General features: G+C 38.5%; 59 protein-coding genes and 2 pseudogenes (1 of these 61 running past the window's edge). 26 read left to right on the top strand and 35 right to left on the bottom strand.

All coding sequences use genetic code 11. The annotated features are described in order from the left end of the window. From ACO03U_RS10410 to ACO03U_RS10395, 4 genes are all read right to left on the bottom strand, one after another. Positions 1 to 753 carry the 5' portion of a pyrimidine-nucleoside phosphorylase gene (locus tag ACO03U_RS10410; RefSeq protein ID WP_204687271.1) on the bottom strand. Its footprint begins 549 nt before the window's first position, so only the first 753 of its 1,302 coding nucleotides appear in the window; the start codon lies at positions 751 to 753; its stop codon lies beyond the left edge, outside the window. Between the two features lie 263 nt (positions 754 to 1,016). Beyond that, positions 1,017 to 2,198, bottom strand: coding sequence for a LacI family DNA-binding transcriptional regulator (locus ACO03U_RS10405; protein ID WP_204687285.1), 1,182 nt, complete (start codon positions 2,196 to 2,198; stop codon positions 1,017 to 1,019). A gap of 100 nt (positions 2,199 to 2,298) precedes the next feature. Further along, positions 2,299 to 2,904 (bottom strand): class I SAM-dependent methyltransferase, encoded by a 606-nt coding sequence (locus tag ACO03U_RS10400; protein ID WP_204687270.1) that lies wholly within the window; start codon positions 2,902 to 2,904, stop codon positions 2,299 to 2,301. 6 nt (positions 2,905 to 2,910) lie between these two features. Beyond that, positions 2,911 to 3,480, bottom strand: coding sequence for an SGNH/GDSL hydrolase family protein (locus tag ACO03U_RS10395; protein WP_204687269.1), 570 nt, complete (start codon positions 3,478 to 3,480; stop codon positions 2,911 to 2,913). 260 nt (positions 3,481 to 3,740) lie between these two features. On the opposite strand from ACO03U_RS10395, the gene coaA reads away from it, so the two are divergent. Next, positions 3,741 to 4,664 (top strand): type I pantothenate kinase, encoded by a 924-nt coding sequence (gene coaA, locus ACO03U_RS10390; RefSeq protein WP_161868991.1) that lies wholly within the window; start codon positions 3,741 to 3,743, stop codon positions 4,662 to 4,664. 149 nt (positions 4,665 to 4,813) lie between these two features. Next, positions 4,814 to 6,379: a glutamine-hydrolyzing GMP synthase gene (guaA, locus tag ACO03U_RS10385; protein ID WP_204687268.1), complete on the top strand. Its 1,566-nt coding sequence runs from the start codon at positions 4,814 to 4,816 to the stop codon at positions 6,377 to 6,379. Between the two features lie 180 nt (positions 6,380 to 6,559). Here guaA and ACO03U_RS10380 read toward each other — a convergent pair whose 3' ends face one another. Both ACO03U_RS10380 and ACO03U_RS10375 read right to left on the bottom strand, forming a co-directional pair. Beyond that, a complete protein-coding gene (locus ACO03U_RS10380) occupies positions 6,560 to 7,288 on the bottom strand; it encodes a LytR/AlgR family response regulator transcription factor (protein WP_161868999.1) in 729 nt (242 codons plus the stop codon). Then, positions 7,285 to 8,559 carry a GHKL domain-containing protein gene (locus ACO03U_RS10375; protein WP_161869000.1) on the bottom strand — a complete coding sequence of 425 codons (1,275 nt, stop codon included), beginning with the start codon at positions 8,557 to 8,559 and terminating at the stop codon, positions 7,285 to 7,287. The genes ACO03U_RS10380 and ACO03U_RS10375 overlap by 4 nt, the downstream gene beginning before the upstream one ends. Before the next feature lie 145 nt (positions 8,560 to 8,704). On the opposite strand from ACO03U_RS10375, the gene ACO03U_RS10370 reads away from it, so the two are divergent. The 11 genes from ACO03U_RS10370 to ACO03U_RS10320 all read left to right on the top strand — a co-directional run bounded on the left by ACO03U_RS10370 (position 8,705) and on the right by ACO03U_RS10320 (position 17,429). Continuing rightward, positions 8,705 to 8,926 (top strand): hypothetical protein, encoded by a 222-nt coding sequence (locus ACO03U_RS10370; RefSeq protein WP_161869001.1) that lies wholly within the window; start codon positions 8,705 to 8,707, stop codon positions 8,924 to 8,926. A gap of 1,062 nt (positions 8,927 to 9,988) precedes the next feature. After that, positions 9,989 to 10,300: a hypothetical protein gene (locus ACO03U_RS10365; protein WP_161869069.1), complete on the top strand. Its 312-nt coding sequence runs from the start codon at positions 9,989 to 9,991 to the stop codon at positions 10,298 to 10,300. An 18-nt stretch (positions 10,301 to 10,318) separates the two neighbouring features. Further along, positions 10,319 to 10,471, top strand: a complete 153-nt coding sequence (locus ACO03U_RS10360; protein ID WP_161869002.1) for a hypothetical protein — start codon at positions 10,319 to 10,321, stop codon at positions 10,469 to 10,471. Between the two features lie 231 nt (positions 10,472 to 10,702). Next, on the top strand, positions 10,703 to 11,005 hold the full coding sequence (locus ACO03U_RS10355; RefSeq protein ID WP_161869003.1) for a hypothetical protein: 303 nt from the start codon (positions 10,703 to 10,705) through the stop codon (positions 11,003 to 11,005). Between the two features lie 73 nt (positions 11,006 to 11,078). Beyond that, entirely contained in the window at positions 11,079 to 11,783 is a 705-nt protein-coding gene (locus ACO03U_RS10350) for an ABC transporter ATP-binding protein (protein ID WP_161869004.1), read from the top strand. Beyond that, positions 11,773 to 12,897 (top strand): hypothetical protein, encoded by a 1,125-nt coding sequence (locus ACO03U_RS10345; protein WP_161869005.1) that lies wholly within the window; start codon positions 11,773 to 11,775, stop codon positions 12,895 to 12,897. Before ACO03U_RS10350 ends, ACO03U_RS10345 begins: the two co-directional genes overlap by 11 nt. Then, positions 12,894 to 13,979: a hypothetical protein gene (locus tag ACO03U_RS10340; protein WP_161869006.1), complete on the top strand. Its 1,086-nt coding sequence runs from the start codon at positions 12,894 to 12,896 to the stop codon at positions 13,977 to 13,979. Before ACO03U_RS10345 ends, ACO03U_RS10340 begins: the two co-directional genes overlap by 4 nt. Before the next feature lie 500 nt (positions 13,980 to 14,479). After that, positions 14,480 to 14,992 carry a hypothetical protein gene (locus ACO03U_RS10335; protein ID WP_137598938.1) on the top strand — a complete coding sequence of 171 codons (513 nt, stop codon included), beginning with the start codon at positions 14,480 to 14,482 and terminating at the stop codon, positions 14,990 to 14,992. Next, positions 14,967 to 15,998: a replication initiation factor domain-containing protein gene (locus ACO03U_RS10330; RefSeq protein WP_161869007.1), complete on the top strand. Its 1,032-nt coding sequence runs from the start codon at positions 14,967 to 14,969 to the stop codon at positions 15,996 to 15,998. Before ACO03U_RS10335 ends, ACO03U_RS10330 begins: the two co-directional genes overlap by 26 nt. 14 nt (positions 15,999 to 16,012) lie before the next feature. Beyond that, positions 16,013 to 16,219, top strand: coding sequence for a DUF3173 domain-containing protein (locus tag ACO03U_RS10325; RefSeq protein WP_010745209.1), 207 nt, complete (start codon positions 16,013 to 16,015; stop codon positions 16,217 to 16,219). Beyond that, complete coding sequence (locus ACO03U_RS10320) at positions 16,212 to 17,429, top strand: tyrosine-type recombinase/integrase (RefSeq protein ID WP_161869008.1); 1,218 nt, start codon at positions 16,212 to 16,214, stop codon at positions 17,427 to 17,429. The genes ACO03U_RS10325 and ACO03U_RS10320 overlap by 8 nt, the downstream gene beginning before the upstream one ends. A 330-nt stretch (positions 17,430 to 17,759) precedes the next feature. On the opposite strand, the gene ACO03U_RS10315 is transcribed toward ACO03U_RS10320, so the two are convergent. The 7 genes from ACO03U_RS10315 to ACO03U_RS10285 all read right to left on the bottom strand — a co-directional run bounded on the left by ACO03U_RS10315 (position 17,760) and on the right by ACO03U_RS10285 (position 21,926). Next, on the bottom strand, positions 17,760 to 18,188 hold the full coding sequence (locus ACO03U_RS10315; RefSeq protein WP_204687267.1) for a hypothetical protein: 429 nt from the start codon (positions 18,186 to 18,188) through the stop codon (positions 17,760 to 17,762). Positions 18,189 to 18,207: 19 nt separating this feature from the next. Then, positions 18,208 to 18,420: a hypothetical protein gene (locus ACO03U_RS10310; protein WP_204687266.1), complete on the bottom strand. Its 213-nt coding sequence runs from the start codon at positions 18,418 to 18,420 to the stop codon at positions 18,208 to 18,210. 241 nt (positions 18,421 to 18,661) lie between these two features. Then, positions 18,662 to 19,213 (bottom strand): GNAT family N-acetyltransferase, encoded by a 552-nt coding sequence (locus ACO03U_RS10305; RefSeq protein ID WP_423104730.1) that lies wholly within the window; start codon positions 19,211 to 19,213, stop codon positions 18,662 to 18,664. Between the two features lie 136 nt (positions 19,214 to 19,349). Next, complete coding sequence (locus tag ACO03U_RS10300; RefSeq protein WP_161869010.1) at positions 19,350 to 19,565, bottom strand: helix-turn-helix domain-containing protein; 216 nt, start codon at positions 19,563 to 19,565, stop codon at positions 19,350 to 19,352. A 12-nt stretch (positions 19,566 to 19,577) separates the two neighbouring features. Continuing rightward, the gene (locus ACO03U_RS10295) at positions 19,578 to 20,138 is read right to left on the bottom strand and encodes a DUF2975 domain-containing protein (protein WP_204687265.1); all 561 of its coding nucleotides are present in this window, start codon (positions 20,136 to 20,138) and stop codon (positions 19,578 to 19,580) included. A 268-nt stretch (positions 20,139 to 20,406) separates the two neighbouring features. Then, a complete protein-coding gene (locus ACO03U_RS10290; RefSeq protein ID WP_204687264.1) occupies positions 20,407 to 21,243 on the bottom strand; it encodes a glycosyltransferase family 8 protein in 837 nt (278 codons plus the stop codon). 299 nt (positions 21,244 to 21,542) lie between these two features. Further along, positions 21,543 to 21,926 carry a hypothetical protein gene (locus ACO03U_RS10285; RefSeq protein ID WP_204687263.1) on the bottom strand — a complete coding sequence of 128 codons (384 nt, stop codon included), beginning with the start codon at positions 21,924 to 21,926 and terminating at the stop codon, positions 21,543 to 21,545. Positions 21,927 to 22,167: 241 nt separating this feature from the next. On the opposite strand from ACO03U_RS10285, the gene ACO03U_RS10280 reads away from it, so the two are divergent. Then, entirely contained in the window at positions 22,168 to 22,809 is a 642-nt protein-coding gene (locus tag ACO03U_RS10280) for a lactate utilization protein (protein ID WP_204687262.1), read from the top strand. A gap of 327 nt (positions 22,810 to 23,136) precedes the next feature. Here ACO03U_RS10280 and ACO03U_RS10275 read toward each other — a convergent pair whose 3' ends face one another. The 6 genes and pseudogenes from ACO03U_RS10275 to ACO03U_RS10250 form a co-directional block, all read right to left on the bottom strand. Then, a complete protein-coding gene (locus tag ACO03U_RS10275) occupies positions 23,137 to 24,003 on the bottom strand; it encodes a hypothetical protein (protein ID WP_423104728.1) in 867 nt (288 codons plus the stop codon). After that, a pseudogene (locus tag ACO03U_RS10270) lies at positions 23,981 to 25,500 on the bottom strand (DUF4127 family protein). The gene ACO03U_RS10275 and the pseudogene ACO03U_RS10270 overlap by 23 nt, the downstream one beginning before the upstream one ends. Before the next feature lie 11 nt (positions 25,501 to 25,511). Further along, positions 25,512 to 27,389: a beta-N-acetylhexosaminidase gene (locus tag ACO03U_RS10265; protein ID WP_204687259.1), complete on the bottom strand. Its 1,878-nt coding sequence runs from the start codon at positions 27,387 to 27,389 to the stop codon at positions 25,512 to 25,514. 6 nt (positions 27,390 to 27,395) lie between these two features. Continuing rightward, a complete protein-coding gene (locus ACO03U_RS10260) occupies positions 27,396 to 28,214 on the bottom strand; it encodes a carbohydrate ABC transporter permease (protein ID WP_204687258.1) in 819 nt (272 codons plus the stop codon). 1 nt (position 28,215) lies between these two features. Next, a complete protein-coding gene (locus ACO03U_RS10255; RefSeq protein ID WP_204687257.1) occupies positions 28,216 to 29,139 on the bottom strand; it encodes a carbohydrate ABC transporter permease in 924 nt (307 codons plus the stop codon). A gap of 13 nt (positions 29,140 to 29,152) precedes the next feature. Then, positions 29,153 to 30,268 carry an ABC transporter substrate-binding protein gene (locus tag ACO03U_RS10250; RefSeq protein ID WP_423104726.1) on the bottom strand — a complete coding sequence of 372 codons (1,116 nt, stop codon included), beginning with the start codon at positions 30,266 to 30,268 and terminating at the stop codon, positions 29,153 to 29,155. Positions 30,269 to 30,592: 324 nt separating this feature from the next. Here ACO03U_RS10250 and ACO03U_RS10245 point away from each other — a divergent pair, with 324 nt between their 5' ends. From ACO03U_RS10245 to ACO03U_RS10220, 6 genes are all read left to right on the top strand, one after another. Beyond that, positions 30,593 to 31,288, top strand: a complete 696-nt coding sequence (locus tag ACO03U_RS10245; RefSeq protein WP_204687256.1) for an N-acetylmannosamine-6-phosphate 2-epimerase — start codon at positions 30,593 to 30,595, stop codon at positions 31,286 to 31,288. Further along, positions 31,285 to 32,166 carry an ROK family protein gene (locus ACO03U_RS10240; RefSeq protein ID WP_204687255.1) on the top strand — a complete coding sequence of 294 codons (882 nt, stop codon included), beginning with the start codon at positions 31,285 to 31,287 and terminating at the stop codon, positions 32,164 to 32,166. The genes ACO03U_RS10245 and ACO03U_RS10240 overlap by 4 nt, the downstream gene beginning before the upstream one ends. Next, the gene (locus ACO03U_RS10235; protein ID WP_204687254.1) at positions 32,167 to 32,997 is read left to right on the top strand and encodes a MurR/RpiR family transcriptional regulator; all 831 of its coding nucleotides are present in this window, start codon (positions 32,167 to 32,169) and stop codon (positions 32,995 to 32,997) included. Positions 32,998 to 33,193: 196 nt separating this feature from the next. Then, positions 33,194 to 34,057, top strand: a complete 864-nt coding sequence (locus tag ACO03U_RS10230; protein ID WP_204687253.1) for an SPL family radical SAM protein — start codon at positions 33,194 to 33,196, stop codon at positions 34,055 to 34,057. A gap of 165 nt (positions 34,058 to 34,222) precedes the next feature. After that, the gene (locus tag ACO03U_RS10225) at positions 34,223 to 34,522 is read left to right on the top strand and encodes a hypothetical protein (RefSeq protein WP_204687252.1); all 300 of its coding nucleotides are present in this window, start codon (positions 34,223 to 34,225) and stop codon (positions 34,520 to 34,522) included. Continuing rightward, positions 34,519 to 34,797, top strand: coding sequence for a hypothetical protein (locus tag ACO03U_RS10220; protein WP_423104715.1), 279 nt, complete (start codon positions 34,519 to 34,521; stop codon positions 34,795 to 34,797). The genes ACO03U_RS10225 and ACO03U_RS10220 overlap by 4 nt, the downstream gene beginning before the upstream one ends. A gap of 58 nt (positions 34,798 to 34,855) precedes the next feature. Here ACO03U_RS10220 and ACO03U_RS10215 read toward each other — a convergent pair whose 3' ends face one another. Further along, a complete protein-coding gene (locus ACO03U_RS10215) occupies positions 34,856 to 35,248 on the bottom strand; it encodes an HIRAN domain-containing protein (RefSeq protein WP_423104714.1) in 393 nt (130 codons plus the stop codon). A 138-nt stretch (positions 35,249 to 35,386) separates the two neighbouring features. Here ACO03U_RS10215 and ACO03U_RS10210 point away from each other — a divergent pair, with 138 nt between their 5' ends. Then, positions 35,387 to 36,244, top strand: coding sequence for an HAD family hydrolase (locus ACO03U_RS10210; protein WP_161869021.1), 858 nt, complete (start codon positions 35,387 to 35,389; stop codon positions 36,242 to 36,244). Positions 36,245 to 36,352: 108 nt separating this feature from the next. Here the strand turns inward: ACO03U_RS10210 and yicI are convergent, their stop codons facing one another. The 4 genes from yicI to ACO03U_RS10190 are packed head-to-tail and all read right to left on the bottom strand — an operon-like array spanning position 36,353 to position 42,114. Beyond that, positions 36,353 to 38,671: an alpha-xylosidase gene (yicI, locus tag ACO03U_RS10205; RefSeq protein ID WP_204687251.1), complete on the bottom strand. Its 2,319-nt coding sequence runs from the start codon at positions 38,669 to 38,671 to the stop codon at positions 36,353 to 36,355. Positions 38,672 to 38,700: 29 nt separating this feature from the next. Next, positions 38,701 to 39,528 carry a sugar ABC transporter permease gene (locus ACO03U_RS10200; protein WP_204687250.1) on the bottom strand — a complete coding sequence of 276 codons (828 nt, stop codon included), beginning with the start codon at positions 39,526 to 39,528 and terminating at the stop codon, positions 38,701 to 38,703. Then, on the bottom strand, positions 39,529 to 40,866 hold the full coding sequence (locus ACO03U_RS10195; RefSeq protein WP_204687249.1) for a carbohydrate ABC transporter permease: 1,338 nt from the start codon (positions 40,864 to 40,866) through the stop codon (positions 39,529 to 39,531). An 18-nt stretch (positions 40,867 to 40,884) separates the two neighbouring features. Next, positions 40,885 to 42,114, bottom strand: a complete 1,230-nt coding sequence (locus ACO03U_RS10190; RefSeq protein WP_204687248.1) for an extracellular solute-binding protein — start codon at positions 42,112 to 42,114, stop codon at positions 40,885 to 40,887. Positions 42,115 to 42,295: 181 nt separating this feature from the next. Between ACO03U_RS10190 and ACO03U_RS10185 the strand changes: the two genes are divergently transcribed. Both ACO03U_RS10185 and ACO03U_RS10180 read left to right on the top strand, forming a co-directional pair. Continuing rightward, positions 42,296 to 43,189, top strand: coding sequence for a helix-turn-helix transcriptional regulator (locus tag ACO03U_RS10185; RefSeq protein ID WP_204687247.1), 894 nt, complete (start codon positions 42,296 to 42,298; stop codon positions 43,187 to 43,189). 83 nt (positions 43,190 to 43,272) lie between these two features. Then, positions 43,273 to 45,270: a glycoside hydrolase family 31 protein gene (locus ACO03U_RS10180; protein ID WP_204687246.1), complete on the top strand. Its 1,998-nt coding sequence runs from the start codon at positions 43,273 to 43,275 to the stop codon at positions 45,268 to 45,270. Between the two features lie 735 nt (positions 45,271 to 46,005). On the opposite strand, the gene ACO03U_RS10175 is transcribed toward ACO03U_RS10180, so the two are convergent. From ACO03U_RS10175 to ACO03U_RS10135, 9 genes are all read right to left on the bottom strand, one after another. Further along, entirely contained in the window at positions 46,006 to 46,323 is a 318-nt protein-coding gene (locus ACO03U_RS10175) for a hypothetical protein (protein WP_204687245.1), read from the bottom strand. A 16-nt stretch (positions 46,324 to 46,339) separates the two neighbouring features. After that, entirely contained in the window at positions 46,340 to 46,930 is a 591-nt protein-coding gene (locus tag ACO03U_RS10170) for a TMEM175 family protein (RefSeq protein WP_161869023.1), read from the bottom strand. A 39-nt stretch (positions 46,931 to 46,969) separates the two neighbouring features. Beyond that, complete coding sequence (locus tag ACO03U_RS10165; RefSeq protein ID WP_204687244.1) at positions 46,970 to 47,482, bottom strand: GNAT family N-acetyltransferase; 513 nt, start codon at positions 47,480 to 47,482, stop codon at positions 46,970 to 46,972. Further along, the gene (locus tag ACO03U_RS10160; protein ID WP_161869025.1) at positions 47,469 to 47,708 is read right to left on the bottom strand and encodes a hypothetical protein; all 240 of its coding nucleotides are present in this window, start codon (positions 47,706 to 47,708) and stop codon (positions 47,469 to 47,471) included. Before ACO03U_RS10160 ends, ACO03U_RS10165 begins: the two co-directional genes overlap by 14 nt. A 232-nt stretch (positions 47,709 to 47,940) precedes the next feature. Then, complete coding sequence (locus ACO03U_RS10155) at positions 47,941 to 48,639, bottom strand: PepSY domain-containing protein (RefSeq protein WP_204687243.1); 699 nt, start codon at positions 48,637 to 48,639, stop codon at positions 47,941 to 47,943. Between the two features lie 31 nt (positions 48,640 to 48,670). Continuing rightward, the gene (locus ACO03U_RS10150) at positions 48,671 to 49,870 is read right to left on the bottom strand and encodes an MFS transporter (RefSeq protein ID WP_204687242.1); all 1,200 of its coding nucleotides are present in this window, start codon (positions 49,868 to 49,870) and stop codon (positions 48,671 to 48,673) included. A 45-nt stretch (positions 49,871 to 49,915) separates the two neighbouring features. After that, entirely contained in the window at positions 49,916 to 50,695 is a 780-nt protein-coding gene (locus tag ACO03U_RS10145; RefSeq protein ID WP_204687241.1) for a sulfite exporter TauE/SafE family protein, read from the bottom strand. 132 nt (positions 50,696 to 50,827) lie between these two features. Continuing rightward, the gene (locus ACO03U_RS10140; RefSeq protein WP_204687240.1) at positions 50,828 to 51,118 is read right to left on the bottom strand and encodes a hypothetical protein; all 291 of its coding nucleotides are present in this window, start codon (positions 51,116 to 51,118) and stop codon (positions 50,828 to 50,830) included. A 25-nt stretch (positions 51,119 to 51,143) separates the two neighbouring features. Beyond that, the gene (locus ACO03U_RS10135) at positions 51,144 to 51,659 is read right to left on the bottom strand and encodes a MarR family winged helix-turn-helix transcriptional regulator (RefSeq protein WP_161869030.1); all 516 of its coding nucleotides are present in this window, start codon (positions 51,657 to 51,659) and stop codon (positions 51,144 to 51,146) included. 198 nt (positions 51,660 to 51,857) lie between these two features. Between ACO03U_RS10135 and ACO03U_RS10130 the strand changes: the two genes are divergently transcribed. Together ACO03U_RS10130 and ACO03U_RS10125 are read left to right on the top strand one after the other, a co-directional pair. Beyond that, the gene (locus ACO03U_RS10130; protein WP_204687239.1) at positions 51,858 to 53,720 is read left to right on the top strand and encodes an ABC transporter ATP-binding protein; all 1,863 of its coding nucleotides are present in this window, start codon (positions 51,858 to 51,860) and stop codon (positions 53,718 to 53,720) included. A 239-nt stretch (positions 53,721 to 53,959) separates the two neighbouring features. Further along, a pseudogene (locus ACO03U_RS10125) lies at positions 53,960 to 54,043 on the top strand (IS6 family transposase); the annotation flags it as partial. A 143-nt stretch (positions 54,044 to 54,186) separates the two neighbouring features. On the opposite strand, the gene ACO03U_RS10120 reads toward ACO03U_RS10125, so the two are convergent. Continuing rightward, complete coding sequence (locus tag ACO03U_RS10120) at positions 54,187 to 54,738, bottom strand: tyrosine-type recombinase/integrase (RefSeq protein ID WP_003680030.1); 552 nt, start codon at positions 54,736 to 54,738, stop codon at positions 54,187 to 54,189. A gap of 292 nt (positions 54,739 to 55,030) precedes the next feature. Beyond that, entirely contained in the window at positions 55,031 to 56,950 is a 1,920-nt protein-coding gene (locus tag ACO03U_RS10115) for a heavy metal translocating P-type ATPase (protein WP_003680028.1), read from the bottom strand. 253 nt (positions 56,951 to 57,203) lie between these two features. Here ACO03U_RS10115 and ACO03U_RS10110 point away from each other — a divergent pair, with 253 nt between their 5' ends. Further along, positions 57,204 to 57,524, top strand: a complete 321-nt coding sequence (locus tag ACO03U_RS10110; protein WP_086270979.1) for an ArsR/SmtB family transcription factor — start codon at positions 57,204 to 57,206, stop codon at positions 57,522 to 57,524. The last annotated feature ends 147 nt before the right edge of the window (positions 57,525 to 57,671 follow it).

Genomic DNA, 57,671 nt, shown 5'->3' with positions numbered 1-57,671 from the left:
GAGACTATTTCCAATAGCTTCTCCCAGTGGCTGAGACATATCGGAGACGACGGCCATCACTTGGCGATTGGCAAGTTTTCCGATACGTACCATCGTATGAGCCAGGCGTTTAGCATCGCCGATATTTTTCATAAACGCCCCGTCGCCGGTAGTCACATCCAGTACGATGGCATCGGCGCCGGCTGCGATTTTTTTACTCATGATGGAGCTAGCAATCAAAGGAATCGAGCTAACTGTCGCCGTCACATCCCGCAGTGCATAGAGTTTTTTGTCCGCCGGTGCCAAATCCCCTGACTGCCCGATGACTGCGACTTTGCTTTCATTGACGATTCGGATAAAGTCCTCATCGGCAATCTCAATCTGAAAACCAGGAATCGCTTCAAGCTTGTCCAAGGTCCCACCGGTAAAGCCTAAGCCGCGACCGCTCATCTTAGCTACCGGTACTCCCAGCGCGGCTACTAACGGCGCCAATACCAGAGTAGTGGTATCCCCCACACCGCCAGTAGAATGTTTGTCGACTTTGATCCCTTCGATAGACGAGAGATCAATGACTTCCCCAGAATGGGCCATCGCCAAAGTCAGATCGGTAATCTCTTCATCCGTCATATCTTGGAAATACACCGCCATCAAAAAGGCACTCATTTGGTAATCGGGAATTTCCCCCGCCGTATAGTTGTCGATAATAAACGTAATTTCTTCTCGTGACAGTACCTGACCATCACGTTTTTTCTCGATTAAATCCACCATGCGCATGGTTGTTCATCCTCCTAATCAGTGGCCAGCCACTTCCAACTTCATTTGTCTTCCTCATGATTTACCTGACTGCAACAATTTTATTGGTTAGCGACAAACCGTGGTCCTTTCACCGATTTGGTCTATTCCGCTAGCAGAACTCGGTGTTATTATACTGGAAAAACGCAGTGAGTAAACCATTTTAGTAAAACAGTTTACCTAATAGATAATTATCTTCGAAGCGCTTACAAGAGTAATATACAGGCTAAAATACCTGTTGTCAATCACTTCACGCTCTCACGAAGAATTAATTTGGTTTCAAAAACTTTGTTGGCTACCTTCCGTTCTGGGAATTCGATGGCATCGATTAAAAATTTGGCCGCGTGAAAACCAATTTCAAAACTTGGTTGCTCTACCGTGGTCAATGGCGGGGTGATGTATTGAGCCAGATTGAGATTATCAAAGCCAATCACCGAAATATCCTCCGGCACCTGTAAGCCCCGCTCATATATCGCCTGATAACAACCGATAGCCATGGCATCATTGCCACAAAAAATAGCGGTTAAGTCCTTTTGTTGTAACAATTCCCGGGCAGCCAAATAACCACCCTCCACCGTCAAACTTCCCTCAATAACATAGCGGCCTTTATAAGAAAGCCCACCATCTTTTAACGCATCCCGATAGCCGTTAAACCGCTCTTGCAGCTGATAATAGCCCGTACTTTCTTTCAACATGCCGATTTCCCGGTGTCCTTTGGCGATAAGATAGCTCACCGCTTGATAAGCCCCTTCGTATTCTTTGACAATCAGCCGACCAGTTTCTCGTTGATTGATCCCCCGGTCGATCAAAATCAAAGGCATCCCTCGATAAAAATCGCTCCCTGGTGCGTAAGCTTCCGGCAGCTGATTCGGCGTCGCAAATAAAACACCATCCACAGAACGGTGCCGCAGCTCTTCTAAATAGGCGATTTCCTTCTCCTGACTCTGCTGGGTATTGCACATCACTACCATGTAGCCTAGCGCATTGACGTACTGCTCCGCCCCTTCAACGATTTTGGAGAAAAAGTAATCGGTAATATCCGGGATGATCATGCCAATCGTTTTGGACCGACGATTGATCAAATTTGAAGCAAAAAAATCTGGCTTATAATTGTATTTATTGACAATCTCCCATACTCTTTGGCGCGTCTCGGCACTGAAGCGAGTTCCTTTATTATTCAAAATCTGAGAGACCGTGGTCACTGACACCCCAGCCATTTCAGCGATTTGTTTGATAGTCAACTTCATCTTGGCTAACTCCTTTAGCAAACGCTTTATACTTGTAATCAGCTTCAGTGTAGCAAACTTTAGCAGAAAAATCCTTTTTTCGCTGATTTTAAAACGGAAATAGTTTGATTGATGACCGTTGGCATAAAAAATAGGTAGGGCTGGTTTCCGGTGGGGTGGTCTTGGTCCAGCTACCGTCATGCCAAATCCTGCGAAGCCCAATTTCACCATTTTCCAAACCCGCACAAAAAGACAAACAACTTCCGCCAATTCCAAAAGTTGTTTGTCTTTAAAGCACAGATTACTCTTTCACACTCTTCAGGATATAGTACCCTTTGTCTTTCGTGACGATTTCACAGTTGCCGAAAACTTCTATCATCTTCTTCTTAGCGCTAGGAGCACCTTGTTTTTTCTGGATGACGATGGTTAACGTGCCCCCAGGCAAAAGCAACTCATGAGCGCCACTCAAAATCTCATGGACGACTTCTTTCCCCGCACGAATCGGCGGATTGGACAAAATGGCTGCATAAGGCGCATGGTGCAACGTTTCATAGATATTGGAAACATGAATATCCACGTTGGTCACTTGGTTGCGGCCGGCATTGCGACTAGCCAGATCTACCGCCCGATGATTGACATCAATCATTTCCACTGGTCGACCGTAAGCCGCTGCCAAGGCCAACCCTACAGGACCATAGCCACAGCCCACGTCCAAAATGCCCCCTGTTGCTGGTAATTCTTCGGCATCGAAGGCAGCGATCATCACCCGGGAGCCGTAGTCCACGGTATCGCGGGAAAAAACCCCACTATCCGTGACAAAATGAAAGCGACGGCCCAATAAGGTAAAGTCCCATTCCTCGTAATCGTGAGGTAAATCAGGGTTTTCAGTATAGTAATGGTTGGTCATGTACACTCATCCATTCAGTTTATTTTTCAAATCACGGGCAATTAAGCCACCATACAAATGATACCCAAATTTAGAAGGATGTAAACCATCTTCTGAGATAAATTCCATTGGTTCAGGATAGACCATTTCATGATGATACATATCGATAAATTTGGCCCCAGCTGCAATGGCCGTCTTCTTAGCCAGATCATTGTATTCTTGAATAACTGCTGGATCAGCATTTGGTTTCTTCTCCTGATCGACGATACCTAAACCCATCACGATCACTTTAGCCGGATCGAATTTTCCAATCATTTCCGCGATGTTCGCAGCAAAAGCTTCCAATCCTTTTTGGTTGAGGGCGTCATTGATTCCCGCATTGATGATGACAAAATCTGGCTCTTCCGCCACCGCATCGCCAATTCGTGCCATGACTTCGGTACTGCCTTCTTTTTGACGGCCTAGATTTACCACTTGATAGCCAGGATAGCCCATCCCCGCCAATTCACTGGTGACGAAATCATCCAAAATAGTGCTTGGCGCCCCTTCATACAAGCCGGCAGCGATTGAGTCTCCGATGATTACAATTTTTTTCATTTGATAGATCTCCTTTCACAGATAGGCTTTCGAGCAGGTTTGGCCCTGGATCGACAGCAAAAATGTATTCCTAAAATAGCTTGGGGCAACGAATTGCTCCATCTTGTTTATCTTAGCACACCCCGCCAAGCCGACGCATTTATTTACCCTCGCGACACTATTTGACGGGGTTTTGTGGTAAACTGTTGACGTATGAAAATTCCCTACTGGCACCAGAGGCCCCTCTGGTTTGTGCCAATAAATCATCCCAGGAGCGACTCATGGCTGAAAACATCAATTATTATCAAATTCCTCGAACAGAGTGGCAAAATTTTTACAATAATGGCAAAACGCCCCTCACCCAAGAGGAACTGGATAGCATCAAGAGCCTCAATGACCGCATCTCCATGCAAGACGTGGAAGATGTCTATATTCCTTTGTGCCACCTGATCCATCTCTATATGAAAGAAGCAGAATCCCTGACCCTCAGTAAGGGCTTGTTTTTGCATCGTTATGTAAAAACACCACCTTTCATCATCGGTATCGCCGGTTCGGTGGCGGTGGGTAAATCCACCACAGCTCGGCTAGTACAAACTTTGCTGTCCCGCCTCTTCTCACGACGAAAGGTCCAGTTGATTACTACCGATGGCTTTTTGTATCCGAACCAAGTCTTAAAAGATCGCGGCATCATGGATCGCAAAGGGTTTCCGGAAAGCTATGATATGGAGCATTTGATCCAGTTTTTGAACGAGGTCAAATCCGGCAAAGACAATATTCCCGTGCCTGTCTACTCCCACACCGTCTATGATGTGATTGAAGGGGAATACGAGTATATCGATTGCCCGGATATCCTGATTGTCGAAGGGATCAACACCTTGCAACTCCCCCAAAACCAACAAATCTATGTCAGTGACTTTTTCGACTTTTCGATCTTTGTCGATGCTAACCCTGATTTGATTGAACAATGGTATCTGGAGCGCTTCGAGTCTTTACTGACGACTGCCTTTTTAGATCCGACAAACTACTATTATCAGTTTGCCATTGGTGACCGCCAAGAAGCATTGGCGATGGCTCGAGAAGTTTGGGAAAACGTAAATTTGAAAAATCTTACGGAGTATATCTTGCCTACACGAGGGCGAGCAGATATAATTCTCCATAAAACCAAGCACCACCTCATCGACGAAATCTATCTGCGAAAATACTAAGCAAGTTTCGTCGAGCTTACGTATCATTTGGGCTGTCTGCTTACTCAGCTGATACCCACCAACAAACGCTGTATCGAGAGGACTGTCCTTGGGAAACCTGCGGCAGCAGCTCTTTACGATAAAAAAATCTAAGAATTGAGGGATAATCTGTGACAAACGTTGACAATATGCCAGAGGTTGAAAAAATCATCGTCCTGGATTACGGCAGCCAGTACAACCAACTGATCACCCGCCGCATCCGGGAATTCGGGGTCTTTTCCGAATTGTTGAGCCACCGCATTACCGCTGACGAAGTGAAAGCCATGGCACCAAAAGGGATCATTCTTTCCGGTGGACCAAACAGTGTCTACGATGAAGGCGCCTTTGGAATCGACGAAGAAATCTTTGAACTGGGTATCCCGATTTTGGGGATCTGTTACGGGATGCAACTCATGACTGACCGCTCCGGTGGGAAAGTCGAAGCTGCCCACAACCGAGAATACGGCAAGGCCGAATTGGAAGTCTTAACCGATGATGCCGTGTTATTTGCTGGCACACCGAAAAAACAAATCGTCTGGATGAGCCACGGGGACTTGGTGACCCAAGCGCCGACTGGTTTTGAGGTAGTCGGTACTAGTGCGGATTGCCCAATCGCTGCCATCCAAAACCTTGATAAAAAACAATTTGGGATTCAATTCCACGCCGAAGTTCGCAATTCTGAATATGGCAATGAACTCTTGAAACACTTCGCTTTAGACGTCTGCCATTGCAAAGGCGACTGGAGCATGGACAACTTCATCGACCTCCAAGTAGCAAAAATCAGAGAACAAGTCGGTGACAAAAAAGTCTTGCTAGGCCTTTCTGGCGGTGTCGACTCTTCAGTGGTCGGGGTCTTGTTACAAAAAGCAATCGGCGACCAACTGACCTCGATTTTTGTCGACCATGGCCTCTTACGAAAAGGCGAAGGGGACCAAGTCATGGAAACCCTCGGCGGAAAGTTTGGTTTGAATATCATCCGGGTTGATGCAAAAGAACGTTTCTTAAGCAAACTAGCGGGTGTGTCTGACCCTGAACAAAAACGTAAAATTATCGGAAACGAATTCGTCTACCTATTCGACGACGAAGCCACCAAACTTGCCGGCAAAGAAGGGATTTCTTTCCTTGCGCAAGGAACTTTGTACACCGATGTTATCGAATCTGGTACCGAAACCGCACAAACGATCAAGAGTCACCACAATGTCGGCGGCCTGCCTGAAGATATGCAATTTGAACTCATTGAACCATTGAACACGTTATTCAAAGATGAAGTCCGAGCATTAGGAACCCAACTAGGTATGCCAGATGACATCGTTTGGCGTCAGCCTTTCCCAGGACCAGGCTTAGGTATCCGTGTCCTCGGAGAAATCACCGAAGACAAGCTGGAAATCGTCCGGGAATCCGACGCCATCTTACGAGAGGAAATCGCCGCAGCCGGCCTTGACCGCGACATCTGGCAATACTTCACCGTCTTACCAGGTATCCGTTCAGTTGGTGTCATGGGCGATGGCCGTACCTACGATTACACCGTGGGCATCCGTGCAGTCACTTCTATCGACGGCATGACTGCTGACTTTGCCCGTATCCCTTGGAACGTTTTGCAAAAAATCAGCGTCCGCATCGTAAACGAAGTCGCCCACGTCAACCGCATCGTGTACGATATTACCAGTAAGCCACCTGCAACTGTTGAATGGGAATAAAGTAGTAACCTCACTTGGTTGCGAAATGTTGATTTAACAGCTTTTCAGTTCACTTAGAATGGATAAAAAGGACCTATTTTAACTAGGTTCCCCGCCAAAATCCCGCCAGAGAAATCTGACGGGATTTTTGATTTAGGCTTTATTTGACGTTTTTTTCTTTCACACTCAATAGAAAAAATCTCACGTTCTAAGATATTCCAAAACTTTTCTTCGATATCGGTATGCAATGTCGCATTGTTCCCCGCTCAACATAGTCAATATTCTATTTTTCTCGTCTATTTTCATAATATTAATGGGATTTACTAGAATTCCCTGGTGTATTTGAAGTAGTTCAGGATAATCTTTCAAAATATCTTTCAATGTCCCCCTGAATTCTTCTATTCCCTGACGAGTATGAAGTTCAATTATATTCTTTTTTCCGCTAGTACAAAGAATCATCACATCTTGAAATGGATATCGATAGAACATTCCCTTACTCTCAATTACTAAGTAGTGTTGATTAGCATAATCTATCTTAGATACTTGATTGATGCATCTGGAAAAAGCTTCCATGAGATTATCCTCTTGATCTTTTAAGATATAATCCAAGGCCTTTAATTGTAATCGAAAGGTAATAGGCATCTGTTCTCCATCTGTTGTTAAAAAAACTAGTTCTCCTTGAGAATCAAACCGTCTAATCTCTTTTGCAAGCTCAATTCCATCCATATCAGATGATAAATGAATATCTAATATGTATAAATATTTTTCTTCAAGTGAGTAGTTTTGACTACACTTCTCCAACAAAGAATAGGGATTTGAAAATGAGTAGACTTCTCCCTCCCACTTGTCCTCCTGGAAAATTTTCATAATTAGTTCTACATAATACTCTCTTTGATGATGATTATCTTCACACACAAACACTTTGATCATTTTGTCTCAGACCCTTCAATAATAATAACTTGAATAAATCGTTCTGATGAAATTTGTGTTCTCAATAGAAATGGAAATTCCGATAAACAATTTTCTAAACTAGCTAATCCTAACCCCCGATTCGAGCCTTTAGTTGAATATCCAACACTTTGAAGTTCATAAAGTGGTGGTAAATTTTTCCGACAGGAATTTTCAACAGTCAACTGAATATCAGTATCATTTTGCTTAACCCCTATATTTAACTCTCCTCCACCTAAAAAAGCTAGTTCTTCAAGTGCATTGTCCAGAATAATCCCCAAACCTCGAATCAGATTGGATAAGTAGGATTCCGAAAATACTATATTATCGTCAATTTCTATTACCAAATGCACAGATTTTGAATCTATTGTTCCTAGTTTCGCATACAGTAAGCTTTTTAGTGGAACACTCGTTAATCTTTCTAACGCAGAGAGGTTATATGCAAGTGTCGAGAGTTGTCTGCTTGGTTTTTCTATATATTCTTCAAAGTATTTTGAAATTTCGTCAATTTCACCTTTTTGAATTACCAACTCCATTCCAAGACAAAGATTTTGAAAATCATGCTTAAAATTTCGGATTTGTTGGGCGTTTTTTGCTAGTTCTTGATAGTAAATTTTACTGTTTTCCATCTCTACTTTTTCTTGCGCTACTTTTGTTCGATCTAAAATTGTTCGCTGTGCAAAAAATAAAACTACCAACAGAAACAGGAAGACCGCACATAACGCTGCAATTATTGTGATTCTCAGAAGGTTTCCCGATTCAGCTGCGTTAATTCCCGGTAAATCATTAAGCCAAATACTATATAAAAAACCAATTAATGCTAACATAGCGATTATAATCTTCACTATTTCTGTATCCACATACTTTTCATAAAACCATACCTCTAGCTTAGATAGAGAAAACTGGAAGAATACATAAAACCCAGCTTGAAATATAACTATCATCCACCATTCCATTTTCATTGAAAGAATAGAAATTATGGGAGATACAATAATCTGCAATGCCAAATTATTTAAGAAGAATGTTGCAGAGTAAATAAATGCCGTGATGAGATCACGTTCTGAAGATAATAGGAAAACAAAGATAAGTAAAAATGTAGCAATTGTTCCAACCACTGGAAAAGTGTAATTTTGAAAAATAAAAATACCAATAAAAACAGCTAACAAAAAAAATGGATGCTTCTTCTTTCTACTATTCAGTAGAAATGGAAGAACCGGAATTGTGGAGCAAAACGATAAGAACAAATAGTTCATGCCTTCACCTACTTTTTTACTATAACAAAATTATACTACGATTCGTGGAGACGAATATCCTCCAAAACCAGACGAACAGCCCCGTCCAGTATTTAATATATTGCTGGTTTGATACACTTTGAATAAAGAGAAAGGAGGAAAAAAATTGAAAACTGTGTTATTTACCTTAGCTTGCTCCTTAATGATAGGACCAGGTGTACTTGTGAACAATGGTGAGGAGGTGATACAAACAAATCAAGCTATTGAAGGAACTGCATTATACTCTTACAGATTCCCTTCAATCCCTCCCAAAAAATTTGCTGGTAAGACACTACTCTACTATGAGTACATTAGCTCCGGAAAATACTATATTGGTTGGTACAGCTAATTCTGTCACTCTCATTTTATAATTCCACATATGATAAATTCTTTTGAAGAGAAAATTATCCTGACGAAAATAACTATGGCATTTTCGCTCTAACCAGTCTTCTCTATGAGATGAGACAAGACAAATTGTATTCTTTGCTGTTGGATGCTCAAATACTTCGGGCTTAATTGTCGATTCTAGCAAAATAGCTAATTCACAAGATAAACATCGAGTTGATAGGGATGATTTGATTAACAATGCGTTAGTCCCAATTACTAGTCAGATGCAATGTACAAGCAGGATTCAGATCTATTATCAACACCAAAGAATAAATTTTCCCCGTACAAATTTTTTTGTTATTTTACCTTCTCTACTCTCATACTATCTTTAAACATAGTATACAATCAGACTACTTTAAAGAAAAATTTTATTCTTGAAAAACTAAAACATCCGAAAATAATTTTTCTAGTAGTTTATTTTCTCAATGCAAAGTCTAAGTGAATGCGAATAGATCTGGGAAAGTAAGTTTATTAGACAGAAACTAGCGCCAAATTTATCTGGAGGTGAGAACTCCAAAGGTACTAAATTTATTCTAATTAGCAATAAGACGCTTTACCTTAGTTGTTACTAACAAATTTTACTCGATTAACTGTAATATGCAATAACAGAAATGTATTCAAGTATAGTTGTTAAAAAAATAATAAGGTGGTTAAACTATGAAAATCTTTAAATTGCTGTTATGCCGGCTGTTGGTTTAGGGGCTGTATTGTGCTTTGGTAATCCGGTTAGCGCTGAAGAGATATCTACTCACTCAACGGCACAAATTACTATGGAAAAAGTATCTCCTTATGTATTTCAAACTACGTATACTTCATCACCCACCGATCTTTCCAAAGGCATTTTGAAAATAAAACGATTATCGAATATGATTTCACTGATGCCAAATTTTTAGATAAAAACCAAAACGAAGTTGATAAGAAAACTGTATTAGAAACAATGATTCCTGTGTCAAAATCAAGTCGTGGAGCTAGTACATCTGGTGGTTCATGGCAGAGTGGGTCAGGTTACGCAATATGTAATGGAATGAAAGTGTCTGCCACTGAAGGAGCAATTGGAATTCAGGCTTCTTATAAAGTAGATTTTCAGCATACTCAGCAGGGTTACGATAAACTCAATAGGGTTTATAGCGCTCTTGTGAATGGAATTGGTTCATGGACTTGGTTAAGTAATGGGGTCTTTAGAGGAACTGAAACAGCTACTTATTCAGCATATGGTGGTATAAAAGGCCAATGGTATGTGGCCCCTGGACTTGGGCTTATTCCGGGAACTTCAACTAAATATTGCTACTTTAGAGTAGGAAACGATAGATATTGGCTGGATTATAATTTTAAATAATAGGTCGGAGGTTGGATTATGGCGAAAGTAGCGATATATTCAGGAATTTTAGCTAATTTAATTATTTTGGGAAGTTTAGTTGCTTTAGTAGTTACTAATATAAAACTACTAATCAGTGTTAATGATTTAAAGAAAGAACTTAAAAAAAGACCTTCTAAAAACGACGAATAGCTTATCCCATACGGTATTACAATCAAAGGATTAGATGCACATAATCTTTTGATTGTAATACTAATTTGAAAAATATTAATTTTAGAAAGTTTCTGTAGCCAACCGAACGATACATTTTTTTTCAAGTCTAGGAGACACACTCATAACTTTATCTAAATAAGTATTTTTACTATTTATTAAAAGCTCAAAGGTAAGCATCAAACAAAATTATAATAAAAAAGGAGATTTAAAATGAAAAAATTTATTGCTTCTTCATTAGTAGCTTTAAGCTTGCTTTCCGTGGGTAGTGCTAGCTATGCTGCAACTTCAACTGATGTGGTACCACCTACCCCACGAATTAAAGTGGCGATTGTTGAAGATTACTACACGGTAACTCAGTATAGTGATGGCTCCTACAGTTCGAAACGTGATAAGACAACTCGGGAATTACGATATAATACTAGCTTTGTTCGGACGGGATACAACAACATTAGTCGTACTCCTAATGGATCGTCTATCATCTGGAGACGCCAAAATACTTACAACGTTTGGTAAGATGAAAAAATGGCTTCGATATATTTTCGAAGTCATTTTTGGTTTTATCACTTGAAATACGGGAGGAAAGTAAATGCTAACTGTCCATAATCTTACAGTGAACTATAAGAAACAAAGTATTCTAACTCAGTTGGATTTTTCGATTGAAGGGAGTGAAGTAGTGGGATTAGTCGCTCCCAATGGCACTGGTAAAACAACATTACTAAAAAGTCTCGTCGGCCTGCTTCCACGACTAGATGGAACACTGACGATTGATGAAACAATTGAATTAGCGAATCAACGAGAGAAGTATTTAAAACAAATCTTTTTTCTGGAAAGTGCCCAAAATCTTTATCCTGATTTAACAGTAAAGCAACATCTAGAAATGACCAAAGAACTTTGGCACTCTACTATTCTACTTTCAGAGACATTAGCCCTTTTTCAAATTGCATCCTTTCAAGATATGAAAGTCCGGAACCTTTCTCTTGGAATGAAGCAACAACTATTACTTTCTTTATACTGTATTAGTGATGCTCATTTATTGTTCTTTGACGAGCCCTTGAATGGACTTGATCCTACAAACACACAACTCTTTAATTCTTTTATTAAGAAGCTTGCCAAACAGAATAAAGCCATCATTATGTCTTCTCACAATCTGGAAAGTGTGGCTGCACTTTGTACACGGGTTGTCTTTTTACATGATGGAAAGCTCGTGGAACTATCTGATACATCTGACAGTCTTCAAGAAAAATACAATGATTTATTCGGTGTTCCAGGAGGATTCGACTATGAAAATTGAGAGTTGGAAAATAAATAAATGGTTTGTCCTCCTTCTTACACTCGTCTTCATTCTTGTAGGAATTTCCCCGCTCATTCAGGATCAGACGAAGCAAGCAGATTTAACCAGCCAAAAGATTAATTATATCAAAGAAAATCGTGAGCTTCTTCAGGCTGCAATTGACTCCATGAAGGAACAGAGTGCTCCTGAGGATTTAATCAAAGCTTCCGAAGATGAATTACAGGCCTATCAACAAATTCTGACCGGTGTTCGAATGCACGATGAAAAACAGTTACTCTCAGGAGAGTCTGCGGTAGCTAAAATTCAACTGGAAAAAGCTGAAAAAGGAAACTTAATTGGTGCAACGATTCCCGAATTGAAACGAAACTATGAAGAACTGCGCTTTTTTCAATCCTCAGATATAAAATGGATTGATCCCTTTTATACGGCTGATTTACCTGCAAGCAATTTTTTATTTGCAACCTTTTTAGAAATCCCCTATCCCTTACTTCTTAGTTTAGGTGCTTTGTTAATTGCCTTATTCTGTAGCTATGAACATCGCAAGAAAACGAACGATTTTTTAAGGAGCACACCCCAAAGTATGTTGAAAATTATGAGTAACAAGACCGGTTTACTTTTGATTGCTTTAGCGAGCTTGTTGATAGTGGGTACAGCTGGTATTTTTGCAATTACTGCCGTAAAAAATGGAGTGGGCAATCTAAATTATCCGATTTTTTACCTTAATCAAAATGAAATTGTCCAACAAACTACTATTATTCAATATATAACACTCCTATTAGCTTGCACCTTACTTTTCTTTTTCCTGCTAATTTTGATTGGGTACTTGCTTCAATACTTTTTCAAACAATTTATTCCAATTTTTTTATGTTTAGAAATTCTGATTCTACCTTTAGCTCTTGGAAACTTGTCTGACTTTCTTCCAGCAACAGTCGCAAAATTTCTTCCGACAAGCTACTGGGATTTCCCGAGATTGTTGGTTGGCACCACTCCCTTTTCCTCTGCTGGGATTACGCTTGAAAAAGGTTTATTGATCCTCGCTGTATTAATTCTTATTTTCTTGACAAGTAACCTCTTTTTGGCAAAAAAACTAGCCAAAGGTAGGATTGCGTCATGAAATGGGAATGGCAAAAGTTTCGATCAAAAAAATTGAATTTCTCACCAATCTTGTTGTTCTTGATCCTACTTCTTATTCCTTTGATTTTTCAGTTCAGCAGTTCCCAAGAAAACCGCGATGTACAAGAAATCATCGATGCCCAATCTACAAAAACAGATCTAGAAGCCGAAATTGACCGCTTAACGAAACAAGAGGGGAATCCCACCAGAATTGCTACCCTGACAAAAAAAGTTGAAATGTATCGAGCGCTTCTTAGAGCTTTGGAAAACGGCGATGATAAGAAAGCTTTACAGGCTCAAAGCGAGATTGCACAAGAAGATTATCAAGAAATGATTGCTTCAGGGCAGACTGGTGAACAAGTCAAGGAGCAAAAACTCCTTAGTGCTAAATTGAAATACTTTTCGAATCATCAGATAGCATTAATTGAACCATTGCATACCCAAAAACTGCCATTAATTAACTATTTTGTCTTTTTTATTCAACTAATTCCCTACTCGACTCTTTGGTTAATGGCCCTTCTGTTTCTCTGTAAATACTTTACCGACGAACAAACAGATACTGCTAGTGTGTGGATATGGCTCGCTCCGCAAAAACCAGTTACTCTTTTCTTCAAGAAGATGATCCTTTACTTTGCCTTTCTATGTGTGAGCTTTGTTTTTCCACTGCTTGTTGTTTCAGTCATTGTTAGTATTTTCTCGGGAATTGGGATGAAGGAATATCCATTATTCTTTTTAGGCGAAACAGGTGAAATCGTTATGAAGACCGCTTTTAATTATCTGATTGAGTATGTCATTGGAACAATTCTCTTGTATCTACTTCTTACTGTTCTTTGCGCAACACTCTCGCTCGTCTTCGAAAAATTCACAATTACCTTTGCCGTTAGTTTATGTTTGATAACTCTGGGACAACTATTCTTGAAAGACCAACACAATATTTTGAATTTACCAGAAATTATCTCTACTTGTAGTAGGAACGAATTTTTGAAGCGAATACTAATGTTAGTCCTATTAATTTCCTGCTCAATTTGTGTATTCTTTGTTCTTATTAGAGTGAAAGAAAAAGGAAAATCCTTTATACCTTAGCAAATCACCCCGTTAGTAACACGGGGGTACCGAACTCATTGAAAATCCCTCTGAGGGTTGCTACAAAAGGCTTCACAAGCATTCTTCAAAGATTCGATTTTCGTCAAAATTAGCTAAATAGAAAAGCAAAAGACGTGTGAACGGACCGGCTGCCAGCGGCAGAGCCGAGTTCGTTTACACGTCTTTTTTGTGTTTTCTCAAAAAAGAAATTTTTTCGAAATGAGGTGATTAAGAAGCAAATAGTTTAAGAATCTCTTACAAGTTAATTTAATTGCCTGTTGTTTCGAAAAATTGCCCTACTCAGATTGTAGTAGTAATGGAAGGGAAATCATCCACAAAGAAAATTATGAGAAATTCCACATTTTTTGGAAAATAGGGGGTTCCAAATTGTTCTTGTTAGTGAAGGGAGGAAATTTTATGCAACTGATTCGTGCACCCACTCTACTTTGTTTCAACCAATTAAAACAAAGACTAAATTCAAAATCAAAGGAGAAATACACATGTCAAAAAAATTAATGATCCAAAAAGGAACCAGTATCTCACTAAACGATTCAGAAACTGTCAATCTAGCCAGTCTACGTTTCGATCTCAAACAATTCAAACTCCCGCAACGTTTTGTTGTCGCCAAAAGTGATATTCAAATGCGGATGGAACGTGAACAGAACCATGTGGGCGAACGTGTAGAAACCGGGCTAATGACCCTCACCTTCAAAGTCTATGATCGGGCTTTTGTCGAACTGGTTCTGAATAACGGCGGAACAGAACTCGGCTCCCCAATCACCATTGTGGTCGAGCATCAAGAAGAATTACCCATTTTAGATAACTATGAAGACGGCGAGTTGATCCCCATTCGTTTTAATGGTTTAAATGTCTATCCCCGAAAAATTCAGAAAAAATCATTTGTGGGAGAAGGTCAACCAATGATTGACACCTGGCAATTTGCAGCATTGAAAATCAGTGCCACCTCCTATCAACTAGGAGAAGTGAATGAACCAAACACACCGGCAAAGTAACGAATGTCTGATCGATTTTCTACGTTTTTCATTACCGGATGCTTCAATGGAAAAAGTTGCGGACTTATTGGGAATTGCCCTTTCTGACTTCACTTCGGAAAAGAAAGGGAGCCCTTTTCCCACTTACGATTCTCACTATTCCTTTGCAGATATTATCATTCACCAAAGTGACCACCACAACAATCTGTTAGTAAACTTATCAGGTCAAGGGTGTCGCCAATATGAAGAATATATGTCTAGTGTGGAGGGTTGGCATTGGCAGAAATTCTTAGCCACCATTCTAAAAGCCAAAGGAACCATTACTCGTACCGATTTGGCAATGGATTTATTTGATGGCTCTTCCCCTCCTGTGTCTACCTTGCAAAAATACGTGAAGAACGGCCAACTCAGCTCTCAAAGTCGCCACTTTCGGGAAGTAAACAGTGGTCAACTACAGGAAGGCATTCTGACTGGTCATACGCTTTATATTGGCGCTCAGCCGCAACTACTGCGGATTTATGACAAAAAGCAAGAAATCCGAGATAAAACGGGGGAAATTGCCCAAGTCAACGAGTGGGTTCGCTGGGAACTGGAATTAACCGATCAGAAAGCTCGGCAAGCCGTAGAAAAGCTTGCGAAAGGGATACCACTCAACACGGTAATTCGCGGCATTTTAGCTTCCCACTACAGCTTCAAGACCAAACCCAAAGGCCCCGTCAATTATCACAACAAAGCTCGTTGGTCGAACATGAAATGGTGGGATAAATTTGTGGGGGGTATTCCCAAAATCCCCTTACGTGTAGTTCGTGAAAAGCCAACCTTTTCCAAGAAAAAAGCATGGTTAGAAAATGCCACTTCGAAATCGCTCGCCATGATTTATGAAACTTTTCTACAAGCCTATGGATCAGAACAAGCAGAAGTCTATTTGAGAGAATTACTAGCCACAGGAAAAGAAAAATTCACTGAAACAGATCAGACCTTTATCGAACAAAAAATACTGGAATTGGAAAATGAAGATTCTTACTAAGTGAGGTGAAATTGATGGCAGCATTCATTGATAAAAATGAACTAATGGAACAGGGATATCCAAAACATACGGCACAAAATATCATTAGACAATCAAAAGAAATCATGGTACAACGAGGATATCCATTCTATATGAACAAGCGCGTTGGTCGCGTGCCAAAAGAAGTTGTTGAATCCATTCTAGGTTGTGAACTAGAGTCGGAGGAAAACAGCAATGGCTAAAACGAAATATGCAGGAGTTTATGTAGATAAAGAAAATCAGTTTTACTATGAAACAGAGCTAGGCACCGATCGTATAACAGGAAAAAGACTGCGCAAAAAAGGCAGAACGGACCAATCTGGAAAAAAGTTCACGTCTGCTCACGCAGCCTACAAAGAATTGATTAGAATAAAGAGAGAATATCATCAAGTCCAAAAATATGCAAACTACCATCTAACCTATGGTGAATTCATGGATAAGGTCTATATCCCGGCATACAAAACAGATGTAGAAGAAAGTACTTTTTCAGTCCGAAAAAAGACCTTAGAAAATATCCGTGACCGCTTTTCAGACAAACCTTTACGCGAAATCAATGTAGAAGATGTACAATCCTATCGAACCTGGCTACTAACCGAAAAGAATTCTGGTGGTGCGGGTTATTCTCAAAGTTATGCTAGTCTGATTTTCGGTATGTTCAGAAAAAGCTTAGATATGGCTGTGACTATGCAATATCTTGAGAGTAATATTTCAAAACGTGTGAAGGCTATCCCCAAAGGAAAATGCAATGTTGCTTATTGGACAAAAGATGAATTCGAAAAAGTGATTGCAACTATTTGCATCGATGATTTTTACGAGCATTTGTGTTTTGTCATGCTGTGGGTGTATTACATGACAGGAGTGCGTGTAAATGAAGGCACGGCTTTGTGGTGGGATGACATTGATTTTAGGAACAAACGTCTTAGAGTCCACCATATGCTAGTTACACGAAGTCGCACAGACTGGGATCGTAATGATTACACGAAGACAGATGATGGTAAGCGCACAATTGTCTTAGATGATGATACTCTTGCAATTCTAGCAGCTTGGAAAAAGCGTCAAAGCCAAGTAGGAATTCATGATTTTGTCTTCTCATATGATGGACTTCCAATGATTAAGTCCACTATTGGAAGAATCATTGAGCGTTATGCAAACTTTGCCGGTGTTCATAAAATCCAAGCAAAGGGATTACGGCATTCTCATGCTTCATTCCTAATCAATGAGTTCAATGTTTCAGTATTAGTCCTTTCCAAACGAATGGGTCATTCAAGCCCTGAAATCACACTAAAACATTATTCCCATATGTGGTCGGGTGCAGATGAAGGTATCGCAAAGGAAATGTCCGGTAGTATCAAGATTCAAACTGCTAAAAAGACAAAGATTGCTTTTAACGGGAATCAAACCATAAAAAAATAAGAATAATCTAGTTTCCCGCCAGAATCCCCGCCAAGAAATATACAACGTGCTAGAAACATTGATTTAACAGTGTTTTAAGCTCACCTGTAACATTGGAATGGGAATAAAGAGCCAACAGAATATGGAAGGGGAATCCCGATAAATCAACATTCTTCAATAGCTAAAAGACTTGATTTTCATTAAAAATAAGATGGTTCCCTACCATTTTCCCTACCAAAAAACCCTTGTCAGATTAACGGCTGACAAGGGCTTTTTCTTTTGTTCACTACTTTTTAGGGCTAATTAGCTCAACTTTTTTTCAAGCAACTGAAAATACTTTAATAGTTGTTCCTAACATACTTCAACACTTTCCCCCACTAAGTAGAGCTTCATTTTCGAAGTAAAAAGAAGCTCATGTTGCAAATACTTGTCATCATAGGCGGTGATTTCATCTTCTGCAACGCTCCCGTAGCCGTCATCTGTAACAAAATCATCCGTATTAGCAAATTTGTACTGTAAGCAATCATACCGAAAAGAAAATTTCTGTATATTTTTCCATTTAATAATATAGTCAATATCTTCATAAGGATTACGTAAATACAGATTGACTTCTATTACTAGATTTGCTAATTCTTCTACTTCTATCTTTACTAATCGATAGTCATGAAGAGAATTATCTTTTAGAAAATGATATGAAGTACCCAAACGTTTAGATAATTGTTCTAAATTTTTATAATAACCTTCGATATCCCAGTGTTCATCATTAACAAAATATTCCATTTATAGGTATTCTCCTTATCTAAATGAATACTAAGAAAAACGCGCCCCAACTAGCTATTGCAGAAGCAGCAAAAATTGCAAAGCCAACTACAGCAATAAATATTCCAATTGCAATTACAATATCAGCCGTTTTCTTCATATTTAATTTTCGAGCTTTAATTTTCGAACGAGCTGCATTCATACTTTTTAAATCTTTTTGAGCCTTTTTATAATCATTTAGCCCTTTAATCAAGTGTTGCGAACTTTAACGGAAATCAAGCAGTAAAAATCTAACCCTACCATTTCCCTACCAAATTGAAGAACAGGCTGGAAAAACACTGGTATAATAGCTTTTTAACGAAGCTACTCATATTGAGTGGGAATAAAAAACCAACAGCAAACGATTGATATTCTCTATAAAACAATCTTCTTTAAACAGAACCCCCTTGTTAGCGCAGCAGCGACCAAGGGGGTTCTATTTATTTTTTTCTGCACTATACCTTCTCAATAAAATGATTTTGCGAATTCTGCCAGTATTTATCATATATCCACCCATTATTCCCATAAAAGTTCATTTGATACAGACGAAAGATCACAGGAAGATTCTTTGGCTGCCACTGTTCCTCATAAGAGTAGCAATAAGTCATCCCAATTTGTTTCATAACACTACCACTACGAGGATTTAAAACATCATGAGTTGCCGTGATATAAGGTAGACCATCTGCTTTCAATTGTTCAACAAGAGCCATAGCCGCTTCGGTAACTATTCCTTGGTGCCAAAATTCTTGACGTAGTCCATAACCAAAATCATAAGGTTCCTCCATCGCTACATTGATATAACCAATGGGAGAATCGTCAGTTTTTAAACAAATAGCATAAGCATATCCCCAATCTTGTTGGTACTGCTTTTGATACCTTTCCTGATAGAAGCTTTTCACTTCTTCCAATGTTTCTAACGGATACCAGGGTAAAAAGCGATTGACATTAGGATCTCTAAGAATTTGAAATAAGTCCTCTAAATCTACCTCGGTAAACTTTCTTAAAATGAGACGCTTCGTCGTAATCCGTGGTGTATTCTTTGGCTTGGTTATTTTTTCAGTTCCTTTCTAGCAAAATCCAGCATCATCTTATTCACAATGGGCGACTATTACTTTTAAAAGTACTCTCTATAAAGGCGATGGTCTATTCCTCGGGGGCTTGTTCATACTCAATTAGATCCCCTGGCTGACAGTCCAAGACGCGGCATAAGGCTTCTAGCGTCGAAAAGCGGATAGCTGTAACTTTGCCATTTTTTAATTTGGATAGATTGACATTGGTAATCCCGACTTCATCCGCTAACTCTTTCAGAGAAATTTTGCGATCTGCCATTACCCTATCTAGTCGAATAATTAAGGGCATTTTTTCTCCTCCTTACACCACATCTTCATTGAACTCCTGCAGGGACAGCCCATATTGAAAGACTTGTGCCACCACCAGTAAAATTAAGCCAATAATCAAATCATAACCAAAACCAATCGTAATTTGGATATCACCAGAAACTAGCGAGTAGACAATGGGATATAAAATCACGGGTAACACACCTAAAAGGCAAAACAGATAAGCAATTTTTCTTAGTTTTCTTGCTTTATCAAAAGTAAAGGGTGTGTCACCTTGAGACAAGTCGTTAAAAAGCGCGCTTATTTTGAAATTGGCGATAGAAACCAGAATAAAAGTGGGAATACTCACAATGAGTGCTACCGTATTACGTATTTTTTCATAATCGACTTCTGTCCGCACGATACCATTAATCCCATTATTTGTAGCGCTATAACTATAAAAGGTAATCATATCCGGATGATAGTCGATAGAAAAACTATCACTTAGAAAATACCCCAAAAGACAAGCCACTATTAAGATTAGACCGAACACCCCAGCAACGAAAAACAACATCCCCAACAAACGCGTCAAACGCAAATAACTCTTCGTTTTCATCTAACTCCCCCCTGTCTTATTCTACACTTCAATTATAAGGGCTGACTTTCTCATTAGCAATAATTTATTATCGAAAAACGATAATAAATTGTCGTAAAAATAGAAATTGACAAGCATGAACCATTTATATGAGTAGTCGTTTGTAACTAAATAAACGGCAAACAGACACACAAATCTTGCAAGTCCGATTTGTGTGTCTAATGATTTCAATTTAAATGTTTCCTTTCCTCTGCCTCAGCATTCCACTAGTTGGCCGTATTATCGTATTTCAGCTCTTTTCTACATCAAACCCTTCAACCATATTCTGATAACTTAAATACAGTGGTGTAAAGCGATTGTCATGCTTTTTGCTCCAAGGTTTTGGTTTGCCGCAAAAATGCAAAATCGCGGTATGCTTCATGACCCAGTGAATATCCCGTTTATTGAGACTCCGAGTGAGATACTTGGCATACATCCGAGCGTCGTAATTCCACTTTTCCTCATCAACCAATAAGGCATATTTGCCATACAAATAATTCAAAATATCTTGATCAGGTAAAACCAAGTAAGCCGCATGCTTCTCAATCACCTGGCTGATATCTTCCCACTTGATTTTGGCCCGAGCTTGCTCCAGATTCAATAACATCACTCCAGAATTATAATACACATGATCCAAATCTAGCCGGACTTTATTCAATGGCGTGGCTAAATCCAGCAACCCGGCATGGGTACACGCCGCTAGCAAGTAATCCGTCACATCCGTCTCCCATAGTTCCTGCAAAGAATTGATTACTAAGATATCTGGGTCAAGATACAGCACTTTCGTCAACTCTTTAGGTAAGATCTCCCCCGCCAATAGTCGAAAATACATTTCTTTAGGATAACGGGCCACAGTTGGCGCACTTTCCCATTGACTACCATCGACTTTTATTGGACAAAATGCAAAACCCAAATGGTCACAAAAAGCCTGAATATTTGCCAAACTGGCAGCTGAAATGCGCTCATGGACGAGCCATACCCGAAAAGCTTGCTTAGGATTATTCAACTGAATCGAAAATAAGGCAACTTTCAAAGGTTTCAAGTAGCCTTCATCTAAAGTAAAAAGTAATTCTATTTGATTGGTCATCGTCTTCTCCTCGTAAGGTGTTAGTGAGTAATTGCTTACACTGTATTATCATATAAAAGAGAAGTTTTGGGAACCTTTCCGTATCCAGTAGCTTGCCCTTAGCAACTGCTTATCAATAAAAAATTTGCTCCAATGAACTACATCCTTTCTGATTTTTGAGCGCCAGAACCTGCTGATTTGGCAATAGTAGTGATACTGAAAAACCTAATAAATACTTAATTACAGACGCACAAAGAAGCTAGCCATTTCCACAGCTAGCTTCTTTTAACAACCGCTAATTTTAAATTGCTACTTAGAGTCTACTGCATCCTCCGTTTGCTATAAAAACGCTCATCCATGAAAGATAAAAATACCACCAACAGTAACAGTCCCAGCGAGAGTAGGACATTCTGGCTGGAAAGAGGGCGTAATTTGAAAATCGGTGCGAATAAAAAGGCTAATCCATACAAGAATCGGCGTTCATTGCGCGACAATTTGGGATCCGCTGGGTGGCCAAATAAGCCAATCCGGATCACTTTTTGTTTAACTAAGTAGCGCCAGAAAGCAACTATCCCTACAATTACCACTACCAATGCTAGCTTTGCCCATCGATGCTGGTATTGCTGATGAAATAACATTTCCGCTCCAACCAAAAGACCATACAACACCGCCAAGCTTCTCCCCTGTTTATTCACTTTTGTCATTTGCTCCCCCCCAAGTTATTTCCTGCTAACAAAGGGAACATAACACGAGATTGTTTATATGTATGCGCTCTCATTAGTTTTCTCCGACAAAAACTGGAATCTGTCGTAAAGACTGTAAAAATCGCTAAAGCAGCCTTCAAATCATAATCAGTGAAAATTTCACCAATTCCCTACTGCTTGCTATAGACAACCCTAGTCCACTGGTCCAAAATAGAGACATCAAAACAGTCAGGAGCCCATCATGGAAGATTTTCAAACCGCCCGTAAGTACGCGGCAGCGATTACCTTAAGTAAAAAATTAACCCGGCGTAATTTTCAGCCCGTGATTTGTGCCACTCTCGCCGAAGCCAAAGAACATGCGCTACAAGCTATCGACCCTACCAAAACAGTCGGTTTCGGTGGTTCGCTGACAGTGACCGCCTCAGGACTGATCCCTGCCTTATATGAACGGGGTCAAAAAATCATTGATCGCGAACGGACCACCACACCAGAAGCCCGTCATCAGGTGATGCGGCAAGCCTTGACCGCCGATTACTTTTTGACGAGTATCAATGGCATCGCGGAAACTGGCGAACTGGTGAACGTGGACAATATCGGCAACCGTGTCGCCGCCCTCACTTTTGGTCCGGAAAAAGTCCTCGCTTTTGTCAGCATGAACAAAGTCTATGGCAACTTAGAAACCACCCTAGAGAGGGTCCGTAATCAAACCGCCCCCTTAAATTCTTGGCGGCTAAATCTAAAAGACACCCCCTGCATCAAAACGGGTAACTGTGGCAACTGCCTCAAACCAGAGTGTATCTGCAATACTATCGCCATTACTCGGCGTTCACCGGTCCCAGAGCGGATTGTGATTTATTTGATTTTGGAGGATGCGGGGATTTAATAGAAGTATAACTACCCAATAATATATTACCTATTCAAAACTTAGAAAAATAAACATGGTGAACCTTGTTATATTTAAGGCATAGAGTAAATTGGAAATGGCAGGTAGGAATAAGTAATAATTTTCTTTTTAACCCAATCAAAAAAATTATCAAGCTTATTAATAAATAGATTGAGGCCATTAGTCTACTTGAGCTTTATATATGTCCTATTGTATTAGACAATTTCCTCTTATCTAATAAAAGCCACTCAATATGACTGAAGAATAATCATATCAAGCGGCTTAATCAAACTAACGTCACACCACAGCTTTATTTCTATATATTTTTTATTTAGTGCTAGCCTCCTTAAAATCTCTTTCGATTAAATTAGACTTTAGTATTCCTTCACCCATTCCAAGCTTATTTCCTTTAAGTAAATACTTTTTAAGATTTTTCTGGAGAGAAGTATTTTCTGGGAGTTGTGAAACCTCAACGTTCGACCCCTGATAAACCCACTTTCGATAATCCTCAATATCAATATCAGAAATTATAGTAAAATCATTATAAAAATCACAAATTTTAGAGTTCTTTGGAAGTAGTCTAACTAAATTTGGGGAAAGTAACCAAGAAGTACACTTTACTTTAGACCTACTAAATGACGGAAAAAACTTTGAAATAAAGTAACATAATTTTTGATAAGAAAGATAACGATCTTTTCTCTCTAGGGAAGCATTCTGTGGTACATGAAGACTAATTTCATTATTTTTAAATTCATATTCAAAGCTGCCAATTCTAAATTCCTTTAAGTCTAACTGGCGTATACTCCATAACATGTCATACATATCATATTCTATCTTACCTTGATAATAGTGGATGATTCTCCCATAAAAACTCATTGTATCGATATAAGTTACTTGAGGAATTTGTTTTTGAATATAAAGAGATTGAACATACCAAGACTTTTTCAAAAACATATATGCAATAATTACTTTCTCTTCATTTTCAGTATTAGATTCAAAAAAAGCATCTTGATAAAGAGTCTTCAATCTCGCGGGGTCATCACAAATAGCTATTAAAAAAGCTAAATCTAGCATATCCTCTTCTATCGAGGATTTTAGCCTTTCATCTATTCCAACAAATAGCTTAAGCAAATCACTATTATTCAAAATTTTTGCAAGATAGTCTTCAAAACTAAGCATTCTTTTTACCGACATAAACTTCAAACATTCTATTCCAAGGAAATAGAACTTTAATTTCATCCACTGTAATTGGAACATCCAAATTAGAAAAGTATTTTTCCCAACATTGAGTTAGCAACTCATACGTTTTATCAATGACAAGGGATTGTTTATCTTTTAAATCAAAATAGGTTAAATCCCATTTAGATAAATAATTTTGGGCAATTTCGCCGCGGATAATTGGCTGGTAAAATAAATCATCACACAATGTTAAAAATAAATTTTCATTTCGTAAATTTTGATTATTAAATAATCCAAAAATACCCTCAGCTAATGCACTACCTAGAGCATTACAATTTGTATTCCAACCTCGATACGATAGTATATTTGACCATAATCTAGGTCTGTTACTAAGCAGTTCCAAAAGCTGTAAATCACCACCATTAGAAAATGATTTATCACAGATAGCAATTGGAATTTTTTTCTTGCAAATATCAGTAATTTCTTCAACAAAATAAGGAATATTACGATTTCGATCAAAAGATAGGTCTCTATGTGTTAATTGCATTGAGCTTTCCATCATTTTCTTACCTGGAGTATTATACGCCAAGACAAAATCGGCTTCATTTATATCACATGTCAATCTTGATCCCGTCACAAGAACATGTGATTTCAAGCTTTCAGCTATTTCCCGATCTTCGAATGTTGGTACAATACTAGGTCCATTAACTGAAGAGTAAGTAACATATATTTTAGGCGTACTATTATTAATTTGATTAATACCTCTAGCAAGCAATTCATAACCTACTTCATCCGCTCCAGGATATACGAGAATACACTGTGATAGGCCCTTTTCACGATTTTTGGATAAATAACTGATTGATCCATCGCTGTAAAACCATACTGATGTGAATCATCTTGTGGAATAACCATGAAATCAATTACTCCATTTTCAACTAATTCTATTAATTCTAGCGTTAAGTCTTTATTGAATTTACGTCGTGTAACGAAATCGTTTAAATCATTTTCACCGATTTTTCGTTTTAAACTAATTACTTCGTCGCTTGCAGTTTGATCAAGTTCACCTCTAGCACCTTTATCTAATAAGACGCCCAAATTAAAAATATTCAATCCATTATGCTCATAGTAATCTGGCTCCTCATCAGAACTATTATATTGTGGCGTACGCATAATCATATTTGATAAGAAAATAGTAATATTGGGATACTTTGATTTTACTTTTTTTAGTTTATTAAGAAAAACTAATTTGTCTGTTTGATCAAAATGGTGAAGCCGTGATGGAATCAATCCACCATACATCATAGTTTCTGTCGATAAAATAAGAATATCTCCATCTTCAATATTATCAAAAATAAAGTTCCAAAGTTTTACTGTATCTGCTGGCTTCTTCTTTTCTCCGAGTAAATCAATTGTGGGTGATTCAACTTGGATATTCTCAATAGAATGCACAGCTCTTAATGGATACTGATAATTGCATGGTCTTTCATCAATAGGAATATAAAGTATTTTCATTTTTTTACCTCTTATAATTTATTTACACTTGGAATTTCTGAATAAAAATTGGCTGCCAAAATTCCATCAAGATTAGTATACCAATCACTGTAGGGCAAAAGTTTTTCATGAAGTTCCGGTATTTTCTGATCTCCTTCTGATATTAAATATTGTTCGATACTACGACGAGCATTTATTAAATTTCCAATCATACCATAGTAACGTCGATTTATAACTTCCCAACCATTTATACGATAGCTCTCTGTCCAAAGGCGATGATGTGTCTGCTCATACGTCATATACAGTTCTATTAGTTCGTTGACCTTAGATAAGTCTCTTTCTAACATTGTTTGGTTATTTGACTGATAATGCAGGTGAATTTCATTACCTAGCTGTGCTTTCAATACTAGGATTTTCGATAATAACAAAAAATGTTCATAAATAGTTGAGCTAAGATTTAGTTCACTCAACTTCTTATTTAGTTTCTGATAATGTTCTGTGAGAGAATACTCTTTGATATTTTCATCGTACAAGCCCATTAGAATGTCCTGATACAAGATAACTTTACTAATAGATGAACTATAGGGATTATTTACACTAACTCCTGGAGTTTGATCAAATTGATCTAATAACTGATAAAATTCTGCAGATTCAGCTTGAAAAAGCTCAAAGTTTTTAGATACTGACTCAAAATCAATCTGCGATTCAAACTGAGCATCTGCAAATAGCTGTAATCCTAAATAAGAAGTTTGAATGGGGGTTTCAGCACCATCATCAAACCATATGGTCGCCATCACATGTTGTATACTCATCTCTTTACAAGCTTGGATTGCAGCAATAGTATTCGTAAACATACGGCCATAGTTTGGAGCAATCCCATTAAAAGTCCAAATTCCCCCTGCAAAATATATAGATTCAGACATTTTCAAATGTTTTTTTATAATATTTTTATAATCATCAACATTATCATGATAATAATCCCAATAAACTATTGTTAAGTCAGGTATCATTTTTGAAAAAGAATCACTGATTTCAACATTATTATCATAATAATCACCTGTTGGTGATAATACACGTAATAGCATATCACTCCAAATAAGTGGCTTTTTACCATATTTCTTTACAATTTTTACTACCAATTTCAAATGCTCTAGAAAAAGTTGTTCCTGAGAACAGTAAGAATGCTTTTTTAAAAATTCTCCTCTACCTAAATTCAGTGCTTCATCCATTCCTATATGGATTCGTTCAGATTTAAAACATTTACTGATAGTTCCTATCATTTGATCAATCAATTGATAGGTTTCTTCACCATGTACCATTAATGATGTTTCTGTATCTTTTACATTATGAAAATCATGCCATTTTAGTGGACGTTCTAAATGAGAAAGAGTTTGAATTGCAGGTACCAATTCAATACCCAACCCTTGTGCATAATTATCAAGTTCACATAAATCTTCTGAAGAAAATCGTCCTCTTAGATACCCAAAGTACGGTTGATTCTCTAAAGTATAGGTATCCTCCAAATACAGAAAACATGTATCATACCCAAGTGAAGCAAGCCTACATAAAAATTTTTTTAACTCAGGAACTTTCATAACAGCATTTCTTGACAAATCTAAAGATAGAGACAATTCTTTGAAATTCCGTGACTCTTCAAATGATTGATCCTGCATTCTTAGGAGCCGAGTCAACCCTCTAAAACAGGATGATATGTTCGAGGCTGTTAGAAAATATTTATTGTTTCGTCTTTTATACTGATAACCTATTAAATTATTATCTAGGGTAATTACTAATTCAATAGAATCTTCTGTTAAACTATTCTGTTTTTCAGCACCTAAATACTTCAAGACTTCAGCAATACCATCTTCTAAAATTTCACTAGATGCATAACTAATAAAAACTTTTTTCATTAAAAATTATCCTTTCGTCGCTCCGGATACACCCTCAACAAAATACTTTTGAGTAAAAATAAATACGATAATAATTGGTATTACAGAAATAACCGTACCTGCAGCAATCCATCCAAAATTATAAGAAAACTGTCCGTTTAATAAAGTTAAAGCTGCTGCTAGTGGGTATTTATCAGTATCATTTAAGACAATCATGGGCCACAAGAAATCATTCCAGTTTGCCATAAATTGAAATAATACGACAACAGCAAGAGTTGGTTTCATCATAGGCATTATTAGTTTTAAGAAAATTGTCATTTCACTTGCCCCATCCATTTTTCCTGATTCTCTAATCGAATCAGGAATCGAAAGAAATCCTTGACGCATTAAAAAAATATTGAAAACAGATACAGCTGAAGGTAAAATCACCCCGATAAAGGAATTAACTAAACCAAGATTGGTAATTGTTATATAGTTTACAATCATTCCTGCAGCAGCCGGAATAATCATCGTTGCAACAATAGCATTAAAGATTAAACCTTTACCCTTAAATTTCATTTTTGCCAAAGGGTATGCTGTTAAACTTGATAAAAAAGCATTACACATTACGCAAATCAACGTAATAATCACTGTATTTAAAATATATTTTCCAAAATCCATAAATTCCATAACTTCGCTATAGTTTTTCAGACCCAAGTTTTCAATTCGCAAATTATTTGGAAAATCGTAGACATTAGTACCTGGAAGGACTGACGAAAAAAAGAGCCATAGAAAAGGACCCACCATTAGTAATCCGACAATCATTAGGAAGAAATACAATATAATTTTTTTCGAAATTTTTTTCATCTTAATACATTCCTTCCTCAGCCTTTTTATTATATTTAAAAATTACAATACTTAATAGAATTACAATGACACTCACTATTAACCCTAAAGCCGCAGAATAACCAAAATCAAATTTTTCGAAACCATTTTTATAAATATACAAACTACTAGTCATCGTACTATTTGCTGGCCCACCTTTAGTTAAAACAAACGGTTCATCAAAGACTCGTAAAGCACCCATCAAACTCATGAGTGAGCACAGTACAATTTGCGGCCTCAATAACGGCATTGTTATTTTAAAGAAGGCTTGAACTTTCGTAGCACCATCCATTTCTGCTGCTTCTATTAACTCACCTGGAATAGACTGCAATCCAGCTAAATAAATCATCATATAATAACCTAACCCTTTCCATAGGGTAATGAACATTAACGTTGCAAGAGCCGTTTGCTTATTAGTTAGCCAACCAATATTTTCACTAATTACTCCCGTCATCTTTAACATAGCATTAATAAGGCCGTTTGAACTCAATAACCAACTCCAAATGATAGAAACAGCAACTGTAGAAGTAACTACCGGAATATAATAAAGTGTCCTAAAAAGTTTAATACCTCTAATTTTTTGATTAACCATATTCGCTAAGAGCATTGAGAAAATCTGCATAATTGGTACTATTAATACATAAATCAGGGAATTTACTAATGACATAATAAAGTCAGGATCGGAAAAAGCTTTTTTAAAATTCGCCAAGCCAACAAAAGCTGGCTCGGCAATAACAGAATAGTTAGTAAATGCAAGTGGCAAACTATAAATAATCGGCCAAAATACAAATAACATTAGAAGTACAATACCCGGAAGTAAGAATAACCACGCAGTTCGAGATTCACGATTGATATGTTTTCTTTTTAAATGACTCATATTTTCAGACAAAGTATTCTGAGTTTTCATATGTTTCCTCTTCTTATTTAAGTTTTTCATTAACAGCATCAACAGTTCTATTCAGTTCTGATTGAACATCCGCACCATTTAGTAAAATATTCTGCATTCCTTTATTAATTTCATCAAATAGCTCAACATCCAATGCCAATTCGTTCGCTTTATCAAGACTATTTGCTGATGCTACTTTCGCATCGTCTTCCAAAGAACCATTGCTTTCAGTAAAGAAACTATCCTTAACTGTTTCTTTTGTGGATGGTAATGTATTCGCGACTTTTGAGAATGCTAGTTGCTCTTCTGCATTTGTAACATAATTTACAAATTTGTATGCTAAATCCTTATTATTAGATTTTTCAGGGACGGTTAAAAACATACTTGATGAAAGTGTATGTGAATATGGAACAGGAACAGCAAGAGTATTTTCATAAACATCAGGTGCGGCGGTTTTTAATGCATTAATAAATGTTGTTCCATTAATAACTGATCCTAATTGTTCAGATGCAAACATCTGAACTTGTGCATCAATTGTAGAAGCATCTTTTGGTGCAACACCATCTTCAATCATTTTTTTATAATCTGTTAAAACTTCAATAGCTTCAGAGCTATTAAAAACCGCTTTAGTATGATCATCATTCAAAACTTTTACACCATTTGTTACTAGTGTATCCCTTACATCTGGGACGGCTGTAGTGGCATATTTCCCGCTTTTTTCATGTAATTCATTTGCCCAATCAATATAGTCTTCGAAATTTGTTGGTAAATTTTCAGCCGACATTTTTGCATCTTCAAGAATACTTTTATTAACAAACATTACTGGACAAGTTGTATACCAAGGTACAGCAAGAGTTTGATCTTTAAATTTAGGAGCATCATATATTCCCTCAAAAAATGAATTTTTTTGATTATCGCTTAAATAATCATCAGCATTTGAAAGAGCTGCTTTCGATCCCATTGACAATGCCATTTCCGCATTTAAATTAACAATATCGGGAACATCATTACTTGAAATAGAAGTTAGCAATTTATTCTTCAATGTATCGTATGGATAATCTTTCCAAACAACTTTATATCCCTTATTCTCTTTTTCAAAATTATTAATAACCTCATTAAAGTAATCGTTAAAGGTTGGCTGTAGTGAAATTGTCCAAAATTCAATTTCTTTGTCACCTTTAGCATCTCCTTTTTTTCATTTGATGATGAACATCCCGAGAAGATACCTAACATTAGTAATGATGCACCTGCTAATACAACTTTTTTCATAAGTTTCACTTTAATCATCCTCCAATAATTTTTAACCGCTTCCATCTAGCGTTGGATTTATACTAGCATAATATAATTTTTATTTCAATATTTTTATTGCGATATTTTTTATATAAAAATATAATTATTACTTAAAATAAAATTATTGAAATAATTATTATCGTGTGCTATTTTATTGCTAAATAGTATTAGTTGGAGGCAACTTATGTTAAAAAATCAGTTAAAAAATCAGTTGATAGTATCTTGTCAAGCTCTTGAAAATGAGCCGCTTCATAGCAGCTTTATTATGGGACGAATGGCTTTGGCAGCGACACAAGCTGGAGCTGGCGGGATTCGAGCCAATTCTGTTAATGATATTGAAGAAATAAAACACATCACTAATTTACCTATAATTGGTATAATAAAAAAAGATTATCCAAACTCAAATGTCTACATCACTCCAACAAAAAAAGAAATTGACTGTTTAGCTCATTGTGATGTAGAAATAATTGCACTTGATGCAACAAAGCAAGAAAGACCATCTGAATCGCTAGAGAAACTTGTCCAATATACACGTGAAAACTATCCAAATATTCTGCTTATGGCGGATATTTCAACAATAGAGGAAGGCATTTACGCTGAGAAGTTAGGATTTGATTTTATCGGTACTACACTTCATGGTTATACCACATACACTAAAGGTCAAAATATTGCTGATAATGAGTTTTCCTTTTTAAAAAACTTAGTAACTGCTGTTAATGTGCCTGTAATTGCAGAAGGAAAGATTAATACTCCTGAAAAAGCTCAAAAGGCTTTGGCAAACGGTGCGCATTGTGTTGTAGTAGGTGGCGCAATTACACGACCACAAGAAATTGCAAAAAAATTTCATGATGCATTATTAGTATTCGGAGGTAAATCATGAACTATCTTTGCTTCGATATTGGGGGAACTAATATCAAATATGCGGTAGTCTCTAATAACTTTCATTATCTACAAGAAGTACAGGAAGTTCCTACAGAAAAAACAAAAAAAGATAATAATATTTTGAATCAAATAATTGCAATCACTAATTTTGAAAAACAGAAGTATCTATTAGAAGGGGTTTGCATATCTAGTTCTGGTGTGATTGACCCTAAGCATGGTTCAATTAAGTCTGCGGGACAAACAATTCCTGGATATACAGGAACAAAGGTTGCTACAGAAGTATGGGAACAGTGTTCTCTTCCATGCACAATTGAAAACGATGTAAACTGTGCTTTATTAGCGGAAATGTCATATTTAAACGACAAATATAGAAATGTTTTTTGTTTAACAGTTGGAACCGGAATAGGCGGAGCATGCGTTATTGATCGAAAACTCTATACTGGCAATACAGGTTATGCCGGAGAAATTGGATACTTACCAATCAATAACAATCTAAATTATCAAGATATTGCGTGTACTAAATCACTTATTGATTCTATTAACTCAGAACTAAACCTTAACCTAACAAATGGGCGTGAAGTTCTAGCGAATTTAGAGTCAAACCACAAAATTGAACCTATTATAGATGACTGGCTTAAAAATATCGCCTCTGGTATTCTTATGATACAATATATACTTGCTCCAGATTTGATCATTATTGGGGGAGGTATATTTATGAACAATCAATTATTTATAAATAAACTTCAAAATATAGTAGATAATTCCTTAGAAAAAAGCTTTAAAACACATATTTCACTTTCGCTTGCAAAATTTGGTAATAATGCTGGACTAATTGGTGCACTCATATACTTTTTACACAAGAAAGGCATAAAATAGATGGATATTCTTAAACTAATTGAACAGAAATTTAACTATCTTGCTCCTAAAGAACGCAGTATTGGTATGTTTATTCTTGAAAACCCAGATAAAACTCAGTCAATGACAATCAATCAATTAGCAAGTGAAACAAATACATCAATAGGTTCTATTACTCGATTTTGTAAGAAAATGGAATGTAAAAATTACGCAGACCTTAAAATTAAGCTAGCAATGACTACGGCTTATCTTAATAATGAAAAAATGTATGATAAAGAGATCCATAATACATTAGATGAAGTTAGCTCCTATTACAAAGAAGTTATCGAAAATAACATCAGATCAATCAATGAAACTGATATCTTAAAATTAATCAAATTAATTAACCAATCTGATCATATATATATATTCGGTCTAGGGAGTTCTGCACTTACAGCTACTGAACTCAAAACCCGATTAATGCGAATGGGTTTAAATGTTCATACATGTATCGAACCTGATACTATGCGCATTACAACAAGTTTGCTGAACCCAAATGATCTTGTCATTGCTATTTCGAATTCCGGTGAGAGTAAAGATATCGTCAATGCTGTTATTGCAGCTAAAGAAAAAAAAGCTAGCGTCGTATCGTTTACAAGTTTTATCGATAGTCCTTTAACAAGGAATAGTGATTTCTTTCTTCTCGTTTATAATTCTCTATTTTTAAATAAAGAAAATTTTATTAACTCTCAATTTTCATTAATGTATTTAATTGATGTTATATCTATTTATCTATTACAAAATCAGTCATATGCTCTATCTATGAAAAAGACTATTAATGCTGTGCTTGAAAAAAATGAGATTAATCGATAACACTTTCATACAAAATATCTTCAAATAAAGTAAAACTATCCTTTAATTGGTAGTATCTTTCTTTATTTGAGGTCGATATTTTGGTGTACACTTCCTGATAAAGAACGTCTAGTTGCCAATCCCCGCCACCTTTGCTATCCTAAAAGAAAAACAGAAACGCATGTTCGTATATTTGTGTGAACAAAGGAGGCTCGCAATGCATACCAAGCGCTACAAGACCATTCTTTCACCGAAAAATGGGCTCAATCTATATCGTGGTTGTAGCCATGGCTGTATTTATTGTGATAGTCGCAGTGTTTGTTATCAAATGGACCATGGGTTTGAGGATATCGAGGTCAAAGAGGATGCCATTGCCATTTTGCGTCAGCAATTGCAGAAAAAGCGCCAGGCTTGCATGATCTCTACTGGCGCCATGACTGATCCTTATCTACATTTGGAGGAAAAATTACGATTGACCCGACAATCCTTGGAACTAGTAGAAGAATTGGGTTTCGGCGTCGCACTCTTGACAAAATCCGAGCGGGTGCTAGCCGATATCGATTTACTCCAACGCATCAACAATAAGACAAAAGCTGTCGTCCAAGTCACCTTGACCACCAGTGAAGATAGGTTAGCCAAAAAAATCGAACCTCGTGTATCTGTCACCTCCCAACGAATCCGCGTACTAGCAGAGTGTCAAAAGCGGGGAATTCCCACGGTTGTTTGGTTAGGACCGCTTTTGCCTTTTCTGACAGATACAGAGGAAAATCTCCGTGCCTTACTAGTAGCTTGTCATGAAACGGGCGTCAAAGGGATTATCAACTTTGGCTTCGGTGTCACGTTACGAGAAGGCAACCGAGAATATTTTTACCAGCAGTTGGATCGTTTATTTCCCGGTGTCAAACAACGTTACATCCAACATTTTGGCAACCGGTACGAGTGCAGCAGCCCAAACAACCAACAGTTGATGCAGGTCTATCATCAGCTATGTGAAGCATACGGCATTATGCACCACAATGAAGCAGTGTTTCGTTATTTGCAGACCTTCGAGCCAGAAAATCAACAGCTGTCATTATTTTAAGTCTTTGCAAGAACCGCTAGTTTGCGGTTCTTTTTTTAGAAATGGTATACAGTGAAAACTGACACAAACAACGAAGGTCCTGCTCGCTTTTACCCAAGCGAAGCAGGACCACTTTTTATTTTCCTAAAAAGACTGGTACAATAACAAGGTAAAGGAGGACTACCGATGGAAATTCAACTCACCCCTTTTGTCAGGAACTACTTTTCAAATCCCGACGAGCAAAAACAATTGTTCGACTTTATCCAGATAAAATTACCCATCTACGTCACTAGCCATTCATCAAAAATTAAGCTTGTGAGGCAAGGGGTCGCCCTCTATGAACTAAAAATTCGCGTAGGACGAGATTTTTATCGGCTAGCCTATACCTATCAAAAAGAGACAATCGTCGCTTGCTACCTGACAAAAACCTTGCAAAAAGTCCGTTTTGATAAAGAAGTCAACAAATACTTAAAGGAGCAACCATGAAGACGATTACCAAACAAACGGCCCTCCGCTTTGTCAAACAGCAACTAAAACACGCCACCACTGTCAGCATCACCCTACTCACCCACAAAAAGGATCGACAAGTGACTATTGAAAAACAAGGAGACCTGTTTCAAATAACAGAAAATGGCTATAAAAAGGAAACCTACACCGATTTAACTGAACAATCTGCCCTCAAACTATTCAAAAAATTGCTAGCCACCGAATTTCCTCGCAGCCATCAGCTTTACTGTCAAATCACTAGCTTGAGGGTATAACAAAAACGCCATCCCCTTTTTACTAAAGAAAATAGGGTGGCGTTTTTCCTTGCCACTTCTACTCTTGTGGCGACTTGCGCTTATCCTTCACGCGCACCACCACGCGAAATTGCCGCTCGGGATGGTTGTCCATCTTGGCCATCTGAATCCGGGCTTCAAAAATATCCGTGTGGCCAAAATACAAAAACGTAGTGAATAGTTGGTTTTTGCCCGCTGGAATATACCCCAGCTTTTTATGTTTGTAATAAATCGCCACAGCATCGGCATCGTGTGGATTGTCCGGCTCACTCACTAAAGTTACCGGCGTCCCTAGTTTTAATTCATCAATCACATCCAACCCGTCATAGTAAGCAAAACCCGCAATGTGAAAGTCCATAAAATAACGACTAGGCTCAAAGCGTTGTTTCCGCATTGAGTCAAACACTTCTTCGGCTTCAAATTCGACCCCCATTTGTTTCCCTTCTTTCTAGCTACTTGTTATCTCAAGTATAGCAAACACCCCATCATTTGCCCAACTTTGTTATACTATAGAAGAAAGATGACTGTAGGAAAGCCTGCACCATCGAGACTAGTAAAGGATGTGTTTTCCATGACTAAACCCATCGTCGCTTTTATGTACGATTTTGATCGAACGTTATGTACCAAAGACATGCAAGAATATTCCTTCATCCCCGAGCTAGGGGTGGACGCCGCCTCCTTTTGGCAAGAAGTCGCCAATTTGGCTGAAACAGAAAACATGGAGCGCATCATTTCATATATGTATTATATGATCAAATCCGCTACTGCACAAGGACTGCCTATCCGCCGGCAAGACTTCGTAGAGATGGGCCGGGACGTGGAGCTATTTCCGGGGGTAGAGAGCTGGTTTTCCCGGATGAACGCTCTGGGGGAACGTCTTGGCTTGCAAATCGAGCACTACATTATTTCCAGTGGTTTGACAGAGATTATCGAAGGCACGCCGATTCACGGAGAGTTCAAGAAAATCTACGCTTGCGAATTTCACTACGATCAAAATGGCGCAGCAGACTGGCCGGCTTTGACGGTCAACTACACCAATAAGACCCAGTTTTTGTTCCGCATTAACAAAGGGGTCCTCCCAATGACCGAAGACGAACCGCTAAATGAATTTGTCGAAGATCGTAACCGCCGGATTCCTTTTCGCAATATGATCTACATCGGTGACGGGATGACTGATGTGCCCTGCATGAAGTTAGTCAAAATCAACGGTGGCCAATCCATCGCCGTCTACACCGAACGGCAGCGAGTCAGTAGCCTGTTGACTAACCGCCGCGTGGATTTCATTGCACCAGCGGATTATCGTCCCGGTAGTCGCATTGACGAAATCTGCACGACGATTTTAGAAAAGATGGCGCTAGTGAATAAATTGGTTGATCTAAACCATCAACAGCGAGATAGTGAAAGCGTCCAAGCAGATAGCCTGTATTGAAGGAATTTTTAATTAACTTTGTAAACAAAGATGACAAGGCTCTCTGTTCCATATCTAGAGAGTCTTGTCATTTTTGGTTTGCGATAGTCTTTCATCAATATTGATAGACTATTTTTTAATAATAATCCGTGTTACTTCAGAACTTATTTCAAATTTTCCGGCCTCATAATTTTCTATTGTTTTTTCAGATTGGCTTCGAGGGTTGCTTCTATCAATAAGGATTTCAGTTTGCTCAATCCCTTCGATTTTTACTTTATATTTTTCTCCTAACCACTCGAAATAAATATCAGCTTTTATATTTCCATTATGATCGTAAACTACTTGATGCAGTTCTTTTTCCAACTCAGGTTCGAATATTCGAATTGTAACATTATCTGCATAATCATAAACAGCTTGATTATCAACGCATCCTTCAACGATAATACTGTTTGGCCTTGCTAATAGAGGGAGATGGAAATAATCATATGCTTCAGAATACCACTTACCTCCATTATATTTTTTACCAGTCAGATAGTCTGTCCAAATTCCAGAGTTAGTTTCAGGAACATAAAAACTGACATTCCCCTCTTCATTGAAAATTGGTGCGACTAGTAGGTTACTACCCAGCATATACTGCCGATCTAACGTATGCGTACCTAGGTCTTCAGGAAATTCTAAAAACATCGCCCGCATCATTGGAATTCCGGCTTGTGAAGTATAGACTGATTCAGCTTGGAGATAGGGCATTAACCGCATTTTTAGTTTCGTAAATACCCTCGCAACATCTACCGCTTCTTCTCCATATTGCCATGGAACCTTATATTCCCAACTGCCATGATACCTGCTATGAGAAGACAGCAACCCAAACTGGGTCCACCGTTTATATAAATCAGGATTAGCGCCTGCCTCAAATCCTGATATGTCATGGCTCCAATACCCAAAGCCACCTAACCCAAAGGATAATCCAGCTCGCAAAGATTCTGCCATAGATGGGTAATCTGAAGTACTATCTCCACCCCAATGAACGGGCATTTGTTGAGAACCTACTGTCGCGGAACGAGCAAATACAACAGCTTCTTCTTTACCCTTTTCTTGCACCAACAAATCATATACCACCTTATTGTACAAGTAGGAATAATAGTTATGCATTTTCTCTGGATTTGAGCCATCATGATAAACAACATTTACTGGGATTCGTTCACCAAAATCTGTTTTAAAACAATCCACACCCATATCTAATAATTTTTTCAAATATGATTGATACCATGTAACAGCTTTCGGATTAGTAAAATCTACTACAGCCATTCCAGCTTGCCATCTATCCCATTGCCAAACATCACCATTCTCTTTCTTTAAGAAGTAACCATTTTTCATTCCTTCATCAAAAAGTGGTGATTTTTGCCCAATATATGGATTAATCCAAACACATATTTTCAAGCCTTTTTTCTTCAATCTGCGTAACATTGCAACCGGTTCCGGGAAAGTTCGTTCATCCCATTCAAAATTACACCATTCATATTCTTTCATCCACAAACAGTCAAAATGAAAAACTTCCAGCGGAATATCTCTTTCTAGCATACCATCAACAAAAGATGTTACTGTTTCTTCATCATAATTAGTTAAGAAAGAAGTGCTTAACCATAAGCCAAATGACCACGCAGGCGGCAAAGAAGGTTTTCCTGTCAAATCCGTATACCGCTCAATAACCTCTTTAGCGTTAGCACCACCTATGACATAGTATTCTAATGCTTGCCCAGGTACACTAAACTGCACTTTAGATACTTTTTCACTGCCTACTTCAAAACTAACTTGACTCGGTGAATTTACAAAAACGCCATATCCCTTATTGCTCAGGTAAAAAGGAATATTTTTATAGGCTTGTTCCGTACCAGTACCACCATCAGCATTCCATATATCAACCGTTTGACCATTTTTAACAAAATTTGTAAAACGTTCGCCTAGCCCATAAATATTTTCACCGACATCAATACTTAATTGATCACTTACGTGCGTAATTTTTTCTGGATCTATAACTAAGGCTTTACTTTTAGGGAAGTTTTGGGTGATTAGATTTCCCTGGTAATAGAACTTACAATTTAATTCTTTTCCTTTTGAAATAACTACTTCAAGATTTCCAGAACTAAATCTGTACTCCTCCTGATTGTCACTAATTTTAGGAGTAATTTCTGTTGTATACAGTTTAAAATTAGGAGCCTTCTCTTGAGTACCTTTATAATTGTATAATTTTATACCAACAATATTCTCCCGTGGAGTAAATACTTCCATAGTGAGTAAACCACCATCTAATGTTGCTCCCTTATGAGAAACATAACTATACGGAAGATAAAAAATCAACTTATCTTCTTCGGCTTTTACATCATATACGTGTACTGCATACTTTACTTCATATTCTGGCCTAATCAGCCAGCCACCATCACTATACTTCATTTATGCACGCTTCTTTCATTTTTATTAATTTAACCTTTAACAGCTCCACCGGTGATACCCTCAACATAATATTTTTGTAGTTTCATAAATAGAAGGGTTATTGGTATAGCTATCAAGACGCACCCTGCAGCAAAGGACATATAATTTGAATTTGCACTCGAACGAGTCATCATCGAGAAAAGACCAATTGCGACAGTATATTTCTCCACATTATCCCCCATTATTACTTTTGCAAAAATAAAATCCATCCAAGGAGCGATAAAAGCCATTAGCATCGTGTAAACAATAATTGGTTTAGATAACGGTATAGTTATATGAATAAAAATATCAAATTTTGTAGCACCGTCAATCATAGCCGATTCATCTAATGAACGCGGAATCGTATCAAAGAATCCTTTAGCAATATAGAAACCGAGGGCTGCTCCGGATGAATAAACTAAAATCAATGCAAATAAACTTTGAGTTAAGTTCATTGCTTTTAAAATATAATAAACGGCAATCATACTCATAAATCCAGGGAACATATTTAGTACGAGTGCTATTTTTAATATTTTTTTCCGAAATCGAAAACGTAGTCTTGATAACGTATATGCCATTGCTATAGTAATAATAGTGCTCAAGATACATGAAATTACTGAAACAAACAAAGTGTTGAAAAACCACGTTGCAAATGGATAATTATCATTTTGAAACAAGTTTTGATAATTACTCAAGGTAAAACTTTTGGGAACAATGTATGAAACAAATCGTCCCCCTTCTGAACGAAATGAAGTTAGAACGATCCAAGCAATTGGAAAAAGCCAAATCAACGCAATTATCGTTAATAACGTCTGATCAAGAAAGTTCTTTTTTTTCATTTATAACTCCCCCTCAAATTTAAACGCATTTGATCTCGTGTATAAAATTAATGAAAAAATCGCGCTAAAGACGAACGTTAAAATACCAATTACAGAAGCCAAATTATAATCTGATTTCTCAACGGTTAACTTATATAACCATGTCACTAACAAATCGGTACTTCCCGCTCCATAATAATTACTGTTAGCAGGACCGCCAGCAGTCAAAAGATAAATCACATTAAAATTATTAATATTCCCAATGAACTGTTGAATTAAATTGGGTGTCATTACAAATATTATTTGGGGTAAAGTTATCTTTTGAAAGATTTGAAACGAAGTAGCGCCATCAATTTTTGCTGCTTCAATCTGATCTTGAGGTAAATTCATAATTACGCCAGTAGATATTAGCATATACACTGGTATCCCAATCCACATATTAATAAAGATAACGAAGATTTTCGCTATTAATGGATCCGTCAAAAATGGAATAGGATTCTGAATTATCCCTAAACTTAGTAGACCTTCATTAATAGGACCAGATGAATGAAATAGATTACTCATAATTAGTAATGAAACAAATTGCGGAACTGCGATAGTCAATACAAATATGCCACGATAAAACTTTTTCCCTTGGATAGTTTTCTTTTGAATAAACATCGCTAGTAAAATTCCAAAGATAAAACAAGTTATCGTTGCACAAGTAGCCCAAATAATTGTCCAAACTAAAACTGGTAGAAATGTTTCCGACATTCTTCCTGTTAAAACATTTCCAAAATTACTAAATCCTACCCAAGAAAATAAGTTCTTAGGTGGCAAGTGGGTATGATCAAAACTTGTGAAGGCGATAGTAATCATATAAATCAAAGGTGTTACTGTAAAAAGGATAACGGCTAAACTAGGAATACTAAGTAATGTTAGATGAAAGCGCTCATCTAATAGACTTTTTAACTCATCTCTAAAAGTTGGTATTGGCTTATTTTCTTCCTTTAATTGAACCAAATGCTTTAAACTAGAAACGTAGCTTCTATAGAGAAAGGCAAAGACAACGACAACTATTAGCGCAACTAATCCATAGATTAATATCAACATCGAATTGTCTCCGGCAACAAGAACTTCAATCCCTAATGACTCATCCATCTCCCATCCTTGCTGGCGAGTTCCTAAATGTTGTAATCCCAGAATATTTTGAACTCCAGATGTACCTAAGAAAAACAGAAATAAACACTCTAAACCTAAAAATAATAATCCTTTGACAACTTGACGATTCATAATATGAAAGATTCCCATAATTGGGAATCCTAAAACATATAAAGCCTTATTTTTATCTTTATGTTGTATCATCTTCGCATCTACCATCTTTATTCACACCCAGTCTTATTTAGAAATATCAACTACAAACTGATCTAATTTAGCTTGAACATCATCTTTAGCAATTTTTCCTGAATAGGCATCATTAATTAGAGGACTACATTGCGAGAAAAATGTAGATACTTCTGGAATCTTAGGCATAACAACAGAATGATCTTCTTGAGACATAATCGACACGGCTTTTGCTACAGGATCATTTTTAACAGCATCCGATTCTTGAACTTTTTGATTGCTAGGAATAATCCCTGTTAATTCAAAACGCTTCAGCTGATTTTCTTCGTTAACCAAGAAATTTGAAAGTTCCATCGCATCAACAGGAGCTTTCGTGCTAGAGTTTACTACAAAAAGCTTTACACCTTGAAATGCATACATCTGTTTTGAACCACTTCCAAAGTCAGCAGTTGGGTACGGTACTACCCCTAAATCATCGCCCATACCTTTTAAATCCTTTTTGTTCCATGGACCACCAATTGCTGCTGCAATTTTTCCATCCAACATACTACTAACCATGTCATCTTTTACATGAACAACATTAGGATTATTTTTTAAATCAATAATCCAATTTAGCGTTTCAACTCCGTTAGCATCATTAAACGTTGTTCCCTCTGGATCTTCTCCAGTTTCTCCATACAACAAAGAACCATTTCCTACAAAGAAGGGTGCTACTTGATAATCAGAAACTGACTCTGCCAAATTAATACCAATCTTTGCTTTATCGGTAATTTTTTCGAAAGATGTCAAGTCTTCTTCAGATAACATAGACCGATTATAATAAAGGACACAAGTTTCCACTCCATATGGATAGCCATATAACTCATCTTGATAAGTAGCACCCTCCATTGATGCTGGAGTCATCTCTTCTTCAAGCACATCGGCAAACTTGGTATTTTTATAAATTGATCCGGACTCTACTAATTGACCTAAATGATCATGTGGAATCATAAAAATATCAGCTGCTGCTTCAGGATCATTCTTAACATTCTCACTTGCTTTCATTGAATCCGATACAACAACTTCAACATCGTAGTCTTTTTCACTATGTTCCTCTTTAAATGCTTCTACCATCTCTTTTGTCTGTGCTACTGATTCTTCATCAACCCAAACTTTTAATGTTACCGTTTTCTCTTTTGAGTCGTTACTGTCATCCGATACCTTTTGAGGCTGTCCACTACCACAACCAGTAGTAATAACTAGCAAAGCTAAACTTAAAACACTAATTGATAACCATTTTTTCATAACTTCCTCCAGTCTTGAAACACTTACGTCTATCTTTTATACTAAAAAAGCACAAAATGTTTTTATAAGCGTTTCCATTTTTGGTTTTTTAATTTATACTCCTTAAGTATAGTGGCAATAAATCGTTTAGCATTTAAAATAATGTCTATATTATATTAAAATCATGTCGCAGGAGAGATGTATGAAAATTAATAATACCAATTCACTTAATACTAAAGAAGCTGTCCAACACGGCACAGCTGATTTTAAATTACAGCTATATCACAATATCGATCATGTTGATAATGGTCTTATTTTTTATAGCCACTGGCATGAGGAAGCCGAAATTCTTTACATTCTAGATGGAGAGATGGAAATAGTAGTTGATAGTATTTCCCTTTTTGTCAAAAAAGGGACTTTCGTTCTAATCCCTCCTAATTTATTACATGGAGCATTTCAGATTTACGGACAACATTGTCATTTTTCATCAATTGTCTTTCATTCCGATTTTATTGACAGTAAAAGCCAAGATCGAATTCAAAAATCACAATTAACTCCTTTTCTAGACAATACATTTCTATCATCTTACATACTAAGCCCTTTTGATTACAACAGTGAAAAAATGAAATCCATTTTCAATGACTTCCATTCCTGTTATTGTGAAGTACACCCTTTTAGAGAACTACTACTTAAAGGATATTTGCTCCAAATGCTTTTTTACTTACTGCAAAAAGAAAAAAAATACGAAATTAAATCTGCAAACATTCACCTACAAGAAAATAGAAAGAAAACGATCCTTAAATACATTGAGGAAAATTATAAAAATCAAATCTCACTGCAAGACTTGTCGCAATCTGTTTCCCTCAGTAAAGAACAATTTTGCCGTTTTTTTAAACATTCATTTAGAACTTCACCTATTCAATATTTAAATCAATATCGAATTAATCGAGCGTGTTTATTACTTGGGAGTACTAATCTATCAGTTATCGATATTGCACTTGAGGTCGGATTTGATAGTAGTAATTATTTCTCTATTGCATTTAAAAAAGCTATTGGTATGACCCCATCTCAATTCAGAAAAACGACACAAAAATAATATCTTTTTGACAGGATTTCAGAGGTTCTCTCTCCTTAATAGACATATACTAACCATATTGAATATTATTTAGGAGGAAGAGAATGAAATTCTTTGTACATGAAAAAGACTATCTAGAATATCACAATGCAGGCGAAACATTACGAATTATTCCTTGGGGAGAAAATAGTTTACGGGTAATTTCTGTTCCAAATGGACCACTTGATTTAAGTTCAAGTGCATTACATGATGTTTCTAACTCAACTGCGACAATTGCCATAGAAGATGAAATTGCAAAAATTACAAATGGAAAAATTTCAGCCACAATTGATACTAGAGGTTGGAATAGCGCTGCCGTAGTTAGATTCTATAATGATAAAGATGAACTTATCCTTCAAGAAATTGATGGTGGTGGGGCCTTAGTTCGCAAAGCACGTGCCTTCAAACCACATATCGGCGGAGATTTTAAGCTCAAAATGAGCTTTGTCAGTGATCCTGAAGAAAAAATTTTTGGTATGGGACAGTACCAACAAAGCATTCTTGACTTAAAAGGATGTACAATGGAATTAGCACATCGTAATTCTCAAGCTTCTATCCCGTTTTATCTCTCAAGCAAAGGATATGGATTCTTCTGGCATAATCCAGCTGTCGGAAATGTTGTCTTTGGTAAAAATCAAACAGAATGGTTAGCTGAAAGTACAACAAAACTAGACTACTGGATTACTGTCGGTGATACTCCAGCTGAGATCGAAACCCAATACAGTATGGTTACTGGTCGCGCTCCGATGATGCCTGAGTATGGCTTAGGATTTTGGCAATGTAAATTAAGGTACTACAGTCAACAAGAAGTTCTTGAAGTAGCCAGAAAGTATTATGAAGAACAAATACCTGTTGATGTCTTTGTTATTGATTATTATCACTGGCCTCGTTGTGGTGATTTTCGTTTTGATGAATCACTCTTTCCAGATCCCAAAGCAATGGTGGATGAATTGCGTTCTTACGGAATGGAAATAATGGTTTCTGTCTGGCCTCAGATTGATTGGCGAAGTGAAAACTTTGAAGAAATGCGCCAACTTGGATTATTAGTTCAAACAGAGCATGGTTTAAATGTGCAAATGTCGTTCCAAGGAAATAACGTTTTTTATGATGCAACCAATCCTAAAGCAAGGGAATATGTCTGGGAAAAATGCAAAAAAAACTATGGTAAATATGGAATCAAACTATTCTGGTTAGATGAAGCAGAACCAGAATTTAGCACATATGATTTTGATAATTATCGATATTTCAAAGGTAGTGTGTTACAACAAGGTAATATTTATCCAAGAGAATATGCAAAAGGGTTCTTTGATGGTCAACAAGCTAGTGGTCAAAATGATATTGTTAACCTCGTTCGCTGTGCTTGGGCAGGTAGTCAACAGTATGGCGCTCTAATTTGGTCTGGCGATATCCAGTCGACTTATCAAGCGTTTCGTGATCAAATAGTAGCAGGATTGCAAATGGGAATCTCAGGAATTCCTTGGTGGACAACTGATATTGGTGGTTTTCATGGAGGAAATATTCATGATGCTAATTTCCAAGAGTTACTCATACGATGGTTCCAATTTGGAACTTTCTGCCCTGTAATGCGTCTTCATGGCAATCGCCTTCCGCGAAAACCAATTTATAAACAAGATGGGGAAGAAACAGAAGGAACTGGTGCTGATAATGAAATTTGGAGTTACGGAGAAGATAATTATCAGATCATGAAGAAGTTTATTAATATCCGTGAAGCAATGAGAGATTATACGCGAGAACTGATGAGACAAGCTCATGAGACTGGCGCTCCTGTAATGCGACCAATGTTTTATGATTTCCCTAAAGATATGCACACTTGGGACTTGAATACACAATATATGTATGGACCAGACATTTTGGTTGCCCCAATTACAGAACCTGGGCAGAATGAAAGAGAGGTCTATCTTCCAGAAGGAAACCAATGGACTTGCGCATCAAATGGAGAAATTTTTGAAGGTGGTCAATTTGTGAATGTTTCTGCAGAGATTGATTCATTACCAATTTTCCTTAAAGATCAGAAACAAAGCTATCTCGTTCATATGATTTAAAAGGGTGGAGGAGAAGTATTCCTCCCCTTCCCAATGCACCCACCGTACGTATGAGTCTCGTATATAATACTACATCTGTATTCTTCACAATTTACTCAGATAATATTTTTAAAGGATTGACCAAACCCGGTCGATCCTTTTTCTTTGTAGTCGACCAATACTAAAGTATCTATCCTTGACTGCCACCTTCGTTTAAACTTGAGATTGTCCACATTCACCTTCAAGACCCACGTAATCCATTGCCTGAGAAAAACTAAGCACAACAAAACTAGCCCTACACCTGAAACGTAGTGACTGTTCTGAACTCTTTGACCTATAACGGTGGTAACCGACTCAGATCTAGTTAAATACCTGACGTTCCCTTTTGAGCGGATACCTAACCTAGATACTGGCACTTTAAGTGAAGAAGCTTTGGAATAGCTTCCAACTTGGATGACAGAGGTTCAGAATCGTTGCTGACTGACACATAAAAACACCAAATAGCTTGAATCCATTATAGGATTTAGGCTATTTGGTATGTAAGTACTATGGTCTTTCCCACACCTCATTATCGCTGATTATGGCTTACGGTTCGCTATGCTGGCCGTAAACACCTACGACTGGACTTTCACCAGCTAGATAAGCACCCCTGCTGCTAACACACCAAAAAAGGTAACAAATGACTACGTAAATACACGACTATTTACTACCTTTTTCAATTTATTTAAAGAACAACTATTCAATCAGACATACAAGCTATTCTTCCTCTTGATTTCCAATGGAAAAACCGTCAAAGCTTTCCCCGTCATAATACTTCAACAAATCATCAAAAGATAACAACGAAGACGTCATTTCTTCTTTTTCCTGTTCCTCTTGTTGGGCAGCTAGTTGCTCTTGGGCGTATTCCTGATAAGCTTCCAATAACGACCGGTAAAGCTCCTGCACCGAATGGCCGGAGCCGGCTAAAAAAGGCAGCTCCCGGATAAACCCTCGATACACAGGGACATTGCCTTCAACTTCTAATGGCATTTCCACTACATTTAAATGTAGTGCCTCAAATTGCTGATTATACATCGTTTTCCTCATTCCTTCAGTCTTTGCCACCGTAATGGAGCCAGGTTTCAATGCGCTTTTCCGGGATGACCCACATCAACAACATCAACCCATTGACCACTAACACCGCCACCGGATGAATCAGCCACCCTAAAAGTAAAGCGAGAACATTCAAAATTAAGGTACGATACATTTTCCGATAGCGATGGAACAAATGTCCGACTGGCGACTGTGTACCATTGACTTTCACCAGAGCAAAGCCTAGTAATAAATAACTAATATCCGCTCCTAAAATAACAAGACCATACAACAATTGTGGAGCGAGGGACACTGGATAGTCCATCACCCAATCCGTAGCAAAGGGAAACAAACTCATCATCAAAATAAACAGATTGTTGGCCCATAGCACTCGGCCATCGACTTTTTTGACAATATTAAAAAGGTGATGGTGGTTGTTCCAATACACTGCTAATGAAGCAAAACTGATCAAGTAAATAAAAAACTGATGCCCCGTCCCTTCAAAGGCGCGCCACGTATCACCATGGGGTTCCCGTAAATCCAAAACCAACAATGTCAGTACGATGGCAATCACGGCATCCGTAAATGCCTCAATTCGTGTTTTCGGCATCTTCCTCACTGTCCTTTTCTATCATAACGTTGGTTTATCCTAGTCTATCTTAAGACTACCCGTGACCTCTTTCAAAGCATCGGGTACCAACTCCATCCCGAGGATAAACTCATCTGGTATTTCTGAATCGTTGGTGATACCTAGCTCTGAAGCATGACGAAAGCCATATTGTTTGTAGTAATTGGGATCTCCTACCAAAAAGACGGCGTCATGGGATAAGGCAACTGCTCTTTCAAAGACTGCCGTCATCAGCTGTCCCCCGATACCTTGATTGCGATAGTCAAACGCCACACACAAAGGGGCCAATAATAAAGCTGCTCGTTGGCCACTTGCGGTGTGAATGACTTGCTTAGTCAACATCACATGCCCCACCAATACGCCCTCAACTTCTGCTACTAGCTCCAATTCAGGAAGATAGTTGTCACTTTTTCTCAAGTTTTCCACGAAGTCTTGCTCCGTCCCATCTGATACTCGCGCCGTTTTAAACGCAGTCTCCACCAATTGATAAATTGCTGGATAGTCCGCCATGGTGGCTTGTCTAATAGTGGTCATCCCCATGCTCTTCCTCTCTCGTTGCGCCTTCATCCATGATCTTATCCAACACCTCTTGTAGGATATCTTCTTTGGTCAACGGTTTGATGGCTTTTGCTAGAAGCTCTTCGTCTACTTGCAAGATGGTGTCCTCCGCCAAATGATTATCGGCGATGAATTCTTCCGATAGTGGCAATAAAATACGATTATCCACTTTCATTAAGCGACGTTTGCGTTTTTTATTCATACTTCCCCACCTTCTCGCGATTGTTTTCGCCAAAGCAAACGGTTTGTTTCTTTGACTGCTTTTCTCCAGTATAGCAAATTTCGATAAAATTCGTTTGTTTCGTCCTTTAGGATCAGAAAACCGGAGGCTGGCTTTTCGGAGAATCTTGCGTATTGCAATAGAATGGGTAAATGCCACGCTAGACTCCTCCTGCACCAGAGTCCATCGTGGCATGTCCGTCTTTGATTACAATTTATGGTGTGGTATTTTCCACTGTTCCTGCCACATTCAAAAACTCACCTGTTTTTGCATCAATGGTAACCGACTGCCATTGACGTTGCCGGAAAAATTTCACTTCCCAGAGAATGGTACCCTCTTCTTCTTCCAATTCAATTTTGCTTAATTGGGTATCGCCAACGACTTGTTTCGCAGCCGTTTTAGCCGCTTCTTCCATGGGGATAATCTCCGTCATCGGTAGTTGCTCTGCTTGCCAGTCTGAATTGTCCTCGAGGTCGCTTTCCACGTGAACCTCGTTTGCAACTGCGTCGATGGTGACCTCATATTCCCCTTTGGCATCCTCGCCTTCAATCTCGTAAACTTTTGTCCGGCTTCCTTGAAAACTGCCATTTGCTTCCCACTGAAAATCAGTAATCACCGCATCTGGGTATTTATCTTGAAAAATAGCCAGCGCTTGTTTGAAATCAACTGCTTGCTCCAAGGAAACTAGCGGATCTGCAGCTTCTCCAGATGAAGCGCTTGTGGCTTGCTCCTTTGACGTTGTCGTCGTTTCCTGACTGCTGCTTGTTGACTCACTTTCTGTGGATTGACCAGTCGTATCCGTAACTACCGAGCGCCCACTAGAACCTACCGAATCCTCGGGTTTCCCCGGCGACTCCTTGGTACAACCAGCCAACAACAGCGCTAGAGCAATAAAACCAAATATCTTTTTCATTTTCATTCCTCCAATTCTGATATTCCACCTACTACTCACCACGAAAAACGGTTTCTGTCTGTGTTTCTGAAAGGGGAATTGCTTTTACCAATCTTTCACTGCTAATCAAAACGATTAACCCAAAAAGCAAGAGATAAAAGGGATATAAACGAATAGAAACGTATTGCACCAACGTACCAAATAGCGGTGGCATAAAGGTCGTCCCCACGTAGGCTGCCGCCATTTGAATGCCGATGACTGATTGGGAATTTTCCTTCCCAAAGTTGGCCGGAGTCGCATGGATAATCGCCGGATAAATCGGGGCCCCGCCAAATCCCAAAACAATCAATCCTGCTAAAGCAAATCCATCACTTTTCAGCGGTAAGAGAATAAATAATGTCCCAAGTAACATAATCAGTGTCCCTAAACGAATGAGTTGCCGGTCTCCCAAGCGATCGGCGATAAAGCCCGAAAGAAAACGCCCAACGGTAATACCTAAGAAAAAGAAGGAACCAAAACGAGCAGCCGTTTCAGGATCAATCCCCCGCGCTTGTACGAGATAGGTACTGGCCCACAGACCGGTCGTTTGTTCCAAAGCACAATACGCCAAAAAGGTCAGCAGCACCAATTTGACCCCCTTCAGCCCCCAAACTTCCTTGAGACTCAGGTGGTTCGCCACAACTTCACCTGTGCCCTTTTTTTGCCTGTGAGCTTGCCACAAGGGTAGGCTGATAAACAAGATTGCCGCGAGTCCCAGCTGCAAAACAGCCACCGCCCGATAGCCCCCTTGCCAGTTGTGCTGATTGGTCAAATAAAAACCCATGATGTAGGGACTAATCGCCGCCCCTACGCCCCAGCAACAGTGGAGCCAACTCATCTGCCGTGAAGAATAGTGCAACGCCACATACAGATTCAATGCTGCATCGACTGCGCCAGCCCCGAGACCATAGGGAATCGCCCAGAGACACAAGAGCCAAAAAGAGCCGCTTAGAGAAAAGCCCACTAGCGCAACCGCAGTCAGTAACACGCTGATTGCCGTCACTAGCCCAGCTACAAATTTGCGAGTTAATCGGTCGGAAAACAAGCTCGAAACAATCGTCCCACCAGAAATAATCATCGTGACAATCCCGGCATAAGATACCGGTACGTCCAAGCCCCCTTGCATCACCGGCCAAGCTGAACCTAATAACGAATCCGGCAAACCGAGACTGATAAAAGCCAGATAAATAATAACCAATAAAAGTGAATACATCCTCTTCCTCGTTTCAGATACTTGATAGTTAGTGATTCAAAATACTTACCACCCCAACAAAATTCCCACGCCATTGTAGACATTGATCAGTAACACGAAAATCAATACGAATTGGTATACTAACCGCACCCGCTTAGCTGAGAGCCGTCCGCTTAAGGTTGCTCCCAAAAAACCGCCGATAATCGCCGCTGGAATGATGTAAAACAACATCGTCAAGTCATAGCGCTCAAAACCGGTGGTGGTCGCAATCGTGACAATTTTAGCCAACTGGGAACAGAGAATCGTAATAATAGAATAGACTGTTGCTTCCTTGATGGCCATCCCAAAACACAGCATCAATAAGGCGACATTGATTGGTCCACCGCCAATACCCAAAAAGCTAGCCAAGAAGCCCAACACTAAGCCCACTAGCAGATGAGCCGAAGCTGTCTTCCAACCAAAACTGTGTTGTCCTTCAGAAACGAACCAGGCAAAACCAATCGTCAGCAGCATAATCACGATTTGCACCAATTGGACAGTCGCTTCTGAGTCCAACCACAGCAAAAGCTTTTCAAATGCCAAATTTCCCATGATGCCTCCAATCACAGCCCCCGCCGAAATCAGCCCGGCGGTTCCCAATTGGATGGTCATGTTTTTTCGTTGCCGTAGTGTCGAGACGATGGACATGGTAAAGACGGCTACCGTAGAATAAAAGGTAATCGCCGCCACCGAATCCACTCCGATCGCATCAAAAATCGGCTTGATGATCACACCACCCCCCATCCCCGAAATGGCGCCGATGGTATTAGCCAAAATAATAATTATTGCATAAAGAAATCCAATCATCGTTTTCCCTCTTTTACCTGTTTCCTTCATTATACGAAACCGCTAGCAGGAAAACTACTATTGGGAAATAAAAAACCGCTTCAGGTACCTATGGGTACCTGAAACGGTTTTTTGGCGTTGATACAAGCGCGGCTAGAATCCTGAAATATACCCCAACTGGTTAAGGAGTAAGACTACCAGTATCGCCAAATTTCCAACAAAAGATAAGACAATTAACGCAAATGAAAAGGTCCAAATCCGGTACCCTCCTCGGTCATAACTTGGTCGCGAACGGCGGCCTTGATAACTAACCAAAGCCAAACTAGTTAGTAAAAATAAAACAACCTGCAATAGTATGGCAACGATTATTGAGTAAGTCGCCGAGGTCACCCCATAGTAGTTAAATAGTCCACCGATACCAGTAAGTATTGCTAAAAATACCATTTTTTATTCATCCTTCCTTTGGTTGTTAGCTATCTGCTCCAAAGACTTTCTTCTTGCCACTATCCTTATTATCTTCCCCTTGCTCCGCCAACAAGCGCTGATCCAATTTAGTCAAAATTTGAGCCAATTGCGCTTTTTCTTCGCTAGACAAGACTTCAAACACAGTAGCCCCTTGATTCCTACGTTGATCCTTCAATTGTTCAGCGATGCCTTGACCGACGGCTGTTAGAGAATAACTATTTCGGCGGCGATCAGCGGGGTCTTGGGCTTTCGTCACCAAGCCTTTTTCCTCCAAACGGCTCAAGACTTCACTCAAGGAAGCCGGGCGAATCCGCAAGCGGCTGGCTAAGTCCTTTTGGCTACTACCTCCATGACGCAATAATAACTGCAACACCCGTTCTTGCCCCGGTGCCACGCCACTGTGACTACTTTCCGCTTTTTCTGATTCCCCCCGAGCTGCTTCTGAGCGGGCCAGCCCCCGCCGGATTTGTCGATTCACCTGTTGGAAGGCATCAAATAATTGCTGCTCTTGTGTCGCCATCTTGTCGCCGCCTTTTTTCTGTACTTGTTTTCCTCAGTGTATAAAAGTTTCTTAACCTCGTCAATTAGTTAGGTACCTTTCTATTTACAAATTTAAGAAATGAGATTATAATAGATAGGTACCTAACTATTGTGGGCGTTTTTGCCTGACCAACTTTTGGAGGCTGGCTCACAAGGAAATAATAAAGGGGGAATTGCCATGGTTCGCATGCGTTTTGATCAACAATCCCAAAAGATGCCGAAATTATCCTGGCCCTTTGTCACTCGTATTTTAAGCTATTTTAAACCGTATCCTTTCCGTCTCTTGGCGGTAATCGTCTTAATTTTAACCAGTTCTGCTTTGGGACTCGTCCCACCACTTTTATTACAAAAGATGATCGATGTCGCTTTGCCGCAAGAAAACCTTAGCTTATTGGCGCTGTTTGTCGGTCTTTCTATGAGCGCGACGATTCTTTTAAACTTAATCAATGTCGGGCAAGGCTACTTAAGCACTTGGATTGCCAAGAAAATCACTTTCCGCATCAAAAATCAGATTTACGACAACTTGGCCCATATGCCGCAAAGCTTTTTTGCTGGTTTGAAAGAAGGGGAAATCCTGACTCGCCTCACCAGCGATGTCGATGGGATTCAACAAGTCTTCCAAACTACCGTCGTCAGTGCGTTGACGAGTATTTTTGTCCTCGGTACCAGTCTTGTCGCTCTTTTTAGTCTCAATCCGATCCTCGCCTTAATTAGTATGGCGACGATTCCCTTATTTATCCTGCCCACCCGCAAAGTCGGCAAACTTCGCTGGCAGATTACCTCCCAAAGCCAGCAGCAACTCAGCCGCCTCAACTCTCATGTGCAAGAAAGCCTCAGCACCGGTGGTAGCATGTTGATGAAGTTATTCACCAATGAAGACAAGGCCTACGATGAATTTGTCGATGTCAACGGCGCAGTCACTCGTCTACAAATCAAAGAAACCTTAGCTGGGCGTTGGTTCCGGATGGCTATGTCAGTCTTTACCACGATTGGGCCAATGCTTGTGTATCTAGTAGGGGGCTTTTTACTCACCAAAGATCAGATTACCATCGGGGGGATTTTGACCTTTGCCACATTGTTAGGGCGGATGTACAATCCCGTCACTCAGCTTTCCAATATTCAAGTGGACTTCATGCGTTCCTTTGCCTTGTTTGACCGGATTTTCGAATACTTGGATTTAACTCCCGAAGACTCTTATTCGCCTGTCGCAACACGAGCGCCTGAGGAAGAACCGCAGATTACCAACGGGGCCATCACCTTCCAACAAGTCAACTTCGGTTATGGTGATCAAACCACCTTGCATGACATCCAGCTCACCATCCCCGCTGGCCAAATGACCGCCATCGTCGGACCAAGTGGTGCTGGCAAGTCCACCTTAACCAACCTTTTGCCCCGACTATATACACCAGACACTGGGCTGATTACCATCGATGGGCAAGATATCAACCAACTCTCCCTCACCACTTTGCGGCAACAAATCGGCATGGTCAGTCAAGAAGCCTTTCTATTCAACACCACCATCCGAGAAAACTTGCTGTATGCCAAACCTGATGCTACGGAGGAAGAACTGGAAGCTGCCGCCAAAGCAGCCTATATCCACGACTTCATCAGCCAGCTACCCCAAGGCTACGATACGCCAGTGGGCAACCGGGGCGTCAAACTTTCTGGTGGCGAAAAGCAACGCCTCGCCATCGCCCGAGTCATCTTGAAAGACCCACAAATCTTGATTCTCGACGAAGCCACCGCAGCACTGGATGCCTTATCAGAACACTACGTTCAAAAAGCGATGGACGATTTGATGCAAGGCCGCACCGCCATCGTCATCGCCCACCGCCTCGCCACCATCGCCAATGCCGATCAGATCGTCGTGATGGACCAAGGCACCATCGCCGAACAAGGCAATCACCAAGAGCTCTTAGCAAAAGGCGGTCTCTATAGCCAACTGTATCACACCCAATTTAAACTAGCCCAAGAACAAGCCGATAGTACTGAGCTAGAAACTGCTTTAAGTGCCGGAGTAACCCCAGAATTTGCGGCATAAAAAATGAAAAACGATTCCCTGCTGAGCTTAGTGTGACACTCAGGGGAATCGTTTTTTTGTGGCTATGACTTCTTAGGTAAAAAATCCAGTTCAGATGAAAATCATACAAGCTACTAGGATGACTACTTTTATCAGCTTCGTTATTTTTCTTCTTGAAAAAACTGGTTCTGTTGCAAAGTTTTTCTGATAAGTTTATTTTAGGGTAAATTAGAGTAAAAGGATAGCTTGGAGGAATGAAAATGGATCATTTTAAAGGCAAACAATTTCAAAAAGATGTGATTATTGTAGCCGTTGGCTATTATCTTCGTTATAACCTCAGCTATCTTTTTCTATTATTCTACCTTATTTGATAGTAGATTTAAAACTTTGCAACAGAACCAAGATATCTATGCTATCTTAGATACTTTTTTCGTGAATTTATCCAGATATCAAAAAACAATGAATTCTTGAAAATATTGTCTTAAAGTTAGAAACCTAAACGGAAGTTCAACAATGTCTCACTGATTTCATCTTCATTGATCCCGATATAGCGTTTGGTGATTTTTTCGCTGCTGTGACCGAATATTTCCATGAGTGTAGCCACGTCTTTGGTTTTCTTGTAATAGTGGTAACCAAATGTCTTGCGCAGCGTGTGCGTGCCAATATCGTCCCGATCTAATAATGCGGCGACCTTTTGAAACATCTGATAGACCGTATTGACTTCTAAATGACCGCCTTTAGTACTGGGAAACAAATAATCTTCTGGCTTCAGGTCTTTCGTGTAGTCCTGGATCAACTCCTGCAGGCTGCTTAAATATAAAATGCGTGTTTTTCCGGTTTTTTGCTCCACAATACGTGGGTTTTTCGAGGAAATCACGTCTTTTTTCTTTAATTTCACGATATCAGACATGCGTAAACCGCTATTAATGCCGATCAAAAACAAGAAAACGTCGCGTTCGGCGTTTTTGTTGCGTCTTAAACAGAATAAAAAGTCGTTGATTTCTTGCTGCGTTCGTAATGGTTGTACATTATAACTCATTGAAATGGTCTCTCCTCTCACAAAAAAGATACATGATTTCATTCATTATACCACGAAATCGTGTATTGGACACCGGTATAAAAAAAGAACCCTATAGATATAGGATTCTCGATACACGATTTTATATAATTTCATGTGTCTTGTATTCAAGTCACGCCACAAGAGTATGGTTGACATATCATTTTGACTTTGAACATCTAGATAAATATAAATAAATAATAGAGATAAAAAATGTAGTGTAATCCTTAATTATCTCTATTACTCGATTAATTTGAAGGTGTGCAATCATTCTTTAGACTGCCCTTAGCAATCGAAGTCCATTCAAAATAACAACCAATGTACTTCCTTCATGAATAATGACACTGATGGCAATATCCGTTAAGCCCAAGAAACTAACGACAATTAAAAAAGCAACAACGGCCATTGAAAAAATAATATTCTGCCAAATAACACGGTTCATTTTCGAAGAAATATTATGAGATTGTACCAATTTTGATAAATTGTTTTGCATTAAAACTAAATCAGATACCTCTACTGCCACATCAGTCCCATCTCCCATAGCGATTCCCACATCTGCATTAACAAGAGCAGGAGCATCATTTACACCGTCTCCAACCATGGCGGTCACACCGTATTTTTCTTTTTGTTCGTCTATTATTCTGGATTTGTCTTCCGGCATGACATTTGCAATCACTTCATCTATTCCCAATTGTTTAGCAACCGCTTTTCCCGTCATTTCTGAGTCACCAGTAATTAATGTGGTGTGTATACCTTGTTTTCTGAAATACTCAATGGTTGCTTTTGCATGTTCACTTGGAATGTCCATGAGGGCAATAAGGCCTAGAACCTCTTCATCTACTGCTACGTACACGACTGTCTTACCTTCTGAAGCCCATTCATTATTTAAACGACTATACTCATCTGAAACATCATCAAACGAAGTCGGTTTTCCTATACGATAATTTCTCCCTTTGTAATCTCCTGTCAATCCTTTACCAATCTGGTTTTCTACATCAATAGTTAGTTTGTTTTTTTGCTCAAACTTTCTTAGAATAGCATCTGCTAAAGGGTGATTGGATTCTTTTTCAAGAGCTACTACGATATCAATCATGTTTTCTTCGTTCACGGAATCAGCAAAATAATAATTGGTTACTTCAGGTTTTCCTTTGGTCAAGGTGCCCGTCTTATCAAATGCAATTGCTTTAATATCGGCTAATTGAGACAGGTAAGAACTACCTTTTGAAAGGACTCCTTTTTTGGCTAAATTAGAAGTCGTCGATAGCGTTGCCGAGACAGTAGCTGCTGCTAAAGCACACGGTGAAGCTGCAACTAAAAGGACTAATCCTCTATAGACACTTTGTGACCATGTCCAATCAAGTAGAAAAGGTGCCAATAACATGAATAACGGAATGGCAATTAAAACAACTGTGACGTATTTGGGTTCAAATTTTTGGATAATACTCGCAGCTTTTGTTTGGTTATCTTGGTTCTGGTTCACTAATTGTAAAATTTTTGAAAATACTGTATCTTCGTTTTCTTTGGTGACTTTCATCGTGAAGCTACCTGTTCCATTAATTGTACTCCCGAAGACGCCATCTCCTTTGTATTTCTCTTTCGGGATACTTTCTCCATTAATAGACGACTCATCAATGGATGTAGATCCAGACAAAATGACGCCATCAATAGGTACTTGATCGCCATTCAAAACTTGAAGTTGATCTCCCACTTTTAATTCACTGACATCTACATTTTTTGTACTGCCATCAGGTAGGATTAACCGGGCAGTCGTTGGATTCATTTCGAGTAATTTCGTTATTTCTCGTTTGCTTCTTCCTTCTGCATAATCTTCCAAAAAATGTGCTCCAGAAAAAATAAGAATCAATAATGTTCCTTCCCAAAAATTCCCCATTAAAGAAGCTCCGATTGCCGCTAATCCCATTAAAATATGAGAATTAGGCATGAACTTTTTTTGGTTTTTTGAGTTCTCAATTGTTTCTCCAAGGCCTTCAAGAACAATGACATGATACCCAGCGCTGATTGTAGCGAGTGAGAACATGATGTTTTTTATGAATTGATATTCGTCACTTAAGAACAGCGCAACAATTGCCAATGCTAAACCAATAAAGTACAAAATAATTGGCATTTTCCCATGATCATGGTCATGATCGTGACTATTATTTTCGTGTGAGTGTTGCTCTTGAATCTCTTTCATTTCTATCACCCTTCTTAATAAAACTATTTTTTTGAAATCGTAACGCTTACGAATTACATATGAAATAACATTCATATGTTTATGCGTTCATTATATATTGCTCTATCTGATTTGTCAAAAAAATAGTTATCTTATTTAGTTAATAAAAAAATTGGACTATAAAACAGCTCTGCTTATGGAAAAACCTTGCTTTATAAAAATCTTGTGCTAACCTAAACATGAACGAACACACATATGAAAGAGAGGAAGTTTTATGAAATCATCATCAACTTCTCCGTTAACAAATGATTCTATCCAAGAGGTAAGTAAGATATTTAAAATGATTAGTGACCCTACACGTCTTTCAATTTTATTTCTTTTACAGAAAGAAGAACTTAGTGTTGGAGTAATTGCGCAGTCTTTAAGTATGGAACAATCAGCCATTTCTCACCAGTTAAAAACTTTAAAGACTTCAAGATTAGTAAAATCAAAAAGAGCTGGTAAAAATATGATTTATAGCCTTGACGATCTTCATATTTTTAGTATTCTTGAGCAAGTTTCAACTCATATCGAAGAACAAGAAAAAGAAAAATAAAGACAAACTACAAGGTTAAAATGATTTTACAATTCATTAGTTCAAATAAAAAAAGACAGCGAGTTAAAATCGAAGCTGCTGAAAATCTCTAAGAATTATGTTTCTAATTTTAAATGATAGACAAAAAAATAGGACTTCAATTCAATT

It is taken from the genome of Enterococcus diestrammenae (genome assembly GCF_049384045.1).
Lineage (GTDB): Bacteria > Bacillota > Bacilli > Lactobacillales > Enterococcaceae > Enterococcus_C > Enterococcus_C diestrammenae.
This window is presented reverse-complemented; position numbering and strand designations above follow the sequence as displayed.

Excerpts from the sequence above, each read along its gene's own strand:
- ACO03U_RS10405 (WP_204687285.1), bottom strand. The coding sequence starts at position 2,198 with ATGACGGTAGCTGGACCAAGACCACCCCACCGGAAACCAGCCCTACCT.
- ACO03U_RS10400 (WP_204687270.1), bottom strand. The coding sequence starts at position 2,904 with ATGACCAACCATTACTATACTGAAAACCCTGATTTACCTCACGATTAC.
- ACO03U_RS10395 (WP_204687269.1), bottom strand. The coding sequence starts at position 3,480 with ATGAAAAAAATTGTAATCATCGGAGACTCAATCGCTGCCGGCTTGTAT.
- coaA (WP_161868991.1), top strand. The coding sequence starts at position 3,741 with ATGGCTGAAAACATCAATTATTATCAAATTCCTCGAACAGAGTGGCAA.
- ACO03U_RS10380 (WP_161868999.1), bottom strand. The coding sequence starts at position 7,288 with ATGATCAAAGTGTTTGTGTGTGAAGATAATCATCATCAAAGAGAGTAT.
- ACO03U_RS10375 (WP_161869000.1), bottom strand. The coding sequence starts at position 8,559 with ATGAACTATTTGTTCTTATCGTTTTGCTCCACAATTCCGGTTCTTCCA.
- ACO03U_RS10365 (WP_161869069.1), top strand. The coding sequence starts at position 9,989 with ATGAAAGTGTCTGCCACTGAAGGAGCAATTGGAATTCAGGCTTCTTAT.
- ACO03U_RS10360 (WP_161869002.1), top strand. The coding sequence starts at position 10,319 with ATGGCGAAAGTAGCGATATATTCAGGAATTTTAGCTAATTTAATTATT.
- ACO03U_RS10355 (WP_161869003.1), top strand. The coding sequence starts at position 10,703 with ATGAAAAAATTTATTGCTTCTTCATTAGTAGCTTTAAGCTTGCTTTCC.
- ACO03U_RS10350 (WP_161869004.1), top strand. The coding sequence starts at position 11,079 with ATGCTAACTGTCCATAATCTTACAGTGAACTATAAGAAACAAAGTATT.
- ACO03U_RS10345 (WP_161869005.1), top strand. The coding sequence starts at position 11,773 with ATGAAAATTGAGAGTTGGAAAATAAATAAATGGTTTGTCCTCCTTCTT.
- ACO03U_RS10340 (WP_161869006.1), top strand. The coding sequence starts at position 12,894 with ATGAAATGGGAATGGCAAAAGTTTCGATCAAAAAAATTGAATTTCTCA.
- ACO03U_RS10335 (WP_137598938.1), top strand. The coding sequence starts at position 14,480 with ATGTCAAAAAAATTAATGATCCAAAAAGGAACCAGTATCTCACTAAAC.
- ACO03U_RS10330 (WP_161869007.1), top strand. The coding sequence starts at position 14,967 with ATGAACCAAACACACCGGCAAAGTAACGAATGTCTGATCGATTTTCTA.
- ACO03U_RS10325 (WP_010745209.1), top strand. The coding sequence starts at position 16,013 with ATGGCAGCATTCATTGATAAAAATGAACTAATGGAACAGGGATATCCA.
- ACO03U_RS10320 (WP_161869008.1), top strand. The coding sequence starts at position 16,212 with ATGGCTAAAACGAAATATGCAGGAGTTTATGTAGATAAAGAAAATCAG.
- ACO03U_RS10315 (WP_204687267.1), bottom strand. The coding sequence starts at position 18,188 with ATGGAATATTTTGTTAATGATGAACACTGGGATATCGAAGGTTATTAT.
- ACO03U_RS10300 (WP_161869010.1), bottom strand. The coding sequence starts at position 19,565 with ATGCCCTTAATTATTCGACTAGATAGGGTAATGGCAGATCGCAAAATT.
- ACO03U_RS10295 (WP_204687265.1), bottom strand. The coding sequence starts at position 20,138 with ATGAAAACGAAGAGTTATTTGCGTTTGACGCGTTTGTTGGGGATGTTG.
- ACO03U_RS10290 (WP_204687264.1), bottom strand. The coding sequence starts at position 21,243 with ATGACCAATCAAATAGAATTACTTTTTACTTTAGATGAAGGCTACTTG.
- ACO03U_RS10285 (WP_204687263.1), bottom strand. The coding sequence starts at position 21,926 with ATGACAAAAGTGAATAAACAGGGGAGAAGCTTGGCGGTGTTGTATGGT.
- ACO03U_RS10280 (WP_204687262.1), top strand. The coding sequence starts at position 22,168 with ATGGAAGATTTTCAAACCGCCCGTAAGTACGCGGCAGCGATTACCTTA.
- ACO03U_RS10275 (WP_423104728.1), bottom strand. The coding sequence starts at position 24,003 with ATGTCGGTAAAAAGAATGCTTAGTTTTGAAGACTATCTTGCAAAAATT.
- ACO03U_RS10265 (WP_204687259.1), bottom strand. The coding sequence starts at position 27,389 with ATGAAAAAAGTTTTTATTAGTTATGCATCTAGTGAAATTTTAGAAGAT.
- ACO03U_RS10260 (WP_204687258.1), bottom strand. The coding sequence starts at position 28,214 with ATGAAAAAAATTTCGAAAAAAATTATATTGTATTTCTTCCTAATGATT.
- ACO03U_RS10255 (WP_204687257.1), bottom strand. The coding sequence starts at position 29,139 with ATGAAAACTCAGAATACTTTGTCTGAAAATATGAGTCATTTAAAAAGA.
- ACO03U_RS10245 (WP_204687256.1), top strand. The coding sequence starts at position 30,593 with ATGTTAAAAAATCAGTTAAAAAATCAGTTGATAGTATCTTGTCAAGCT.
- ACO03U_RS10240 (WP_204687255.1), top strand. The coding sequence starts at position 31,285 with ATGAACTATCTTTGCTTCGATATTGGGGGAACTAATATCAAATATGCG.
- ACO03U_RS10235 (WP_204687254.1), top strand. The coding sequence starts at position 32,167 with ATGGATATTCTTAAACTAATTGAACAGAAATTTAACTATCTTGCTCCT.
- ACO03U_RS10230 (WP_204687253.1), top strand. The coding sequence starts at position 33,194 with ATGCATACCAAGCGCTACAAGACCATTCTTTCACCGAAAAATGGGCTC.
- ACO03U_RS10225 (WP_204687252.1), top strand. The coding sequence starts at position 34,223 with ATGGAAATTCAACTCACCCCTTTTGTCAGGAACTACTTTTCAAATCCC.
- ACO03U_RS10220 (WP_423104715.1), top strand. The coding sequence starts at position 34,519 with ATGAAGACGATTACCAAACAAACGGCCCTCCGCTTTGTCAAACAGCAA.
- ACO03U_RS10215 (WP_423104714.1), bottom strand. The coding sequence starts at position 35,248 with ATGGGGGTCGAATTTGAAGCCGAAGAAGTGTTTGACTCAATGCGGAAA.
- ACO03U_RS10210 (WP_161869021.1), top strand. The coding sequence starts at position 35,387 with ATGACTAAACCCATCGTCGCTTTTATGTACGATTTTGATCGAACGTTA.
- yicI (WP_204687251.1), bottom strand. The coding sequence starts at position 38,671 with ATGAAGTATAGTGATGGTGGCTGGCTGATTAGGCCAGAATATGAAGTA.
- ACO03U_RS10200 (WP_204687250.1), bottom strand. The coding sequence starts at position 39,528 with ATGAAAAAAAAGAACTTTCTTGATCAGACGTTATTAACGATAATTGCG.
- ACO03U_RS10195 (WP_204687249.1), bottom strand. The coding sequence starts at position 40,866 with ATGGTAGATGCGAAGATGATACAACATAAAGATAAAAATAAGGCTTTA.
- ACO03U_RS10190 (WP_204687248.1), bottom strand. The coding sequence starts at position 42,114 with ATGAAAAAATGGTTATCAATTAGTGTTTTAAGTTTAGCTTTGCTAGTT.
- ACO03U_RS10185 (WP_204687247.1), top strand. The coding sequence starts at position 42,296 with ATGAAAATTAATAATACCAATTCACTTAATACTAAAGAAGCTGTCCAA.
- ACO03U_RS10180 (WP_204687246.1), top strand. The coding sequence starts at position 43,273 with ATGAAATTCTTTGTACATGAAAAAGACTATCTAGAATATCACAATGCA.
- ACO03U_RS10175 (WP_204687245.1), bottom strand. The coding sequence starts at position 46,323 with ATGTATAATCAGCAATTTGAGGCACTACATTTAAATGTAGTGGAAATG.
- ACO03U_RS10170 (WP_161869023.1), bottom strand. The coding sequence starts at position 46,930 with ATGCCGAAAACACGAATTGAGGCATTTACGGATGCCGTGATTGCCATC.
- ACO03U_RS10165 (WP_204687244.1), bottom strand. The coding sequence starts at position 47,482 with ATGACCACTATTAGACAAGCCACCATGGCGGACTATCCAGCAATTTAT.
- ACO03U_RS10160 (WP_161869025.1), bottom strand. The coding sequence starts at position 47,708 with ATGAATAAAAAACGCAAACGTCGCTTAATGAAAGTGGATAATCGTATT.
- ACO03U_RS10155 (WP_204687243.1), bottom strand. The coding sequence starts at position 48,639 with ATGAAAAAGATATTTGGTTTTATTGCTCTAGCGCTGTTGTTGGCTGGT.
- ACO03U_RS10150 (WP_204687242.1), bottom strand. The coding sequence starts at position 49,870 with ATGTATTCACTTTTATTGGTTATTATTTATCTGGCTTTTATCAGTCTC.
- ACO03U_RS10145 (WP_204687241.1), bottom strand. The coding sequence starts at position 50,695 with ATGATTGGATTTCTTTATGCAATAATTATTATTTTGGCTAATACCATC.
- ACO03U_RS10140 (WP_204687240.1), bottom strand. The coding sequence starts at position 51,118 with ATGGTATTTTTAGCAATACTTACTGGTATCGGTGGACTATTTAACTAC.
- ACO03U_RS10135 (WP_161869030.1), bottom strand. The coding sequence starts at position 51,659 with ATGGCGACACAAGAGCAGCAATTATTTGATGCCTTCCAACAGGTGAAT.
- ACO03U_RS10130 (WP_204687239.1), top strand. The coding sequence starts at position 51,858 with ATGGTTCGCATGCGTTTTGATCAACAATCCCAAAAGATGCCGAAATTA.
- ACO03U_RS10120 (WP_003680030.1), bottom strand. The coding sequence starts at position 54,738 with ATGAGTTATAATGTACAACCATTACGAACGCAGCAAGAAATCAACGAC.
- ACO03U_RS10115 (WP_003680028.1), bottom strand. The coding sequence starts at position 56,950 with ATGAAAGAGATTCAAGAGCAACACTCACACGAAAATAATAGTCACGAT.
- ACO03U_RS10110 (WP_086270979.1), top strand. The coding sequence starts at position 57,204 with ATGAAATCATCATCAACTTCTCCGTTAACAAATGATTCTATCCAAGAG.